Origin of the sequence: Streptomyces sp. CB00316, assembly GCF_001905595.1 — a bacterium.
In the GTDB taxonomy this organism is placed as follows: domain Bacteria; phylum Actinomycetota; class Actinomycetes; order Streptomycetales; family Streptomycetaceae; genus Streptomyces.
In genome coordinates, this window is the sequence record NZ_LIXI01000015.1 from 57,672 (window position 1) to 115,342 (window position 57,671).

The 57,671-nt window shown below is 69.4% G+C and carries 53 protein-coding genes, 2 pseudogenes and 1 CRISPR repeat array (1 of these 56 only partly in view); of the genes and pseudogenes, 15 read left to right on the forward strand and 40 right to left on the reverse strand.

What is annotated here, in order from left to right; genetic code table 11:
* The first annotated feature begins 444 nt into the window (after positions 1-444).
* Positions 445-1,602 carry a hypothetical protein gene (locus tag AMK21_RS34950; protein WP_143194894.1) on the forward strand — a complete coding sequence of 386 codons (1,158 nt, stop codon included), beginning with the start codon at positions 445-447 and terminating at the stop codon, positions 1,600-1,602.
* A gap of 268 nt (positions 1,603-1,870) precedes the next feature.
* Entirely contained in the window at positions 1,871-3,034 is a 1,164-nt protein-coding gene (locus AMK21_RS31275; protein WP_073882527.1) for a hypothetical protein, read from the forward strand.
* Here AMK21_RS31275 and AMK21_RS37235 read toward each other — a convergent pair.
* The 4 genes and pseudogenes from AMK21_RS37235 to AMK21_RS31290 all read right to left on the reverse strand — a co-directional run.
* Positions 3,015-3,271 (reverse strand): annotated as a pseudogene (locus tag AMK21_RS37235) (IS5/IS1182 family transposase); the annotation flags it as partial. The gene AMK21_RS31275 and the pseudogene AMK21_RS37235 sit on opposite strands and share 20 nt — an antisense overlap.
* Positions 3,247-5,475 carry a site-specific integrase gene (locus AMK21_RS31280; protein ID WP_073882528.1) on the reverse strand — a complete coding sequence of 743 codons (2,229 nt, stop codon included), beginning with the start codon at positions 5,473-5,475 and terminating at the stop codon, positions 3,247-3,249. The gene AMK21_RS31280 and the pseudogene AMK21_RS37235, both read right to left, overlap by 25 nt.
* Before the next feature lie 159 nt (positions 5,476-5,634).
* Positions 5,635-5,982, reverse strand: coding sequence for a helix-turn-helix domain-containing protein (locus AMK21_RS31285; RefSeq protein WP_073882529.1), 348 nt, complete (start codon positions 5,980-5,982; stop codon positions 5,635-5,637).
* Positions 5,983-5,986: 4 nt separating this feature from the next.
* Positions 5,987-7,144, reverse strand: a complete 1,158-nt coding sequence (locus tag AMK21_RS31290) for a tyrosine-type recombinase/integrase (RefSeq protein WP_234422090.1) — start codon at positions 7,142-7,144, stop codon at positions 5,987-5,989.
* Between the two features lie 167 nt (positions 7,145-7,311).
* Here AMK21_RS31290 and AMK21_RS31295 point away from each other — a divergent pair, with 167 nt between their 5' ends.
* On the forward strand, positions 7,312-8,052 hold the full coding sequence (locus AMK21_RS31295) for a DNA polymerase Y family protein (protein WP_234422091.1): 741 nt from the start codon (positions 7,312-7,314) through the stop codon (positions 8,050-8,052).
* Positions 8,053-8,139: 87 nt separating this feature from the next.
* Here the strand turns inward: AMK21_RS31295 and AMK21_RS31300 are convergent, their stop codons facing one another.
* On the reverse strand, positions 8,140-8,349 hold the full coding sequence (locus AMK21_RS31300) for a hypothetical protein (RefSeq protein WP_073882530.1): 210 nt from the start codon (positions 8,347-8,349) through the stop codon (positions 8,140-8,142).
* Positions 8,350-8,645: 296 nt separating this feature from the next.
* Here AMK21_RS31300 and AMK21_RS31305 point away from each other — a divergent pair, with 296 nt between their 5' ends.
* The 3 genes from AMK21_RS31305 (at position 8,646) to AMK21_RS31315 (ending at position 13,392) form a co-directional block, all read left to right on the forward strand.
* Positions 8,646-10,739 carry a tetratricopeptide repeat protein gene (locus AMK21_RS31305; protein WP_234422092.1) on the forward strand — a complete coding sequence of 698 codons (2,094 nt, stop codon included), beginning with the start codon at positions 8,646-8,648 and terminating at the stop codon, positions 10,737-10,739.
* A gap of 77 nt (positions 10,740-10,816) precedes the next feature.
* Positions 10,817-11,263 carry a tetratricopeptide repeat protein gene (locus AMK21_RS31310; RefSeq protein ID WP_073882531.1) on the forward strand — a complete coding sequence of 149 codons (447 nt, stop codon included), beginning with the start codon at positions 10,817-10,819 and terminating at the stop codon, positions 11,261-11,263.
* 773 nt (positions 11,264-12,036) lie between these two features.
* Positions 12,037-13,392 carry an IS4 family transposase gene (locus tag AMK21_RS31315; protein WP_073882532.1) on the forward strand — a complete coding sequence of 452 codons (1,356 nt, stop codon included), beginning with the start codon at positions 12,037-12,039 and terminating at the stop codon, positions 13,390-13,392.
* Between the two features lie 1,198 nt (positions 13,393-14,590).
* Here AMK21_RS31315 and AMK21_RS31325 read toward each other — a convergent pair.
* The 34 genes and pseudogenes from AMK21_RS31325 to AMK21_RS31500 form a co-directional block, all read right to left on the reverse strand.
* A complete protein-coding gene (locus AMK21_RS31325; RefSeq protein ID WP_073882534.1) occupies positions 14,591-15,700 on the reverse strand; it encodes a ParB/RepB/Spo0J family partition protein in 1,110 nt (369 codons plus the stop codon).
* Positions 15,697-16,941 carry a ParA family protein gene (locus AMK21_RS31330; protein ID WP_073882535.1) on the reverse strand — a complete coding sequence of 415 codons (1,245 nt, stop codon included), beginning with the start codon at positions 16,939-16,941 and terminating at the stop codon, positions 15,697-15,699. Before AMK21_RS31330 ends, AMK21_RS31325 begins: the two co-directional genes overlap by 4 nt.
* Before the next feature lie 1,382 nt (positions 16,942-18,323).
* Positions 18,324-19,376 carry a hypothetical protein gene (locus tag AMK21_RS31340; protein WP_073882537.1) on the reverse strand — a complete coding sequence of 351 codons (1,053 nt, stop codon included), beginning with the start codon at positions 19,374-19,376 and terminating at the stop codon, positions 18,324-18,326.
* Entirely contained in the window at positions 19,336-20,277 is a 942-nt protein-coding gene (locus AMK21_RS31345; protein ID WP_073882538.1) for a phosphotransferase, read from the reverse strand. The genes AMK21_RS31340 and AMK21_RS31345 overlap by 41 nt, the downstream gene beginning before the upstream one ends.
* The gene (locus AMK21_RS31350) at positions 20,277-21,428 is read right to left on the reverse strand and encodes a hypothetical protein (protein ID WP_073882539.1); all 1,152 of its coding nucleotides are present in this window, start codon (positions 21,426-21,428) and stop codon (positions 20,277-20,279) included. Before AMK21_RS31350 ends, AMK21_RS31345 begins: the two co-directional genes overlap by 1 nt.
* A 14-nt stretch (positions 21,429-21,442) precedes the next feature.
* Positions 21,443-22,102: a histidine phosphatase family protein gene (locus tag AMK21_RS31355; RefSeq protein ID WP_158070741.1), complete on the reverse strand. Its 660-nt coding sequence runs from the start codon at positions 22,100-22,102 to the stop codon at positions 21,443-21,445.
* Between the two features lie 266 nt (positions 22,103-22,368).
* Positions 22,369-22,845, reverse strand: coding sequence for a hypothetical protein (locus AMK21_RS31360; protein ID WP_073882541.1), 477 nt, complete (start codon positions 22,843-22,845; stop codon positions 22,369-22,371).
* Positions 22,846-22,849: 4 nt separating this feature from the next.
* The gene (locus AMK21_RS31365) at positions 22,850-23,518 is read right to left on the reverse strand and encodes an Lsr2 dimerization domain-containing protein (RefSeq protein WP_073882542.1); all 669 of its coding nucleotides are present in this window, start codon (positions 23,516-23,518) and stop codon (positions 22,850-22,852) included.
* Positions 23,519-23,521: 3 nt separating this feature from the next.
* On the reverse strand, positions 23,522-24,079 hold the full coding sequence (locus AMK21_RS31370; protein WP_073882543.1) for a WhiB family transcriptional regulator: 558 nt from the start codon (positions 24,077-24,079) through the stop codon (positions 23,522-23,524).
* 50 nt (positions 24,080-24,129) lie between these two features.
* Positions 24,130-24,408: a hypothetical protein gene (locus tag AMK21_RS31375; protein ID WP_073882544.1), complete on the reverse strand. Its 279-nt coding sequence runs from the start codon at positions 24,406-24,408 to the stop codon at positions 24,130-24,132.
* A complete protein-coding gene (locus AMK21_RS31380) occupies positions 24,405-24,848 on the reverse strand; it encodes a hypothetical protein (protein WP_073882545.1) in 444 nt (147 codons plus the stop codon). Before AMK21_RS31380 ends, AMK21_RS31375 begins: the two co-directional genes overlap by 4 nt.
* Entirely contained in the window at positions 24,845-25,531 is a 687-nt protein-coding gene (locus tag AMK21_RS31385; protein WP_073882546.1) for a GGDEF domain-containing protein, read from the reverse strand. The genes AMK21_RS31380 and AMK21_RS31385 overlap by 4 nt, the downstream gene beginning before the upstream one ends.
* 90 nt (positions 25,532-25,621) lie before the next feature.
* Positions 25,622-25,897 carry a hypothetical protein gene (locus AMK21_RS31390; protein ID WP_073882624.1) on the reverse strand — a complete coding sequence of 92 codons (276 nt, stop codon included), beginning with the start codon at positions 25,895-25,897 and terminating at the stop codon, positions 25,622-25,624.
* Between the two features lie 96 nt (positions 25,898-25,993).
* The gene (locus AMK21_RS31395; protein WP_073882547.1) at positions 25,994-26,944 is read right to left on the reverse strand and encodes an ATP-binding protein; all 951 of its coding nucleotides are present in this window, start codon (positions 26,942-26,944) and stop codon (positions 25,994-25,996) included.
* 93 nt (positions 26,945-27,037) lie between these two features.
* A complete protein-coding gene (locus tag AMK21_RS31400; protein ID WP_073882548.1) occupies positions 27,038-27,205 on the reverse strand; it encodes a pRL2-8 in 168 nt (55 codons plus the stop codon).
* A gap of 1 nt (position 27,206) precedes the next feature.
* On the reverse strand, positions 27,207-27,785 hold the full coding sequence (locus tag AMK21_RS31405; RefSeq protein ID WP_073882549.1) for a hypothetical protein: 579 nt from the start codon (positions 27,783-27,785) through the stop codon (positions 27,207-27,209).
* A 122-nt stretch (positions 27,786-27,907) separates the two neighbouring features.
* Complete coding sequence (locus tag AMK21_RS31410) at positions 27,908-28,195, reverse strand: hypothetical protein (RefSeq protein ID WP_073882550.1); 288 nt, start codon at positions 28,193-28,195, stop codon at positions 27,908-27,910.
* A 4-nt stretch (positions 28,196-28,199) separates the two neighbouring features.
* Complete coding sequence (locus AMK21_RS31415) at positions 28,200-28,697, reverse strand: hypothetical protein (protein WP_073882551.1); 498 nt, start codon at positions 28,695-28,697, stop codon at positions 28,200-28,202.
* Positions 28,698-28,874: 177 nt separating this feature from the next.
* Entirely contained in the window at positions 28,875-29,438 is a 564-nt protein-coding gene (locus AMK21_RS31420; RefSeq protein WP_073882552.1) for an AAA family ATPase, read from the reverse strand.
* Between the two features lie 217 nt (positions 29,439-29,655).
* Positions 29,656-30,120 carry an RRQRL motif-containing zinc-binding protein gene (locus tag AMK21_RS31425; RefSeq protein ID WP_073882553.1) on the reverse strand — a complete coding sequence of 155 codons (465 nt, stop codon included), beginning with the start codon at positions 30,118-30,120 and terminating at the stop codon, positions 29,656-29,658.
* Positions 30,121-30,338: 218 nt separating this feature from the next.
* On the reverse strand, positions 30,339-30,725 hold the full coding sequence (locus AMK21_RS31430) for a hypothetical protein (RefSeq protein WP_234422093.1): 387 nt from the start codon (positions 30,723-30,725) through the stop codon (positions 30,339-30,341).
* Positions 30,726-30,878: 153 nt separating this feature from the next.
* Positions 30,879-31,421 (reverse strand): DUF6197 family protein, encoded by a 543-nt coding sequence (locus AMK21_RS31435; RefSeq protein WP_073882554.1) that lies wholly within the window; start codon positions 31,419-31,421, stop codon positions 30,879-30,881.
* 79 nt (positions 31,422-31,500) lie between these two features.
* Positions 31,501-33,609 (reverse strand): chromosome segregation protein ParM, encoded by a 2,109-nt coding sequence (locus AMK21_RS31440; protein ID WP_073882555.1) that lies wholly within the window; start codon positions 33,607-33,609, stop codon positions 31,501-31,503.
* Positions 33,610-33,699: 90 nt separating this feature from the next.
* The gene (locus AMK21_RS31445; RefSeq protein WP_073882556.1) at positions 33,700-34,116 is read right to left on the reverse strand and encodes a conjugal transfer protein TraB; all 417 of its coding nucleotides are present in this window, start codon (positions 34,114-34,116) and stop codon (positions 33,700-33,702) included.
* A gap of 17 nt (positions 34,117-34,133) precedes the next feature.
* Positions 34,134-36,869, reverse strand: coding sequence for an ATP/GTP-binding protein (locus tag AMK21_RS35595; protein WP_199863316.1), 2,736 nt, complete (start codon positions 36,867-36,869; stop codon positions 34,134-34,136).
* A 159-nt stretch (positions 36,870-37,028) separates the two neighbouring features.
* Positions 37,029-37,268 (reverse strand): hypothetical protein, encoded by a 240-nt coding sequence (locus AMK21_RS31460; protein WP_107430020.1) that lies wholly within the window; start codon positions 37,266-37,268, stop codon positions 37,029-37,031.
* Entirely contained in the window at positions 37,265-37,762 is a 498-nt protein-coding gene (locus AMK21_RS31465) for a hypothetical protein (protein ID WP_073882560.1), read from the reverse strand. Before AMK21_RS31465 ends, AMK21_RS31460 begins: the two co-directional genes overlap by 4 nt.
* A gap of 125 nt (positions 37,763-37,887) precedes the next feature.
* Positions 37,888-40,179 (reverse strand): hypothetical protein, encoded by a 2,292-nt coding sequence (locus tag AMK21_RS31470; protein ID WP_073882561.1) that lies wholly within the window; start codon positions 40,177-40,179, stop codon positions 37,888-37,890.
* Between the two features lie 112 nt (positions 40,180-40,291).
* The gene (locus AMK21_RS35200; RefSeq protein WP_158070742.1) at positions 40,292-40,468 is read right to left on the reverse strand and encodes a hypothetical protein; all 177 of its coding nucleotides are present in this window, start codon (positions 40,466-40,468) and stop codon (positions 40,292-40,294) included.
* Positions 40,469-40,706: 238 nt separating this feature from the next.
* A pseudogene (locus AMK21_RS36425) lies at positions 40,707-40,889 on the reverse strand (DUF5999 family protein); the annotation flags it as partial.
* A 198-nt stretch (positions 40,890-41,087) separates the two neighbouring features.
* On the reverse strand, positions 41,088-41,360 hold the full coding sequence (locus tag AMK21_RS34670; protein ID WP_073882563.1) for a hypothetical protein: 273 nt from the start codon (positions 41,358-41,360) through the stop codon (positions 41,088-41,090).
* On the reverse strand, positions 41,357-41,539 hold the full coding sequence (locus AMK21_RS31485; RefSeq protein WP_073882564.1) for a hypothetical protein: 183 nt from the start codon (positions 41,537-41,539) through the stop codon (positions 41,357-41,359). Before AMK21_RS31485 ends, AMK21_RS34670 begins: the two co-directional genes overlap by 4 nt.
* Positions 41,540-41,852: 313 nt before the next feature.
* Positions 41,853-42,311, reverse strand: a complete 459-nt coding sequence (locus tag AMK21_RS35600; protein WP_199863317.1) for a hypothetical protein — start codon at positions 42,309-42,311, stop codon at positions 41,853-41,855.
* A gap of 175 nt (positions 42,312-42,486) precedes the next feature.
* On the reverse strand, positions 42,487-43,221 hold the full coding sequence (locus AMK21_RS31500; RefSeq protein ID WP_073882567.1) for a hypothetical protein: 735 nt from the start codon (positions 43,219-43,221) through the stop codon (positions 42,487-42,489).
* 407 nt (positions 43,222-43,628) lie between these two features.
* Between AMK21_RS31500 and AMK21_RS31505 the strand changes: the two genes are divergently transcribed.
* From AMK21_RS31505 to AMK21_RS31545, 9 genes are all read left to right on the forward strand, one after another.
* Positions 43,629-44,432 (forward strand): GntR family transcriptional regulator, encoded by an 804-nt coding sequence (locus tag AMK21_RS31505; protein WP_073882568.1) that lies wholly within the window; start codon positions 43,629-43,631, stop codon positions 44,430-44,432.
* 547 nt (positions 44,433-44,979) lie between these two features.
* The gene (locus AMK21_RS31510) at positions 44,980-46,119 is read left to right on the forward strand and encodes a helix-turn-helix domain-containing protein (RefSeq protein WP_073882569.1); all 1,140 of its coding nucleotides are present in this window, start codon (positions 44,980-44,982) and stop codon (positions 46,117-46,119) included.
* Entirely contained in the window at positions 46,116-46,967 is an 852-nt protein-coding gene (locus tag AMK21_RS31515; protein WP_073882570.1) for a DciA family protein, read from the forward strand. Before AMK21_RS31510 ends, AMK21_RS31515 begins: the two co-directional genes overlap by 4 nt.
* A 1,265-nt stretch (positions 46,968-48,232) precedes the next feature.
* Positions 48,233-50,503, forward strand: a complete 2,271-nt coding sequence (locus tag AMK21_RS31520; RefSeq protein WP_267893946.1) for a CRISPR-associated endonuclease Cas3'' — start codon at positions 48,233-48,235, stop codon at positions 50,501-50,503.
* Positions 50,504-50,791: 288 nt separating this feature from the next.
* Positions 50,792-51,487, forward strand: a complete 696-nt coding sequence (gene cas5c / locus AMK21_RS31525; protein WP_234422094.1) for a type I-C CRISPR-associated protein Cas5c — start codon at positions 50,792-50,794, stop codon at positions 51,485-51,487.
* 3 nt (positions 51,488-51,490) lie between these two features.
* Positions 51,491-53,284 carry a type I-C CRISPR-associated protein Cas8c/Csd1 gene (gene cas8c, locus AMK21_RS31530; protein WP_073882572.1) on the forward strand — a complete coding sequence of 598 codons (1,794 nt, stop codon included), beginning with the start codon at positions 51,491-51,493 and terminating at the stop codon, positions 53,282-53,284.
* A 55-nt stretch (positions 53,285-53,339) separates the two neighbouring features.
* The gene (gene cas7c / locus AMK21_RS31535; protein ID WP_073882573.1) at positions 53,340-54,263 is read left to right on the forward strand and encodes a type I-C CRISPR-associated protein Cas7/Csd2; all 924 of its coding nucleotides are present in this window, start codon (positions 53,340-53,342) and stop codon (positions 54,261-54,263) included.
* 204 nt (positions 54,264-54,467) lie between these two features.
* Complete coding sequence (gene cas2, locus AMK21_RS31540; RefSeq protein WP_234422095.1) at positions 54,468-54,773, forward strand: CRISPR-associated endonuclease Cas2; 306 nt, start codon at positions 54,468-54,470, stop codon at positions 54,771-54,773.
* A 173-nt stretch (positions 54,774-54,946) separates the two neighbouring features.
* Positions 54,947-55,565: a CRISPR direct-repeat array (repeat unit 38 nt; unit sequence GTGGCGGTCGCCCTCCGGGGCGACCGAGGATCGCAACG).
* A 279-nt stretch (positions 55,566-55,844) separates the two neighbouring features.
* A complete protein-coding gene (locus AMK21_RS31545; RefSeq protein ID WP_234422096.1) occupies positions 55,845-56,639 on the forward strand; it encodes a hypothetical protein in 795 nt (264 codons plus the stop codon).
* A gap of 117 nt (positions 56,640-56,756) precedes the next feature.
* Here AMK21_RS31545 and AMK21_RS31550 read toward each other — a convergent pair whose 3' ends face one another.
* A protein-coding gene (locus AMK21_RS31550; protein WP_073882574.1) for an IS630 family transposase crosses the window boundary here: on the reverse strand, positions 56,757-57,671 show its 3' portion. Its footprint extends 189 nt past the window's final position; the window shows 915 of its 1,104 coding nt (coding positions 190-1,104); the start codon falls outside the window, past its right edge; it ends in the stop codon at positions 56,757-56,759.

Genomic DNA, 57,671 nt, shown 5'->3' on the forward strand with positions numbered 1-57,671 from the left:
CGCAGGGTCGCTGAGAATCTGACAACAGTGCGGCGGGTTGCCTCGACAGGGCACCCTCTTCCCGCGCGGTCTGTCGTTGCAGGGAGCGCGATTTCATCGGCCTTACCGGGGGCAGCGGTTGGCGTGATCTTGTCGGTGTCGCGGGCAGCGGGAATGGACAGGCATGATCGCGAAGGGTTCCACCAGCACCGCGTCCGTGCGCGCGGCTCACCTCACGGTCGAGGAGCACCCCGCAACCGGCGCCGCAAAAGCAGTTCCAAACGAACTACAACACTCAACCACCGCCCCACACGCCAACTACCCTCGCCCTTATTAGCGACACAGGCCTGTGTCGCGCCGGTGAGAGCATCAAGAAGCACTTATGGTACAGATGTGCACTCTAAGGGCTTGCCAAATCTGAGGCATCGATACGCGCGAACTCTGCGAAAAGTTTCCGCTGGGTGGGTGCTGACCGTCTTCCTGCTTTTGCCCGCTGTCGCTATGGCGGCACAAGCTCCGTCACCGAGCCCCGAGAAATCCGGCGTAACCCTATCTCTTAGCGGCTCAGATAGCATGACCGATCATAGGCCGGCTGAAATCGTTGCCGTGCTGACTAATGCGTCCGCTGCGGCCGTGAAGGCAAACGTGACGGTGGACGCAGGTCGTAATGTCTCCAAGGTCGCAACGGACCCCGACGACCTTGAGGGCGACCAGGCAAAAGAATCTATTTCCTTGGATGTGGCGCCGGGGCATTCAAGGTGGGTGCACATCGCGGTTTATGCAAAGCGGCCTGTCCATCGCGGGAAAACCACAGTAGTCGTGGTAGCAGAAATCCGGCCCGTCGTCCAGACCGAGGCCGGTACAATTCACGTTGTCGCCACACGTGAAATTAACGTTGATATGGCGGGGAGCGATTCTGTATCGGGTGTAGTGGGCGGCGGTTTGACAATCATCATTCCAGGTGTACTAGCGGTATTGGCCTGGTTGTGGGTTTGGGTTGACGATCGCAAAAAACTTGGCCTACCAGCAACGAATCCCTTCACAACCATTTGGGACAACAAGCTCTGGCTACTGATGGCGACAATCATCTCGTTCGCCGCCGCCTGGGCGGGTGCGACGTGGTTCAACCTAAACAACCTTCAGGGAGCGTATGACTGGTCGGACTTGTTCTTCGTGAGCCTGGGGGCTGCCCTAGTTGCCGGAGTGCTGGCTCTGATGGCCAGGTTCGCGTACAGAATTCGCCGGCCGCGTATTAATGGGGACAGTCAGCCTTCAGACGTTCTCCGCGCTGCAGCTCGACACGAGAACAGCTTCAAACGGAGAGTCTTCAAGGTGTCTGAGGGGCGGTTCGGGTTGCTGGTGCACCATGACCGAGGGGCCGTGGTGCTGACGCCGCAGATCCACTTCGCCAAGCCGGACCGTCTTATTCAGATCGTCCAGAAAGAAGTGGAGACAGAGGGTTCAGGGGATCTGAAAGCTGCTGCACTCGAAGCGGCCACGAACAGCACATTTGACGGGAGTTACGGCGCAGCCCTTGGATCGGAGTGGATCAGTCACCCTATGGTGATCGCCGACCCTGAGGCGGCCCACCGGACGCAGACGATCCTCGCCTACTACGAGTAGGCGCGTGCTCACGAAGAGTCAGGGACTGATTGCATGCCAAACCGCTTATCGTGAAGTTGGTTAGGCTCCCAACCCCTTAGGTCGGGAGCTTGGTGATCGGTACAGGTGAAACGAACGTCTAGACAGGTCAGCTGTGAGACAGACAGACCATAGGCCCTATCCGTTCGCGCCCTGCGATCCGCATACCTCCGCTACTCCCGCAGGCGTGCGCCCGATGCACCACGGATCATTGTAGTCGAAGCGGCACGGAGACCGGAAGGAGAAGGGGATGGTCAGCGAGATTCAGATCCTGGTCAACCGGCTACGGGTCTCTTACCTGCACACCCACATCCACGAAGAGGTGCCCCCTGACATCCAACTGCCGGGCGCCTTCGTCAGCCGTCTGTGCGATCTCCAACCCATACGCTCCCTGGACGTGACACTGCCCTTTGAGATTCCTGTAGACCGCAATAAAGTCGAGTGGCAGTTCTGGTCGAAGGTCTCGGAGCGCCGGGATCTGCGCCCACTCAGTCCTCACAGCGCCAGTGATCGCGATGAGGCAGAGAGGCTGCGGAAGGCCATGGTGCCGTTGCGCCATCGCGCAGGCCTCAAGGTGTCCTCCTTCGAACGGCCGCTGTTGGAGGCGTTCCTTCACCCCTTCGGCTGGGTCCTACTCGCTACAGCGGATCTCACCTGGCAGCAAGGTATCCCCTTGGACGACGCCGTTGAAGCGCTAGACGAACTGCAACGGACACCTGCATCAGTCCTCCTCGGCAACGCCGAGTATCCGGCCACCCTTGATACCGCAGCCAAAGTGGCGGCGCAAGAAGTCTCCCGCGAGTTGGCCGGGGACCCTGCGTGGACGGGAGGAAGCCATCGGTTGGCGACGGTGATCGATGGCTCGGTTGACTCGACACCCGCGACCATGCCGTCGGCGGGTGGGGCAGTACACCGCGCCCTGCACCACCTATCCTCCGGCCAGTCTGTTCTCACCAATCCGGAAGTCGCCTTCGTCGCGCGTTGGAACGAAGACACCAGCGCCTTTTCATGGATCCCCACCGATTTGGTTTACATGCTCGGTCGCGGTACCTCAATCGTTCTGCCCCAGGCCATCGAGGAGCGCCCGCGGGTCCCGGGTATCGACACCGCGGGACGGCACCGTCGAATGGCTCTGCTAGTAAGCTACCTGGCCGCCGCCTTGGGGCTCATTCAGTCAAGGCCCCAGCCCAGCCAAGGAGGCTACCGAGATGTTTGGGCTGAGAAGGCTGGCGACCGTCTCGCCCGCCTCTTCGGTCCTACCCCCGCAGGGCTTGACTACTGGGGCCTTGAGGCCAGGTCCTTCCTGCAAAAGACGGATGCCGTCCACTACGTCGAGGAGATTCGACGGGAAGCAAAGAAGCGCGGAGAGGGGAAGCTGTTTCCCCGGTGCCCGCCTCCGGACAAATATCTTTGACGCAAGTCTTGCGTCTGCGCAGAAGCTCGCTGATCACGCGCGACGAATAAGCCTTGTCGGCCAACACAATCACCGGGCGGGTTCGCGGCCTGCCCTTCGGCCTCGTGACCCGGTTGCGGCCACGACCGGGGGGAACGCCGGGCGCGTCACCGGCCTGGCCGGGCGTGAGGACGAAGGCCAGCGGCCGTCGGCGGCGAGGTGGATCTTCGTGGTCAGCCCGCCCCGGGACCGTCCGAGGGCATGGTCGGCCGGCTCGCCGACCGGAGCCCCTTTTCCCGGTGAATGCGGTCAGGGTGTGCAGCGCGCACGTACCGCCAGGCGGTGGCCGGCGAGAGGCCGAAGAGCTTGATGAGCTGGACGGGATCGGCGGTGTGCTTGGCCTCGTCGAGGATTCGGTCGGCTCGCAGGCGGCTGGCCTGCAGGCCGATCCGTCTCAGAGGCTTGTTGATGGCGTTGGAATGCGCCTTGGGGTGGCTGTCGTCGGCGGAGGTCTGCGCGGTGATCAGGAGGTAGGGGTTGGTACTGGCAGGCCAGCGGCGGTGTCGTTCGGCCAGCCACTGTGTGACCAGTTGGTGGGTGAGTTCGTCGAGATAGACGACGTGCCTGGCTCCCCCGGCGCGGCGGACGAGAAGGAGTCCGCGGGTGCGGTCGAGGTCGTCGAGCAGAAGGCCGCGCTGATCGTGAACGCTCAGGGCGTGTACGGCGGCCAGGGACAGGGTCAGCCGGTCGCGGGCTGAGGTCAGGCGGTCAAGGGCGCCGACGAGTTGGTCGTCCGCCAGGGGACGGGGCAGGGGCCGGGCGGTCGTGACGGCAATGGTGCGGGTGGGGTCGCGGAAGATCAGCTTTTCGCGTTTGAGGGCGCGGAAGAGTGAGCGCAGGGCTGTGAGCAGTGACTTCCTGGCCTCGCCGCGCAGGGGCGCCAGGGCCTGCTGGACGTGGTCGACGGTGACGGCCCGGAAGTCGTCGACTCCGGCGGCGTGCCAGGCCTTCAGGCAGGGGGCTGTCTTGCGGACGTAGCTGCGAACGGTGGAGGGCGCCAGGGGCCAGCTCGGCCGGGACCCGGCGGCGCACAGCACGTCGATCCACCGGTGTGCGCCTGCCCGGAACGGGGCGGGCGCCTGGTCGGCGAGGCGGCGGGCTCCGGCCAGGTGCGCGTCGGACTTCGCGTCCGGCGCGAGGAGGCCGACGCTGCGGAGGTAGTTGATGACGCGCGGCGCCGCGAGGTGGGTGTAGCGGGCCAGGCGGCGGATCTCGGCCTCGTGCAGGGGGGCGTCGGCGCCGAAGTGGGCGGTCAGGATCCGCAAGGCGCGCAGGCTGGCCTGGAGGCTGTCTTTGTTCCAGCTGCGGGTGCGGATGTGGGCGGCGAAGCCGTCCACGAGGCGGGTGGCGGCCGGGGTGAGCGCGGGCATCGGCCTGGCGAGGAAGGCGGACCAGTCCCGGTCCATGACGAACAGCGGCAGCTGTCCCGGTACGGCGAGGTGTTCAGAGACCGGCCGGGCGGCCCGCGTGGCGCGGACCAGGGCGAGGCGTTTGGTCTGCAGGCGGCGCCGGCCGTAGATCCCGGCCATCCGCCCGGTACGGTCGATGCTCGTCCGCAGGCGCGGGGCGAAGACGCCGCCGAACCAGAGCTGATCAGCGCCGTCGAGGGCGATGCGGTCGAGGTCGTACTCAGTCTCTGCGAGCAGGAGGAGGCACCTGCGGCAGTGCCCGTCGCGCACCGGCAGCAGGCGCCCGCAGCGATCGCAGGCGTGGGCCGAGTGAGTGCGGCGCCAGTTCAGGCACTTGGCACAACGCTGGTCGTCGTCGTTCGTCCAGGCCAGACAGTCGGTGCAGCTGCCCCTGCGCTTCGACATCCAGCCGGGCACCAGCCGCGGCCGAGCCGGCGCCAGGAGTCCGGCGCGCTGGAGGGCGAGGTGGATGGTGGGCCGCATCTGCGGCAGGTCGACGAGGGCTTCGGGTCGGACCAGGTGCTCGTCGGGCGGCCGGGAGGCGAGAGCGAGGCGGGCGCCTCCACTGGTGTGCTCCATCCATGTCGCTCCGGTCCCGCGTTCGGCCGCCAGCTTCCTGAGCTCGGCGACCACGGCCGGGAGATCTGGGAGGGTGCGGCCGGCGATCCGGCGGGCGTGCTCGCGGGTGAAGGTGCGGGGCCAGGGGGTAAACAGGCCGAGCTGGCCGGGCACTTCCTCCACGCACACCGACGCATCGTCCTCCGGCACGGGTGGGCCTTTACGTGCCCATGTCGGCCGCTTCACCGGCCGATGTCCTCGGGACTGACGCAGCGGGAAGGCGTTCAGGCGCAGCCCGTCGACCTCGACGGCCAGCTGGAGCGGTCGGCCGGGCGTCAGTACCTCGCGGTTCAGCTCTGCGGCCAGCCACTCTTCGTCCTGCCCCAGGCGGACGGCGATACGGCAGCACCGGCATGTGCCATCCGATCCGACCATCGCCGCCCACCCGCACCGTCGACATTCCCCCTCACGCAGGCGCCCCTGGCGCATCACGTAGGTCTCCCGACGGCACTCCCGGCACACCCCCATGGTCGTGATCACGCCCCACATCGCACACAATCCGCACGAACCCGTCCCCATCCCGGCCTCCAGGTGTCAGTTCGGAGGGAGGGCGCGCCGGACGGCCCCGGGGACGCTCTGGCGGGGCATCGGGCGGCTGCCGCTGCCGGCCCGCGGGTTCTGTCCAGCCGCCTGCTGCAGCGTCTCCTGTCCGGCCTCGGCGCCTGCGACAGGCTCGGCGTGCAGCAGATCCGCAACCTCGCATCCCAGCGCAGCGCAGATCATGTCGAGGTCGTCCAGCCGCAGTGTCACGGGCTTACCCGACCACAAGGCCGCTACCTTGCTCAGCGACGGCGTGAACCCGACCTCCTCGAACGCAATCTTCAGCTGGCTGGGCCGCCAGATGTCCCGCTGGGCCGCCACCCAGCGCAGATTCCACTTCACCGCTTCACGTCTCCCCACTCAGTCGGCGAACCGCTCGCCGGGATGACTCCAGGCTGGCCCGCTCCGGATCCCCCTGGGCACTGGCCAGATAGCCGACTGTCGTGGTCGGCCACTCGTGCCCCAGCAGCACCTGCACATCCCACAACGGCATCCCGGCCTGGTAGTTGTGCGTCGCACACGCGTGCCGTAGCAGATGCGGGAACAGCACCGTCACCGTGCCCGTCAGGTGCGCCAACGACGCCGCCCTCAGAGCCCGGCGGAAGGTGTCCGGATGCACCGGCGCCGCCACCGCCACATCCGCGAGCGACGACGGCAAACGCTCCGAGGGAAACAGCGGCGCATACGGATCCAACGCATCGTCGGGAAACAGGCCCCGGATCTCTTCCACGTACCACCACAGCAGCTCGCGCCCCTCGGCGAACATGAACGCCATCCGCTCTCGCGGCCCCGACCCCCGCGCGCCCTTGCCCCGCACCAGGAAGCGGCCCCACTGCCCCTGGTCCCAGAACAGATCACCCAACCGGACTAGGCACAGCTCCGTCGCCCGCACGCCCGAGATGTACGCGGTCTTGGACATCACGTAGTTCCGCACGGCCACCGGGTACTTCCGCGCCCGGGCCAGCTCCTGGCGCCAGGCCGCGAAGAACGCCTTCGTCTCCGCCGGCGATGGCGGGATCCGCAGCCCGAAGTCACCCCGATGCCGCGGCCGGTTGAACGCGTCGACCGGCGACTCCACGACCGCTCCGAACCGGCGCGCGATCTCCCCGGCGTAGCGCTGCTCCAGGAACGCGAAGTAGTGGTCGATCAGCGTGACCTTGCGGCGGTTGGTGGAATGCGCCCGCTTGCCTGGCCCGGCAAAGTACTGGTCCAGGGCCCGCGAGGTCAGCTCCCAGGGCACGACGTCATAGAAGGAGCAGACCTCGATCACAGGCTGCACCAACCGGTTCAGCGTGGTCGCGGCCAGGCCGGCGACGTCCCGCGCCCAGCAGTACTCCGCGAGCGTGTCCTGGAACAGCGCCCGAGCATCGTCCTGCAACACCCCCGTCGCTGCCCGGCGCTGCAAGGTCAGCACATCAGCCAGTCCCGGCTCCAGCCCGACCGGCTCGCTGGGGGCGTCGCCTCCGCCGATCAGCGTGAAGCGACGGGTTTTGGAATCCGCCACGAGCACGCAAATTACGACTGGAACTCCTGGAATCCAGGAGGAACTAGCGAATCTTCACACGATAGTGTGCACTGCCCCGATAGGCCCTTGACCAGGGTGAACAGCCCGAACGACCTGCCTCGGCCCGATCTGGAACCCGACGGAACTCCAATAGCTCCATCGCAGCCATGGCCGCCGACATCACCCCGCCGGGCGCCGCCACCGTGGTCCACGACGAGCCTTACGAGATCGCCGCGTTCCTGCGCACCAGACCGGCCTCTGCACTGCCCGGCATCGGGCCGAAGACCGCTCGCACCCTCTCCCGCTACGGCATCACCAGCGTCGGCGACATCGCCGACACCCAGCTCTCCACCCTCCAGCGCATCCTCGGGACTACCCCGGCACGGCTGGCATCCGAACTAGCCCAGGGGGTCGACGAACGCGCAATCGTCCCGGGAGCAGCCCCCAGGAACATGAGCGCCGGTCACCGCTTCGACCGCGACGAACTCGACTCCGACCGGCACCACCGCGCGGTGCTCGCCCTGGTCCAGGAGCTCGGCGGCCGACTGCGCACGAGCGGCGAGATCGCCCAGGCGCTCACGCTCACCGTGACCTACGCCGACCGCACCCAGACCACCCGAACCCATAGCCTCGCCGAACCCACCGCTCACTCCCCCGCACTGGCCGCCCTCGCCCGCGAACTCCTCACCGGGCTTGGCCTCCAGCGCGCCCGCGTACGTGCGCTGACCATCCGGGCAGAGCGGCTGCGGCCTGCCGAGCACGCCGTTCGTCAACTCACCATCGACCATGCCGATGACAAGGCCCTGCTCATCGAGGCCGTCCAGGACCGTGCCCGGCGACGGTACGGAAAGGACGTCATCAAGCCCGCACGCCTCGCGCCCAGGCCGGGCGTGGGAACTAACAGGTGAAGAACCGTTGACCTCAAAGCGTGCCGGGTTGGGTGGAGGGCCGGAGGTCCAGTGCACCTTCCGGGCATCCGATGGGCGGTGGTTTGCTCAGCCCTGCGGCAGATCCTCAGTGGCCTTCTCCAGGTACCGGAGATCAGCGGAGCCGATGCCCGAGACTTCGGAGACTTCCTCCACCGGCTCACCCTCACGGACTGCGGCCACCGCTTCGAGTTCGACATCTACTCGCGCTGCGTCAGCAGCTGCCTCGGCGGTGCGCTGACGTTGAGCCGCCAACTCGACGGAGGAAATCTTGTCCATGAGCCTCATGTTCCCATACGAGTGGGGTAGCCAAGCCGCCCGCAACGAGAAGCGCGTGCCAGTAGATAGAGAGCTATTGAACTGCGGTCACCTGCCGTGGAACGGGTGCTGGCGCGAGGTTCTGTTGTCCGCCCGCCCCGGGGTTGTGGACTGACGTTGTGTCACGGGTGGGTACCGGAGCGGACGGATCAGGGACGTGCTGTTGAGCCGGGGCGATGATGTGGTCCTGATTTCCGGACAGGGCATGGCGGGGGCGTGGGGTGGCGGGTAACAGGCGTGCGGCCAGGGTGGGTTCGGTGGCGGCGGGGAGCTCGGCGGTGGTCGCCTTCCTGGTGGCGATCGTGACGAACTACGTCACCGCGCAGCCGCCCAAGTGGGCGGAGAACACCCTCCTGGTGTGGTCGGTGTTCGGGGCGCTGGCCATCCTGTCGCTCGGGCTGCTGTTCTGGGAGCGGCAACTGGCCGCCCAGGTGCCGGACGATGGGGTACGGCCGGTGCCGCTGGGGCGGATCTCCGCGGGAGGGCACTCGATGAACCCGCCGGCGGTGTCGGCCCGGGTGCGGGGGCGTGAGGCCGAGCTGGAGCAGATCGGCGCCCGGGTACGCGGTTCCGGCGGGGGCATGGTGGTGGTGTGCGGGGCCGGCGGCCTGGGCAAGACCACGCTCGCCGCCGAGGCCGCCGCGCAGGCCCGGGCCCAGGGGCAGGCGGTGGTGTGGATCCACTGGCGTGACGATCCTGAGCAGCTCGGGCAGGACCTGGCGCAGGCCGCGCACATCCTCGGCCTGCCCGACAGCAGGCTGGAGGAGGCCCGTACGGGGAGAGTGTCGCTCGTCGACGCCGTCTGGGAGCACCTGGCAGACGTCAAGGGGTGGCTGATCGTCGTCGACAACGTCGACACCCCGGCTCGCGTGGGCCCCGGGTTGGGGCCGCCGGCCTTCTACCGGGGATGGCTCCGACCGCACGGGGGCGGCGTTCTGCTGGTGACGAGCCGGGACACCACCCGCCAGACCTGGGGCCCGGACGCCGACCTGATCCACCTCCAGCCCTTGGCCGACGACGCGGGCGGAGCGGTCCTCCTGGACGCCGCACCGCACGCCGGGACCGAGGCCGAGGCTGAGGACCTGGCCGCCCGACTCGGCGGGCTCCCCCTCGGGCTCAACGCGGCGGGCACTTATCTGTCGGTGCCCACGAGCCGGCACCGGACCTTCACCGCCTACCAACACGCCCTCGAAGCCGACTTCGCAGACCTGCTGGGCGCCGAGCATCCCGGCGCGGCCGACGATCCGGCGGTTGCGCGCCGCGTCGTCCGGCACACCTGGGACCTCTCCCTCGACCAGCTTCACAGGGACGGCTACGCTCTCGCCCGTCCGGTCCTGCAGCTCCTGTCCCTCCTCGAACCCGCACCGGTTCCCCGCACCCTGATCAGCCCGGAGCTCGTCACCGAAGCCACCGGGCTGACCGCGACCGCCGCCACGGTGGACGCCGCGCTCGCCGGACTCCACCAGTACGGGCTCCTCCACACGCCCGGGGCGGGTGGCTCCGAGCCCGGGTCAGTGGCCGTGGGCCGTCTACAGCTCCACCTTTTGGTTCGGGAGGCCACCGCCCACACTCTCACCCGCCCCGAACCCACTGGCACTTGGCTCGCGGTACTCGACGCACACCTCACCCGGACCGTCAACGCGGTCGCGGGCATGCCCGGCCGGACCGGATGGCCCACCGCACGCCTCCTCACGCCCCACCTCCCAGCACACCTCGACCGCAACACACCCCACAACTCCACCACCGCACGCACCACCCTGAACAATCTCGCCGCCGTCCTCAGAGACGCAGGGGCAGCGTCCGAGGAACTCCTCCTGCGCCGACATGTCCTGGACAACGAACCCACTGTCCTGGGTACCGACCACCCTCACACCCTCGCCAGCCGCAACAATCTCGCCCTCACGCTGGGCCACCTCGGGGAGTACCAGCGGGCCGCAGACCTCCACCGCCAGAACCTCGCCGACACTGAACGCATCTTCGGACCCGACCACCCCAACACCCTGAGCAGCCGCAACAACCTCGCCGTCGCGCTGGACGACCTCCGGGAGTACCAGCAGGCCGCAGACCTCCACCGCCAGAACCTCGCCGACCGCGAACGCATCCTCGGACCCGACCACCCCAACACCCTCACCAGCCGCCACAACCTCGCCAACACGCTGCGCAGCCTCGGAGAGCACCAGCAGGCCGCAGACCTCCACCAGCAGACCCTCACCGACCGCGAACACATCCTCGGACCCGACCACCCCGACACCCTCAGCAGCCGCCACAACCTCGCCGCCATACGGGCGCTGCTCGCCGGGGCCGGGCGTCGCCGGTGGTGGCAACTGCCCCGTCGTCGTGAGGGCGCGTAGTACGTCTTCGCGAGATCCGACCGCATGGCCGCGCGCATCCCCCACACTGGCTTGTCCGCCCTCCACCACCNCTTACGTTGCGCAGCCTCGGAGAGCACCAGCAGGCCGCAGACCTCCACCAGCAGACCCTCGCCGACCGCGAACGCATCCTCGGACCCGACCACCCCGACACCCTCAACAGCCGCCACAACTACGCCAACGCCTTCAACCAACTCGGAGAGCACCAGCAGGCCGCAGACCTTCACCGCCAGACCCTCACCGACCGCGAACACATCCTCGGACCCGACCACCCCCAAACCCTCACCAGCCGCCACAACCTCGCCAACACGCTGCGCAGCCTCGGAGAGCACCAGCAGGCCGCAGACCTCCACCAGCAGACCCTCACCGACCGCGAACACATCCTCGGACCCGACCACCCCGACACCCTCAGCAGCCGCCACAACCTCGCCGCCATACGGGCGCTGCTCGCCGGGGCCGGGCGTCGCCGGTGGTGGCAACTGCCCCGTCGTCGTGAGGGCGCGTAGTACGTCTTCGCGAGATCCGACCGCATGGCCGCGCGCATCCCCCACACTGGCTTGTCCGCCCTCCACCACCTCGCCGACGCCGCGCGCTGGCGCAGTCACGTTGCCGACACGGTCACCGAGAACGGCCCGGGCTGTTGGCAGTGCACCAACGCGGGCGGGACGGGACCGTCGCTCGGCGGCCGAGGTCACCCGTGCAGTGCGTGAGTCCGTACGCGACGTCGTACGCGGAGCTATACGGGCGGGGGTGCTGGTGGTCAGGGCAGCGGCTTCGCGCAGCAGCATGGGGGCTTCGGCGGCGGTGGCCTGAGCTCGGTGCTGCTGATCTCGGTGCCAGGCGGCGAGGGCTTCGACGAACGCGGCCAGCAGGGTGATCAGGGCCGGTGCGCCGCCGCCCCGGGCAGTCTGCGGAGCGCGTTCCAGCGCGCGGACGGAGGCCTTGAACCCGGCACGCGCGGCGCCGAGAGTGCGGGCACCGGGTGCGCGGGAGGCCTGCTCGAACGCCGCCGCCGCTGCCCGGACCTTCTCCCGTACGGCGGCCGGGGACGAGATGCGCGCAGGGCAGTAGTCGGCTACCCACTGCAGGCGTGCAAAGGACCGGAGCCCTTGTCTGCCTCGCCCCTCTCCTTGGAGGGAAAGAGGCTGACAAGGGCTCCGGTATGGCGGCTACGCGTCTTCGAGAAGGCCTGCGGCAACCTGCTGGAGGATGGCCAATGCCGTTGCTTGCATGCTGCACGCTCTCGTGTCTTCACGGGGCACCAGTCGTTGAAGTGGACATGCATCCATGGGTGGGGTTATCGGATGAGGTCCGGCTCGGGTTGCTTACCGAGTGGATCGTTCCTGAACTGGTGGACGAGGTACTGGCCGCGTGTGGTCGGCAGGGCGTCAAGCCCCGCCCCCTGTCAGGCCGGTTCATGGTCTACTTCGTGCTTGCTCTGGCGCTGTTCCAGCAGGACTCCTACGACGATGTCGCGGAGAACCTGGTCGGGACCCTGGGCGAAATGGATCAGTCGGTCCCGAACAAGTCGTCGTTCACCAGGGCTCGGCAGCAGCTCGGGGCCGCGCCGCTGGAGGGAGTGTTCCGCCGGGTGGCGGGTGCGATTGCCCCTCCCACACTCGAGGCGGCGTTCTGGCACGGGATGAGGGTTGCCGCGGTCGACGGGTTCTTGCTGGACGTGCCGGAGAACGACGCGACACGTGCCGCTTTCGGCGGGCGGGTGGACAGTGCCGGTCGGGCCATCGGGTTCCCGCAGGCCAGGGTGGTGACGCTGACCGAGACCGGCACGCACGCGACGATCGATGCACGGATAGGCAGCTTCAAGGGCGGTGGCGGCGAGCCCGCGCTGGCAACGCAGATGGCCGACAGCGCCGCTGGCATGCTGGTGATCATGGACCGGGGCTTCCCCGGCGTCGCACTGTGGAAGGCATATACGCAGGCCGGCGCCCATTTGTTGATCAGAGCCCGTACCTTCGTCGCCGCGAAGCCCATGAAGGTGTTGCCTGACGGGACCTACCTGACCCGGATGAATCTTGCCGGTCAGCGGCGTTCCCATCCGGGCGGGGTGACCGTGCGAGTGATCGACTACCAGGTCGACGGCGGCGAGACCATCAGGCTGCTGACCGACCTGTTCGACCCCGATGCCGGGCCCGCCGCAGAGCTGGCGGCTCTGTATCACGAGCGCTGGGAGGTCGAATCCGCCTACCGGCAGCTGAAAACCTTCCAGCGCGGCAAAGCCGAGGTACTGCGGTCGGTATCACCGGAACTGGTACGCCAGGAGATCTGGGCCCACCTGGCCCTCCACCACTGTCTGAACCGGATCATCATGCGGCTGGCCGACGGCGAGCGTCTGGACCCCGACCGGATCTCGTTCGTCAAGGTCCTCAAGCACACACGGCGCAGCGTAGTCCTCCAAGCAGGCCGTTCCTCCCGCCAGCTGCGGGAGTTCATGAAACGCATGACCACGAAAGTCATGCGCAAGCTCGACAACGGTCTCCGGCGACTACGCACGGCGGACCGCTACACACGCCGTCCGATCTCGCAGTACACCGTGCGTAGGAAAGACCAGGTCAGACACCCCACACGACGAGTCCCAGAGAAAGTGATCACCCTTACGCCCGCGATACTTCAGTAGCTGAAGCAACGGCATTGGGAGGATGGCTGCAAGTGAGGTACGAGCCTCGGTGGTGAGGTCCCCACTCATGTCTGCGATGACGGCTTCGATCCCGCTGCTGCGCTGGAAGTAGCGGAGGATGAAAGCACTGCGCTGCTGAGCGTTGATCCGGTCGAACGCGGCGTTCATGACGTCTTGGCCGTCGGCCTCGCCACGAGCACCTACCGGGCCGAGGCCATCCAGACCGTGGTCGTCGACGAAGTATTGACCGTCAGCCCACTCAGTAGAGGAACCACGCTGCGCCTCGGCCCCGCCGAGGACAGGCAGTACGCAACCGCTGCGCCGCTCGACCAGGCGATCCGAGTTGTGCTCAGCGAGCGCAGGTTCTGCCCTGGAACGGGCTCCGGAGACGTGCAGGCAAGTCGCGGGTCCACCGCATAGACCGGGAAGGTGCCGGGGCGTGGGGGGGGGAGGTGTTCGTTGATCCAGGTGCCGCGGACCCGGGTTCGGCGCCGGGTGGAGGTAGCGCCCTCGATGGCCCTAGGTCATCCCCGGCGTCTGGCGCGACCTCGCCGCCGACGGCCATCCCGTCGAATCGACCGCGCCTCCCCAGTCAACGCCGCGCAGGGGCTGGGCCGGGTGACGCCGCGATCCTCCGCCACCAATCCGTGCGCCCCACCGCTCTGAACCGTCGCGCCGCCGAGGACATCGAGGGCAGTGGCCATCAGCGCCCTCAGCAGGTAGACCTGGGTCAGCGCACTCCCCTGCCCGCTGGTGGCCGATCGGCAGTCTCGGCGCGTCATCGTTGTCACCGTGTCGGCAAGGGGCACGCCGTATTTCGCCAGCTGCCACCGACTACAGAGCACGTCATTACGGCGTAATAATTCCGCGGCGAAGACGAAGCCCGGCATCCAGGCTCGGCCGAGCTGACCATCTCACCGAGAGTTGAGCAGCTACAGCGAAGCTCGACGGGCACGGAGTCTCTTCCGGTTTCAACCGTCCTGATAAGAAGGGTTGTGAGGGCCCGTCCCAGACGTCGTGATCGCGGGATGGCTGAGGGGACCGTGGTCGAGAAGACGCGGCACGAGATAGTGAACAGGCTTCCCAGGTCACCGGCTCTCAGCGAGTGATCAGGTGTCGACCAGATGCAGATGGCGGGCCCCACATCGGTGGGGCCCGCCATCTGCCATGCGCTGAGTCCTTCGCCGCCGCGCGGCGACTACGTCCCCGCGCGCAGGCCTGTCGCGATCTGCTGGAGGATATCTGCGAGCGAGTTACGCGCATCGGCAGGAAGGTCTCCTCGCATATCAGCTGTGACGGCCTCAACCCCAGCGCTCCGCTGGAAGTAGCGGAGGATGAATGCACTCCGCTGCTCGGCGTTGAGCTTGGCGAACGCAGCGTCCATGAGTGCCTCGCCCTGCCGGGACTGCGCGGGGGAAGCCACCTCCTCGCTGTCGACGACCCCTGGATCAGCGTTTGAGGATTCGTCTGCGACATCTTCAGCGCTCACAGCGTCATCGCTGTCGGAGGCAGGCTTCATTACGGCGTAATGATCCTGAGCCGGGGGAGCGGGAGCCGGGATAGCCGGAGGCTTGGGCGTCGCCTTCCTCCGTGGAGCCTCCTGCTCCTTCGCTTTGAGCTGGCGGAGGTGCGCTTCCTGCTCTTCGGGCTTCTTCTTCCCTACACGCCGCAACAGTGCTGCGGACTCCTCGCCGGACTGCAGCTTCTCCTTCAGCTCAGGCGTCAGGCCGAGCAGGGCCAGCCGCTGTGACACCCATCCTTGGGAGCGGTGAAGGCGGGCGGCGAGAGCGTCTTGCGTCTTGTGAATGGCAAGCAGTTGCTCAAGAACCTTCGCTTCATCGAGGGGGTCAAGGTCCTGGCGGTGGACGTTCGCGACGAACGCGGACTCGAGGATCTCGTCGGGGTTGCTGCCGAGTTCGTCGTCCAGCATCACCTTGATCTCGGTGAGGCCGACTTCGCGCGCGGCGGCGAGGCGCGTGTTGCCGTCGATGACGACGTATTTGGTTCCCTCCTCAAGGTCGTTCTTCCGGTCGGGGTTGCCCTCCAGGTAGGCGAACCGGCTCATGATGCTGATGGCGGTCTTCTGCCCGTGGTCGCGGAGGCTCGCTCCGAGGTCGCTCAGGTCACCCAGCTCCTCACGGGGGTTGGCCGGGTTGAGGCTGATGACGTCCACAGGGAGCTTGAGCGGCGGGGGAGCGCCCTCGGTGGGAGCGGCGGCCGCGGCTTCGATCGCAGCGCGACGGGCACTGATGCCTCCCCTGGCCTGGCCGAAGGACGCACTCGCGCGCAGGGTGTCTGCCTTGCTCATGAGATCTCCCTGGTGAGTGCGCGCATGCCGACGGCCTGGTCGCAGCGGGGGGCGTAGGCGAGGAGGGGCCTCTTCAGGCGGACGGCTTCCTTCTGCTCCTTGAGGTCTCCGATGACGCCGACGACCCGGGGATCCTTTATGTCGATCCAGGACTGGAGGGAGGAGGTGGCGATGTAGCCGCGGCGTGCGTCGTAGTGGTTGACGACGATGCCGAGGTAGTCGAGTTCGAGGTGCATGTCGCCGCGGAGGTCCTCGATCTGGTTGGTGAGGAGCCCGTAGGCGTCTGCGGAGCTGTCCTCGGCCTGGACGATGATGAGGATTCCGGAGTTGCCGGGGGCTTCGCCGTCGCGGCGTCGTCCGTAGTAGGCGGCGGCGTCCATGCTGAGGCCGAGGCTCGGGGGGCAGTCGATGATGATGACGTCGTAGTCGCCTTCGATCGTTCCGAGGACGCGTTCGAGGGCTGCTTCGCGGGCGCGGACGCTGGAGAGCTTCACGTCGAGGAGGAACGCGTCGGTGCACGCGGGCAGCAGATGCAGCCGGTCGCCGAAGCGTGGGTCCTCGATGGGGACGATGAGGTCCTTGAGGTGGCCCTTGGCCTCGCCGGCCATGTGCTTGGTGAGGGAGTCGCCCTCGATGGGCAGCGGGTCGTGACCGAGCTGGTTGGTGAGGTGGCACTGCGGGTCGAAGTCGACGAGGAGAACGCGGAGTCCGAGCCCGGGGAGGTCCTCGTGGTCGAGGGGGGAGGCCGGTTCCGTGTCGGGCTCGACGAGGGCGGCGGCGAAGTGCTTGGAGATGCGAACGAGGTGCAGTTGATCGCTGTCCTCCGCGAAGGCTTCACCGACGCCGGCGGCGAGCGCGGTCTTGCCTACGCCGCCCTTCTGGTTGCAGATGACGATCCGCTTGGGGTGCTCCGGCCGGACGACCCCGGGGGCGGGGTTGGTGTCGAGCCAGAACAGTACGGACTGCGTGAGCCCTTGGATGAGCGAAACCCCGCGGGAGGTACAGGCCTCGCGGAACTCGTCCCACTGGCCTGGCGGGAGGAATGTGGCGAACGGCTTCGCTCCTCCTGTGTCGGCGGCGGGGAGGTTCGCTCCGAGCCGGCGCCACGCGGTGATGCCTGCTTCAACAGCATGCTGGATGTCGGTGCCGTGCTGCGCGGCACGGACCTTCAGGTGCTGTTGCAGGGCGGGGGGCAGCTTGGAGACGACCTTCTCGCGGTCGCCTGCGTCAGAAGAAGTCATGCGCATACCTTACTAACGCGGTAGATCAAGTTCAGCACTGACAGGTTAGTTAATACCCTGAGGGGCCATCAGCGCCGCGATATTACGGCGTAATACCGCGGCCCCACGCGCCAAACACGGCACACCCCGAGTAACGAGAAGGCCTGAGCGCCCCGCTGGCGGCCCCGCAGCTGACCCCGCATCCGATCACCCCGACCCCGCCGAGTTCGACCGCCTACACCCCCTTACAATCGGTCACTTTTGCACCAGAAGTCGCTTTCACCGGAAAAGTAACGCGTCCCACCCCTGCGAACCTGATCCATCACGCCCCCTCGAGACAGAGGCCGCAATGCGCGGGCGCCATGCCAACGTCACGCTCACGTGCCCCGAAGACGAGTGGTCGACGCGGCAGGACACCCACGGCCAGCCGAGCTTCGAGACCGGAGCCCGGCTGCGACAGCTGCCCGATCCCATACGGATCGTGGTGCGCCCGGCGGTGGCCGTCATATTGGTGCGGGTGGCGGCCCCTCACGGCACTCAGCTCATCCCGCGCCAACTCCAGCTCGGCGCGGTCTGTGGCGACCTTCTCCTCCGCCTCGCGCTGTGCGGCCTCGGAGGCACGGCGGTCGGTCAGATCGGCGAGGCCGACGGTGATGCGGGCGGCCGGTTGCAGACCTGGGCGGCGGACTTCTCGTCCGCCCAGTGGAGGAACTGCTGCACGGCGTTGGAGACGGGCAGCGGGATGACGAGACGTCCGACAGCCGGAGTTCAGGCGCTCAAGGTGCCGGTGATCGTACGCGGCCGCGTGAAGGCCTTGGGGTCGCCAAGTTCGGTCTCGCTCAGCCCGGTCGCTTCGCAGGTGGCCTCGCCCCTCGTCGGACGGCCGGGGCAGTCCCACGATCAAGATCGTTCTTGCCCAATTGGGCAAGAACGATCTTGATCGGTGAGGAGGACCGAAACACAAAAAGGCCCTGCCCCAGCGTGTGCTGGGACAGGGCTTCAAGAGGAAGCGGGCAGCACACCTCCCAGGTGGCGTCACACCTCCCAGGTCACACGCACATGCCCGCGACGGCAGCGTTCAGGCGCGCCACGACATCAGTCTCGTATGGGTCGACAGCGGCGGACGAGTCGCTTCATCGGGTGGGCTCCTGTTCGCGGGTGGGGTGGGTCCCCCAGGGGAGGACGAGGTCGTCGCCAGCGGTGCGGGTCACGAGGGCGCCTCCAGGCTCGAAAGGGTGGAGACGACGCCCGGCCGTGAAGGGTGGGCGCGCTCGGTGGCGTCAGGTGCTACTTGGCGGTCTCGGTGATGACCAGGCGCCGGTGGCCAGGTCCATCACGACCCGGGCCATGTCAGACCCTGGGTGCGCTGGGCGGCGGCGTGTTCGTGACGCCGTGCGTAGAGCTCAGCGGGCCAGGTTGGCGAGGAAGGACTCGGCTGCTGACCACGGGGTCAGCTCGATGCCGAAGCCGTTGCGTGCGTCGGGGCCCTGGATGTGGACCAGTCGGCCGGATACGTAGACGACATCGCCGGTGCGGAACGCCCCGGTGTACGCACCGAGGTAGCTACGAAGGTGGGTGATCCGGCGGGCGAACACAAACGGCTCGTCGACCGTGGACTCCGTGACCGTGTCCACCTCGATCCCGTAGAGCGCCGGCGTGACCAGGCCCTCGGAGTGATCCGTGATCCGGGCGAGGACGGAGATCGCCCCTACTTCTTTGGCCACCACACCGGCGAACGTCTTGTCACCGTCGGCCCTCAGCGGCTCACAGTTGATGTGCGCACCCGCACCGACTGTCAGGCCCTGCAGCTTGCGGGCTTCCTGCCGCATGAGCGCGTCGAAACTTCCCCCCACCATGTACTTGGCGCGCCGCACGTACAGCCGGGTGAGGGTCTCGCCCTCGTACGGGCGAATGAGGGTGCGTTCGGCGAACAGGGCCTGTGCCGCTTCGTAGCCACGTGGCCCGTAGCAGACCAGATCGATGTCGGAGCGGGCGTTGCAGGCGCCGACCAGGAAGGACCCGGTCACGCCGATGACGTCCGCGGCGTTGGCTTCGACGATCCAGCTGATGATGGCAAGTAGGTCCTCGCTGACCGCCGTTCTGGCCAGAAGGTCGGGGTCCTGGTGCAGGGCGGCGAGGGTCTGGCGGCAGGAGTAGTGGGTGACGATGTCCTCGCGGGGCACGCCGGTGATGACGCACCCCACGGCGGGGGAGTAGATGTAGCACTCGGGCCGGTCGGCGAGGAGTCCGTACGCCTTGGAGACGACGCTGTTCTGCCGGTACGTCCGGCCGAACAGCACTCGGTCGCCGCGGGGGTCCGGGTAGTACTTGACGTACCCCAGGAAGTGCGTGCCGGGATGGACATCGCCGATGACTTTGAAGATTACCCCGGCGCGGTCAAGGAGGTAGTCGCGGTCACGGATGGTCGCCAGCGCGGTGCCCAGCGGCGAACTCATCGAGTCCGGGGAAGAGGGCGGTATCGACCGTCCCGGTGTGCTCATACTGCTCGAGTCCCTTCGTGAAGAGGTGCCGGCGGTACTGCCACTTCAGGTGCTTGTCCGTGCGGGAGGAGTCGGTGGGCCGCATCAGGGCGAGGAAGAACAGGGCCTTGACGAGCAGGTATGCGCCCAGGTTCTGGCTGATGGGCTGTCCGGTTGCCTTCCGGGCCGCGTCGTCCAGCACGGCGAGGTAGCGGTGCCGCTGGCCGGGGCTGGCGGTGTAGCCCTTGGTGCCGCCCTTGAAGGCGATGATCTCCAGGGCCGGGAGAACGTCGTATCCGAGGGGGACCAGGCCGTGGTGCTGCCAGTCGATGACCCCGGCCGACAGGACGTTGGGGAGGCCGTAGTCCAGGTGGCCGTGTACCAGCGGAGTCGTGACAAGGCGGTCCAGCGCGTGATCGAGCGCGGCGTGCGTCCGGGGGTTGTCCAGATCGGGGTTCTCTTGGAAGACGTTCTGGGTGAACCCGGCACGGTCCAGCCACTGCCGCAGTGCGCCGGGCGTGGGCTCGACAACGTGGGCAGCCTGGGCGCGCAGCAGCCGGGCGGCGACCTGGGCGGCGGTGTCGGTGACGTCGTCGGCCAGGGCGCGGCCGCAGTCCAGTGACGTCACCGCCTGGTCGTGCAGGGTCTGGTCGCCCAGCGACTCCTCCACGACGAAGAAGTGGCCGTCGTCGGTGACGCCCTCCTCCAGCACGTGCGGGACCGGGTAGTTGAGGTCCGCGACCCGGCTCTGGAAGGCGACCTCCGCTTGGAGCGCGGCTCCGCCGGTGCGCCGGTAGCGCGTTCCGTCGGCAGATGCGTACACCGCGCCGTCGGCGGCGGTCCGCTTCTTGACGAACCGCCAGTTGTTGTCGTTCATCAGCTCGCTCCTTCCGGCTTCTCGGTGAAGCCGTGCGTTGCCGGGTGCTCGGGGATGGCCCGAGACAGGGTCGTCACGTCCATGACCCAGCGCATATCACCCGCCGCGACGCGGCACCGCAGTTCGGCAAGGTCGTCACTCCGGGGTGTGTCCGGCCGGGCCAGATGGGCGCGGCGCCAGAATTTCAGCAGGGCCGGGAGCTGGGCCGTGGTGATGCCCGCCCGGATGTGCAGTGAGCACAGGGGCAGAAACCAGGCGAGGAACTGCTCCCGTTGCGCCGGGCTGACGCGGTGCACCTCGCACAGCCGCTGCAGGGCGGCAGTGTCGTCGTACGGGATCCGCCCGTGCAAGGCGTACCGCAGCCGCGTTCCGTCGTGCCGCCGGAACAGGGCACCGTAGGCGGCGACGTTCGCCGCGGCGTTCTCGGTGACCGTCATCACCGGCCGCTCGGCGCCGTGCTGTGCGGCGGCGGCCAGTACGGCGGTGTGCACGCCGACCCGCGGGTCCAGGACCATGCCTTCGAGCCCGAGCGGCGCGAGGCTGATGCCGTGGTCTCGGGTGCGGGAGAGGACCAGCCGATCCGGGACGTTCTGAGCGATGGTCAGCAGATGCCCTGGTGGCTTGGCCCGGTGGGCGTGGACGTCATCACGTGCGAGCACCGGCGTGCCGGTAGGCCGGTCCCAGACCAGCAGCCGCCGAGTGAGCGACCGGGAGCCCTGGTGTCCGCACGCGCGGCAGGTGTGGGGAACGGTGCCGGTCATATGGCCGCAGCGGGTGCAGAGATGAACCGTGACGGGAGTGAGGGTCAGGACGCCGTCCTGCAGGAGGCGTTCGGTCATCCCCAGCGCAAGGGCGGCCACGGCGGGCGCAGTGTCGGTGAGGACGCCACCGGCCGGAGCCACGTCCGGTGCGTACTTGGCGGCGATCGCACGCTCTTCCCGCTCGTGCCGGCCAACGGTGCCCCGGTCGGGGGCGTCACGGTGGCGCAGGTCTCCGGCCAAGGTGGCGGTGTTCCACAGATGCAGGGCCGGCCCTGCCTCGAGGAGAGTGTTGAGCGCGTCTGCCGCGCGGATACCGACCGCCTTGCCCGGCCGCTCGGCGATGGTGAAGGGGCCGTTCTGCACGGGCCCGTTGAGATACAGGACGTTCACGGCGCAGGGCCTCCTCAGCAGTCCGGTTGGATGGCGCCCCGGGCGTGGAACAGGCCGTCGGCCCGCTCGTAGATCAGAACGGCGGCGTTGGGCGTCTTGCGCTCCCGGGCCTCGTCGACCAGCTCGGTCACCGGCCGACGCTCCAGGACCGCACGCAGCGCGAGGATCGCGGTGTGGTGCGTGACCGCCACGACATCCGCTGCGGACGCGGTGTGCAGGCCGTCGACGAACGCCGTGGCCCGCCGCAGGACACCGCCCGCCAGGGACTCCCCGCCGTCGCCGGGGGGCGTCCACAGGTGCTTGCGGGTCTGCCGGTCCTCTGCCCCCTCGGGGTAGGTGGCGTACAGCTCGTTCTTGGTCATGTAGGTGGCCGCGCCGTAGTGCTGCTCGTTGAGGAGCGCGGTCATCTGGTAGGACAGACCAGGCAGAGCCAGCTCGGCGGTGTCGAGAGCACGACGGTACTGCGAGGTGCGAACCACCGGGTCGGGTCGGCTCAGATCCTCCAGTGCCTGCCGCAGCCACAGGCACTGGAGGAAGCCGCGGGGAGTCAGGCCGACAACGTCCTGGGACAGGGCATGCGCAGCCGGCCCGGTCCACGGGCGGGGGTTCGCGTAGAAGCCGGTGTACTTGGTGGCGTTCTCAATCGATTCGGCGTGACGAACGAGGAAGAGCATCTTCATCCCCTCTGCGAAGGTCGGGCCAGACAGCGCCGTGCCCGCGCGGGAGACGGGCACGGCGCTCTGAGGCGTCAGGAACGCTGCTTGGTGCCGGGGTGCTCGTCGCAGCGCCAGGTGCCGTTGTCCTGACGTGCCCAGCCGCAGGTGGGCGCGAGCTCGATGAGCCTGATTTCCACCCGGCTGGGCAAGCCGAGCAGGGCGAGCCACTGCTCGCAGCAGGCGGCGTGCAGGTAGACAAGGCGCCGGGGGTTCCTCGCCAGGCATCAAGCTCCCCCGTTCTCGTGGGCCTCGATGAGGGCGCCGATCTCGTCGGGGTCGGCTGCGGTGCCGACCGGTGTGCCGGTCTCGGTGAAGACCTCCACCGTGGGGGTGTCGGCGTCGAAGTAGCAGACGTACGGCCCGTATCGCTCCAGCACCGCGGTGGCGTTGGTGGCCGGGTCGGTGAGGAGGGGTGCGGTCTCCAGCACGGCGAGGGTGGTGACGACCAGCCACGTCGGCTCGTCGGGTGTGCGGGGGAGGCGGAGGTAGCCGGTGACGCGGATCTTGTCGCCGGGGGCCAGGTCGTGGATGACCGCGAGGGCGAGCGCCGGGTCGGTGACGCCGCAGGGCAGGATCATCTCGTCGGTGCGCTCGTCGGTGGGGGAGACGGTGAGGCGGAACCGGGCCGTGCTGCCGTGCAGGTCGCCGGGCGCGGTGGCTTCTTCCAGGAAGCCGTCCAGGACTATCGGTTCGGTGTCCATGAGGTCAGTCGGCCTTTCGGACGGTGGCCTGGTGGGCGGTGTCGTACGCCTCCTGGATCCGCTTGGGCACCATGCCCTGGTCGGCGACCTGGTGGCCGGTCTCCCGGGCCCAGGACCGGATGGCGGCGAGCTCCTCCCGGCTGCGGCCGCTGCCCGTACGGAATGTGGTGGGCGCGGCCCCCGTGGTGCGCGTGTTGGCCTTCACGGTCCGCAGCTCCTCCTGCGCGCGCTCCAGTTCGGCCTTGGCCCTGGCGACCTTCTCTTCGGCCTCCCGCTGGGCGGCCTCGGTGTCGCGGCGCTCGGTCAGCTCGGCGAGGTCGGCGGTGATGCGGTTGGCCCGGTTGCGGACGGCGGCGGCCGGGTGGGCGGTCGCCCAGTCCAGGAGCTCCTGCACGGGGTTGGAGAAGGTCAGCGGGATGACGGGGACGTCGATGGCCTCGGTGGCGGGGGTGGTCGTCACGGGTTTGTCTCCGGTTTCCGGGATGAGGGGGAGCAGGGAGGTGAGGGTGTCGGGGTCGGTGGGCAGCCCGAGGACGTCCAGGAGCAGCGTCATGTCGTGCTTGTCGTGGGAGCTGCGGGCGGTGACCCGGGCCGCGGCGGCGTACTGCTGCGCGGTGGTGGGGTCCAGGGGGAGGGACTCGGCTTCGAGGGCTTCGGACCAGTCGGTGAACACGGCTCAGGCCGCCTTGCCGGTGAGGGCGAGCTCCAGCACGCGCCGGTTGGCTGCTGCCTGCTGAGAGGTGATCGGCTGCTTCCACCGGTTGTAGGGCTCGGGGCGGGTGTGGATGAGCTCCAGCTCCAGGCGGGCGAGGGCCTGGTCGCGGACCGTCGGCGGGGCGATGCGCGTCGTGCGCCGCTGCTCGCGTCGGCGGCGGTCCTGTTCGGCCACCACGCCGACCCAGTCGTCACCGTGCCGGGCCACGAGCTGCTTGCGCAGCTGGGTGCGGTCGCGCTTGGTGGTCGCCGCCCACACCCCGGTCGGCGTGAGGTCGGGGTTGGCCAGCGCCCACTTGAGGCAGCCGGTGACGACCGGGCAACCGGAGCACGCCTGCTTGGCCTGGGCGGTGGCCTTCTCCCAGGCGCGCGGGTCTTCACTGGTGCTGACGTCCTCGATCGCGAACAGTGCGGGATCAGTGCGGCAGCTCAAGGGCTGCTCGGAGACGGGGAAAGGGATCCGAGTGTCGGCCGGGATGAACGTCGGCGGCTGCGGGACACCGGTACGGGAGCCGGGCATAAGGGCCTCCTCGGGTGAGCGAGACAAGGGGTGTGGTGTGGGCGGTGCGGTCAGGCGTGGTCGTCGCCGCGGCGGCGTCCGGCCTGGACGTCGGAGGCGAACCGGCCGAGACGGGCCTCGGTGGGATTGGCCGCGATCCACGCTTCGGCGCAGCTCTTGTGAACCGGCTCTCCCGCGTGGGAGCGCATCGGGGTGGGTTGGTCGCACAGGGCGCAGCGGCGGTCCTGCCAACGGTCGAAGTGCCGGGCGTCGCGCCAGTCGAGGAGGCCGCCGGGGGCCGGGATCAGGCCCGGCTCCACCGGCGGCTTCTTACCTCGGGTGCTGGTCACGGGCGGAAGCCCGGCAGTTGCTGGAACACCTGGCCCAGCAGGTCGGGGGTCGGCTTCCAGGCCGGGAGCGCGCCTGTGGCGGGCACGGGCAGCGGCAGCTCGTGGACGTCGGTCAGGACCAGGTGGTGCACGTCGCGCTCCGCCCACGGACTGGAGCAGCGGGCGGGCCCCTGGTCCAGGTGGCAGTCAGTGAGCCGGGCGAGGCCGATCACCGCACCGAGGGGGAGCTCGCGGCCACGGATCGCGGTGGCGACCAGCGGGTCGCGCAGCACGGCGGGCTGCGGCTTGGCCTTCCCGGCATGGAGAAGAACCCAGCCTCGCCAGCTCCAGGGCTTGGGCCTGTTCTCCGGGGACTTGCCCGCGAGGATGCAGGTCGCCCAAGGCTGGCGGATGGTGATGCCCCGGATCCAGTCGCCGCCCTCGAGTTCGGCGGCGCTCACGCGGCACCCGCCAGAAGGTGTGTCCCACGGCGGCCGGCGCGGCGGCCGTTGACCGTCTCCGCGTAGGCGTCGGCCCGCGTCGCGACGTACGGGAACGTCGCCTCGCCCTTCTTGACCTTGTACATGGCGGTGTCCGCGCCACGCAGGATCCGGCTCATGTCCTCGCCGGGCAGGTCCGCTGCGCGGGCGATGCCGATCGAGACGTCCAGGCGCAGGGTGTGCCCTTCGTGCTGGAGGGGCTGTCGCAGCTGCTCGCTCAGCGCGGTGATCTCCGCGAGAGCGGCCGACGGCGGGAGCACGGCGCAGACGGCAAACTCGTCGCCGCCCATCCGGGCCGCGAGCGCCTGACGGCTCGAACTCCACTGGGCGAGGCGTCGGCCCAGGGTCTGGATGACGGTGTCGCCCGCGGCGTGGCCGTAGGTGTCGTTGACGGCCTTGAAGTCGACCCCGTCCAACATCAGGACGTGGACGGCGTCCCGGCGGCGGGTGCGCAGGAGCCGCTCACCGTAGGCGACGAACTCCGGTCGGCACGGCAGACCGGTGAGCAGGTCCTTGCGGCCGTCGGCGATCTGCTTGTACAGGGTGACGGCGTGGAGGGCCCAGCCGGTCAGGGGCACGGCTGCGGCGGTGATCAGGAGGGCGTTCGGGCCGATCCGGCCCGGTGAGCGCGCGGCGGAGTTCATACTGAGGGGCTCCTTCTCGTCTCGTACGGGATGGGGAACCCGGGGCGGCCGACTGGTTTTCCGGCCTTTGGCGGCCGTCCCGGGGCGAATTCAGATCAGGCTGTTGGGGTTGACCCACGCCTTGGTGGTGGCCTTGTGCCAGTCCAGGGCCCAGTCGGGGCGCAGGCCGCGCGCGGCCCATCCGTTGCTGGAGTCGTCGGGGGCCGGGCGGCCGGCAGACAGGTGCTGCACGGCCCGGTCGTAGGCGTGGTGCGCGGCGGCCAGGGCCTCGCCCGGTCCGGCGGCGCGGCCGGTGAAGATGTGCAGTCCTCGCCGTTCCTGTTCCGTTGCGTGGTGTATCGGGACGTCGACCTCGTATCGGCGCATGACGTCCATCTCCTCTCGTAATCGCGGCGGTTGAGGGACCACCGCAACCGCCCCGGCCCCAGCAGTGAGCCGAGGTCGGGGCGGCACGGAGGTCCGTCAGCCGTGGATCGCTTCGAGGTCCTGCATCTCGAGGTCGGGGGCGTCCTCGTCGTCCTGGTCGTCGTCGTTCGAGCCGTGGACGGTGCAGACGATGTCCTCGTCGTCGTCCAGGTCGCCGTTCAGCGCGCGGAACAGGCAGGTGACGCTGTAGGCGGGCACCCACGCCCGACCGGTGCATTCGTCGTCGTGCGGGCACGGCACCATCACGTCGAACCCGACATCGCCCTCACCGTCGACGTCGGTACGCAGGGCGAGGGTGAGGTACTGCTGACCGAGACGGATCTCCGCGACGCGATCGCCGCCGGCCACGTTCGAGCCGGGCTTCCACTGCCACAGCGGCAGGATCTCGTCGCCGAACGTGCGGCGTACGAGGTTCAGGTCACCGAGACCGTCGCCGCCGTCCAGTCCGAGGTCGGCCTGCCGGACGCCGCTGAGACGCTCCAGGTACGGCAGGAGCCGGCAGAGGCTGTCGGAGAAGACGATCTCGGGGAACCCCTCCGCCTTGAGGGTCCGGTGCGAAGCAACCATGGCCTGGTGCTGCTGGGCGACCACGTCCTTGGGCACCGTGCGGTTGGCTGGGCGCGGGCCCTGCCGGTCGATACAGACGCTGCCGGGGGTGGCGACCATGACCGCGATGGGCAGCATGCCGTGCCGCTTGGCGGCCGCGACCAGCGGCTCCCTGGCCGTCGCGGTCACGTTGGTCGCATCGACGACCGTGAACAGCCGGCGGCGCATCCTCGCCTCCAGCAGCAGGTGCAGGGCCGCGACCGCGTCACCGGTCGCGCCCTGCTCCCCGGCGTCGTCGCTGACGACCTCGCGCAGCGCGTCCAGGGACAGGACCTGGGAGGCGGGCCAGGTGCGCGCGATGGTGGACTTACCCGCGCCGGAGGGGCCGATGAGGACCACCAGGCTGTGCTTGGGCATCTCGGGATAGACGAGCTCGGTCATGCGGATCTCCTCAGGACAAGTGGACGCCGGGCAGCGTGGATCGGGGCGTTGCCCGGCGTGATGGGGGGTGGGACGGCGGCGTTGTACGCGCCGTCAGCGGACGATCATGTGGTCGGGGTGGCCGTTCTTCATGTGGTCCACGCACTGCGGGCAGTCCTCACGCGGGCCGAGCCGGGCGTGGGCCTGGCGGCTGGCGTACGCGCGGAACCAGCACTGCGTGCACTCGCCGCGGGGCGGGTTCGTCGCCTCCTCGTTCGCCATGTCAGCGGGCTCCGGGGCGGGTAGTGAGCCAGGTGGTGACGGCGGCCGCGCCGATCCCGACAGCGCGGTGGAGCGCCGCATCGAGCTCCATCCACGCGGTGCCCGGCCCGTTCACCTCCCGGGTGAGCGTGCCCTCGTCGTCCATGCGGACCGTCTGGCAGTGCTCGATGTAGCCGGTCTTCTTGGTCTTCTTCGCCAGCCACAGCAGCAGCGCCCCGCGGTCGATCGCGGCGTGCGTACCGGCGTTGATGGCCGCACCGGCGAGCAGGGCGGCCGGGGTGACCCGGTAGCCGAACGCCCGGGTGACGCCGATCGTCGCGGCCAGCTGCACGGCGGTGTACGAGGCGACATGGCAGGCGACCGCGCGCCTGCCGAGGGTGCTGGTGGTCATGATCGGCCGGGTGGAGTCCGGCGCGGCGGGGGTGCCGTCGGCGTGGACCAGGTCCTCGCCGTACAGCCGCTTCCGGGACGCGGTCTTGCTGCCCTGGACCCAGTGGTCGCAGGCGGGGTGCAGCTCTCCGAAGGTGGCCAGCAGGGTGGCGAAGAGGGCCAGGCGCTCGGTGGTGAGGCGGTGGGGCACTGGGGGTTCTCCTGATCTCGTATGCGGGCGAAGGGGAGCCGGCGGCCGGCTTTTTGCCGATGCTGCGGTCGACCCCGTGTGCGGCTTCCTCCCCGGCCTGCATGGCCGGGGAGGAAGCCGCCTCAGAACGGCGTTTCGTCCGGCGTGGCCGGGACGGGCAGGAGCCGGATGCGGAGCTCACGCCGCTCGGACCAGCAGCCGCACGCCTCCATCTCCGGGAACGGACCGTCGGCCCACCAGCCGCCTGCGCCCCGGCAGTCGGGGCAGGAGCGGTGGGCGACGGGCGTGAGGTGGATGCGGTGCCAGTCGGCGTACAGCTGCCAGCGGCCTGCCTTGAGCACGGCAGCGGCCGCGGTGAGCGCCAGAGGCACCGCGGCAGCCGCCATCAGGGAGCGGGGCGGAGTGCGCATTGGCTCAGACCGCCGGGGTGCTGGCGCAGTGCGGACTGCCGGTGTCGCCGCTGTGGACGGCGTGCCCGCCGGTGGGGCGCAGTTCCTGGAGGAGCTCCAGGAGGTCGTCCTCGCCCTCCAGGAGCGATGCGACATAGCCGTGGCCGCAGGTGCAGGGCACGAGGAGGGTGAGGGCGTCGCGGTAGTCGGCGTCGGCGGTGATGGTGTGGTGCAGCCACAGCCCGCCGTCGAGGTGTGCCACGGCGCTGGGCTGGACCCGGTTGTCGCGCAGGGAGGGGTAGCCGGTCCACCCGTCGTGGTCCACCGCCTGGCCGAGGGTGTCGGGGTAAGCGGTGTAGACGTGGTCGGCGGCCGCAATCTCGGCCAGGTCGCGCTCCTCGTCCTGGGCGAGACCGGCGGTGAGACGCGCGGTGCTGGCGGCAATGTTGAAGAGGACGGCCAGCGGCGAGTCGGGGGAGGCGCCCGTCGGGCAGCTGAGGGGCGGCGTGAAAATCTCAGTCATCGTGTGACTTCTCCTTCAGAGTCGGGTGTTCAGGCGCCTATGGCCAGGACCGGGGGATGGTGTGAACGTCGGCGTGGAGACGTCGTGGAGGGCGGGCTCCGCGGCGGCGAGGGGTCAGTGGCGTCGCACTGACCGCACACCGCTGGGGAGTCCGGCCCGGGAGTGGTGTGGTGGCCGTCAGCCGGTCACCAACTGGCTGTGGGTGCTGCCGTCGGCGCTTTCGGTGTGGTTGTGGCTGTCGGCGAACAGCACGTGGTTGAAGCCCTCGCGGGACAGTGCGGGGAGGGCTGCGATGACGTCGGCGTGCTGTCGCAGGACGACGACGTCGGGCACGCGCCGGTTACCGGGCCTGCGGGCGTTGCGCTCCAGGCAGAGCGGGAGCGGAGTCGGCACGACCAGGGCAACGGCTGGCACGTTGTACCGGCGTGCGAGGTCCAGGAGGGTGCCGCGGTGGACGGCTTCGGTGTTCGTCGCGTCGATCACGCTGGTGAGCCCGCGTACGAGTCGCGCCTCCAGTACGGCGTGGAGCACGAACGCGGCGTCGCCGCTGGCCCGCTGGCAGCCTGCGTCGTCGCTGACCATGGCCCGGAACCGGTCGAGTTCCAGAACCTGGCTGTCGGCCCACCACCTCCTGGCCAGTGTCGACTTACCGGACCCTGCGGCCCCGATCAGGCAGACCAGTGCCGGGTCGGGAATCGTCGCGTCGGCGGACAGCGCTCCGTACGGGCGGAAGGGGGTCATGCGTTCTCTCCTTGCGGGAAGGATGCGGGCAGGCGCGCCGTCGGCCTCTTGCCGATGCTGCGCGCACCACGTCTGGGTTACTGAACGGGGGAGTGGTCACCGGTTCACTCACCACCGATGGCGGGGGCCGGTCACGGCTCGGACTCAGCTCGTGGTGACGTGCGGCCCGCCCTGGTGAGTGCGTTGAGCACGGCGGTGTGTGGTTGGTGCCTGTCCCTCATGCGGCCAGCCGGTGCGTGACCGGCGTGGTGGTGAGGACGTAGGTGCCGGGGGTGGGTTCGTATCCGCGGGCGCAGGGGTCGCAGCAGCCCACGGTCCGTAAGGGCAGGCAGTAGTCGTACCGGCGCGAGCACCGTGAGCAGGTGCTCCTGGCGGCCATCGCGTGGTCCAGCGCCAGTTCCTGAGCCAGCGTCGGGACGCGCTTCGGCTTCGCCAGGTCGATGCGGAGCAGGAAGCCCCGGGTGGGGTGGCGGCACGACCAGGCCGGGCGGGTCGCGCACAGGCGGCACCGCAGGATTGCGACCGGCCCGGTGTTGTCGCCGGGGCTCAGTCCCATGTCCCGCAGGGCACGTCGGGTGACAAGTCCCTCGGGTACGGCGCCACGATCAAACTCGGGCAGGGTCGCGTTGCTGCGCGGCACCCGCGTCGCCTTGCGAGGGCGCTTGCGGCGGGCGCGCGGCATCACCGGCTCCAGGTACCGGGGAGGCGGCGCTGGGGCAGGGGGTAACGGGGGCCGGGGCGCTGCGGGCGGGGCCGGCCGATCCGGCGGCGCGGGCGGGGGATGAGCACGGTGGACCTCCAGAGAGCGCGATGCGGTGCGGGCCGTGAGGGCGGCCCGATGCTGGGCTGGGTGGGGTTCCGGGGCGGCCGGGCTTGTGTGCCGGCGGCCGCCCCGGGCACTCAGCGGCCCGCCGCGGGGGCGGTGATGGTGGCGCGGGCGACGTCGGCGAGGAGCACGGTCAGCTCGTGGCCTGTGTCGACGGCGGCCGCCAGGCGCTCGATGAGCTCGGGGTCCAGGCCCCGGTGGCGGGCGCCGATCAGCAGGCCCTCCAGGTAGTGGACGTCGCCCAGGACGTCGCGGCGGACCTCCAGGACGCCGGGCTGCACATGCAGCTCGTCGACGTTCCAAGTGGCGGCCTGCGTCGCGTGGTCGGCGGCCACACGGTTGGCGGCCGCCGACTGCTCGGCGAGTACCTGGTGCAGCTGCTCGGGGTCGGTGTGGGCGTAGAACCAGCTGGGAGAGGTGAAGGCGGCCAGGGCCTGCCATGCGCGTCGGATGGGAAACACGCGACCTCCAAGAGGTAGGTGAGGTGTTCGGGTTGCGGACGCTGCTGCGCCCGGCGGGGTGGGAAGGTCTGGGCGGTCGTGGACAGGCCGGACGGCCTGGCCCGCATCCGAGCGCTGGGGTTCGGATGCGAGGCAGGTGGTCCGGGGCGGGGGTCAGAGGCCGCGGGTATCGGCGAGGCCGGCGGCCTGGTCGAGCATGCGGAGCGGGATACGGCCGGAGGTGTGGGCGTCGTTGAAGGACGGCACGGAGTCGACTTCGCCGAACTTCCGGCGGATCGCGTCCAGGAGGACGGCGACCGCTCCTGCTTCCAGGCCGCGGTCGCCGTGGGCTTCGGCCCGGATGACGCCGAGCATGCAGCGGGCACCGTCCTCGTCGACCAGGGCTCCCGAGCACCAGCCGCCCGCGAGCAGCCGGTGGTGCGCGCGCTGGAGCAGCGCGGCGACCGGGGTGGGGTGTGGCGGCGGGGGTTGGAGGGTGGGGGTGAGGGGGAGGGTGATGACGTCGCCCAGGTCGACCGGTTCGGTCGCGAGGTGCGCGGTGTTGACCTCGTAGGCGACGGCCGCTTCGTCGAGCCGGGCCGTCATGTGGATGTTGACCAGGGCGAGGCGTTCTTCGAGGGTCAGGGCTGCGGCCGGTGCCGGTGGGGTGGTCTGGGCTGCCTGGTCCGTGGCGAGGTGGACGGTCGACGGAGCCACGGGCGGTGTGTCCTTCCAGGTGTGAGCAGGGCCCGGCCGGTGCGGCCGGGCCCTGCTGGGTGGTGGGGTGCGGAGGCGGTCAGACGCCGGAGAGCCTCTTGATGGCCTCCAGTGCTTCGCGTGGGGAGGTCACGGTGTCGCGACGTGCGGCGCTCTTCCCGGCCCTCTTTCTGGGCTCGTCGTCGTCCCAGCCGTCGTATTCGTCGCTCTCGTCCTCGGGTTCGGGGCCGAACTCGCCGGGGCGGGGCGGCTCGGTCCAGTCGAACCACAGGTCCCGGGCTTCGAGTTCGCGGATCTCGTGGTCGGTGAGGGCGGCGACGGTGTCGGGGAAGAAGTGGTCGATGCCGTCCTTGAAGGACATGTAGAGCGTGCGCAGAACGTTGGGCTCCTTGCCTTCGATGATCCATCCGGCGCCGCCGGTGTTGGAGTCGGAGGGCGGTTCGGGCTCGCCGCGCATGACCCGGTCGATCCGGCCTGCCTCGGCGGCGGAGAAGGAGCGGGGGAGCGGGTCGGGGATGTGCTCGCTGGGGATGCCGAGGGCCCGGAACATGTCAGTGATCTTCTTCGGTGCGACCTTGAGGACGACGGGGATGCAGTTCTCTCGGAGGTTCTCGCACAGGAGCTGGGTGAACCCGTCCTGGACGTAGACGGACTGGCCCGCGACCTTGAGGCCGACGCCGTACTTGCGGCCCTTGACCGACACCATTTCCGCGAGATCCATGATCTCCGCGCCGTAGTCGCCGTTGCGGGCGGCGCTCAGGAACTCGTCCAGGTACACGGACAGCATCCGGTAGGGGCAGCCCGGCCTGGCCGGGTCCCATTCGTGGACCTGCCCGTCGTCCCACAGCATCTCGCCGCGGATCTCCATCAGCGCGCACATGACCCGCAGGAGACGGATCATGTAGAGGGCGCCGACACCGTAGCGGGCGGTGTGTTTGCCCAGGGCCGCAGTCTTCTCGTCGGGGGCCTCGGTCGCCAGCATGACCACGGCCCCGAACAGGGCGTCGGCGGCGATGTGCAGGGCCATCAGCTGGGTCTTGCCACCCCCGGACGGGGCGACGAACAGGCCGTGTGCGGCGCCCCGGTCGGTGTAGACCCGGTTACGGGCGGGCTGCCCGTTGCCGAGGTACCCGGTCACCCACCGCCCGTCCGCGTCCGGGGTCAGCAGCTCCCGGGTGGCGGGGAAGACCTGGGCCAGCGGCGAGGTGTCCCACAGGGAGACCAGGACCTGATTGCCGTCGACGGTGATGAACAGCCGTCCCTCGTCGTACTTCGTCTTCAGCGCGGCGGCCAGGGTGTGCTGGTTGACGCACGGTTCGCCCATCTCGTCGGGGACCTGGGCGATGTAGTGGGTGACCTTGCGCTCGGCGTCGCGGACCTTCTTCACGAACTCCGATCCGGGCACGGGCCCGCCGGCCGCGCCGACCCTGGTGGCCCACCACTCACGGGTGGTGGGCGTCTTGCGGCGGCGCTCGTTCAGGTCGGGGGTGACGTGGACTTCCTTCCAGCCGGGGCCGCCCTCACGCCCGTACTGCCGGGCCACCTCCTCGATCCGCACGTCGGTGACGTCGACGCCGAAAGCGGCGGCGACCGCCTCGTCGGTGAGGCCGGTGATCGGCCGCCCGGCCTCGGAGGCGCGCAGCAGCAGGGTCAGGTCGTTGGGCATGCCCTCGTGCGGGGTGGCCGTCACGACGATGGTGCGGCCGGGCATCCCCCGGTTCTCCCACAGCCAGCGGACCTGGCGGGTGTAGGCGTCGGCACCGTCGTCCGGCTGGGCCACGGAAGGCTCGGGTGCGGCGGGCAGTTGCGGTGCGGGGGCCGGGGTGCCGAGGGCGGGCCGGTGGTTGCGGCGGGTGTGGCGGGAGAAGGGCAGCACCACCAGTCCGGCCGCCGCCCAGCCGGTGGCGAGGATGCCGTCCACGCACCACGGGCCCCAGCCGATGGTGTGCTTCGCGGCGATGTCGACGGCGGCCGCGAACACCAGCGGCGACCAGCGCAGGATCTTGCGTCCGGCGCCGGACGTCTCGGGCCTGGCGGCCAGGACCCAGCCGCCGATACCGGCGGCGCCCGCCAGCTGCACGACCGTGTTGACGGGGCTGTCGGCGAAGAGGTTCGGGGCCGCGGCGAGGACCGGGGCGCTCAGGGTGTAGACGGTGCGCTCCAGGGCGACGCTGCGCGGCACGGACACCAGGGATCTCCTTTGCGGTGGGGCAGATGGGGATGGGCGGCCCGCCGTTGGTGGCGGGCCGCCCATCGAGCGGGGGTTATCGGTCGGGGATCAGCCGGTGAAGAAGCCCGGCTTCGGGGTGCGCTCCTTGCGGCCGGAGCGGACGGTGTCCAGCCCCTCGTAGAGCCGCGCGTGGGTGCGCCGCGCTTCGTGGGCGAGGCCGGAAACCTCCTCGGCGGTCTCGTGGAGCTTCTTCACTTCCACGGCCGCGCCTCCCAGGGCGAGGGACACCTGGTTGGTCATCTCGACGAACTTCCGGTCGAGTTCGGCGTTGGCGATGTCGACGGCCAGGCCTTCCGTGCGCGTCGCGCTCGTCCGCATGCTGCGGAAGAGGACTTCGAGCTCGCCGCCGGCCAGGTCCATGGCGTTGCCCAGCGTCTTGAGCTTCTGCTGGACGGTCTTGTAGCGGTTGTCGGCGTCCGTCCGGGCGGCGGCACCGCCTCCGGTGCGGGGTGTGAGGTCGCTCATCAGCAGGACCTTCCTTTCTAGTCGTGGTGGGGGGCGGCGGAGGCGTGGGTCAGGCCCGCGTCGGCCATCGCCTGGACGTCCTCGCCGTAGACGAAGCTGACCGAGAACGCGGTGAGCCGGGCCCCCTGCGAGGCGACTCCGCACTCGAAGGCGCAGCGCTCGGCCAGCACCTTCATCCGGGCCGCCGCGTCGGCCAGGTCGGTGATCTGGTTGACGACCTCGGTGGCGATGTTGTGGTCGCCGACCAGGTCGGCCGCCATGTCCCGCAGCGCGTCGGCAACCTTCCCGAGCGCGGCGGCCAGGTCCTGGGCGCGGTCCCGGTCGAGCTCGGCGGCGACCGCGATGTTCACGATGCCCACCAGGTACTCGCCGAAGGTGATGTCGGTGCGGTGCCGGGCCGACATGCCGGTCTGGTCCCTCGCGGGCTTGCTGACCTGTGATGCCACGGATTCCTCCTGTGCTGTGGGTCGGGTGGTGCCGGGGCGCTGCGTGTGCGGTTCCGGAGCCGGCGGCAGACCGGCAGGGCCGCTGACGTGCGCCCCGAAGGTCTCGGCCGGGTCGTCGACGATGACCGCATCGACAATGTCCTCCTCCGGCTGATGCGATGCCGGGGGGCGGGGCGGGCCACCAGGGCGGTCCATCGTGAAGCCGAAAGCCTCCACCCGGACCGTCGAACGCCGCTGCTCACCGCCCTGCTGACCAGCACCCCGGTGGGCAGCTCGATCACGCCTGATGAACTGCCTTGCCCGGTGCCACGCGCTCACCCACTCCTCTCCGGACGGCTTCTGCCCCGGGCCGGGACCCGACTGGGTGCCGGTCGTGCTGGGCGGTGCCTGCGGACCGGCCGAACTCCCCGACGCTGTCCCCGCCGAACCGCCCTGGGCACCGGCGGCGCCGGTGGGAGCCGTCGGGCCACCGGAGCTAGGGCTGCCGGCGGAAGCTCCCGGCGGAGACTGCGCCCCGGGCCTGCTCGCCGCGCCTTGCGGGCCGGAGGCGCTCGCGCTCGGCGACGAGCCGCCCGTTCCCGGGGCGGCGCCGCTCGCTGACGGCGGCTGCCCGGGGTTCGCGCCGGATGGTGCCGCCGAGCCGCCGGTACCGGCACCGGGCTTCGTCTTCGTCAGGCTCACCTTCGGGCCAGAGCCTGCCGCTGACTGGCCCGGAAGGTTTCCCGGCGCCGGTTTCTGGCTGCCGGACGGCGGATTGGGCTGGGGAGCCGACGATGTCGGGGACGGGGTGCCTGCCCCGGCTGCATTGGCGCCCCCGGCCGACGGTGGCGTCTGTCCGGAAGGGGCTCCGGGGGGCACTGCAGCACCACTGGGCGACTGCTTCGAGCCGCCGTTCGGCGTGCCCGGTCCAGCCCCCGGTGCGTTGCCCTTCGAAGGCGACGCGGAGCCGGGCGTCGTCGTCGGCTGCCCTGCCTGCTGCTTGGCTCGGCGACGATCCCAGCGCTGCTGCGCGCTCTCCGCGACGGCCATCCCGAGGGTGGTGCGGCCAGCGGCGACCTTGGCGGCCTTCGCGGACTCGCGCTTCGCTGTCCTCGCGGCCTTCCGGTCGGCTTTGGCCGAACGGGTCTTCTCCGCCCGGTCGGCCTTGGCGCTACGGGCGTTCTCACGGTCCACCTGCCTGGCGGCGCGGTCCTGGTCGCGGTCCCTGGTCCGGTCGGCGAGGCTGGCGGCCTGGTTGGCGCTCCGTCGCTGTTGACGTGCGGATTGGCGGGCGGCGGCACGTTCCTGGCGGCCACGGGACCGCTCGGCGCGAGGGCTGGCGGCCGGCGGATCCGTCTTCCCGCCGTGGCTCTTCGAGCCACCCTTGCCACCGCCGAAACCGCTCGAACTGCCCTTGCCTGTCCCGGAGCTGCCGGAGCCGTTCTTGCTGCCGGAGCCGCCGGAACTGCCCTTACCGGTCCCGGAGCTGCCGGAGCCGTTCTTGCCGCCGGAACTGCCCGAACTGCCCGTGCCCGCACCGGCCTTGCCTGGCCCGGAGCCACCAGAGCCGTTCTGGCGGCTTTTCCCGCCCCCGGTCGACTCGTTGCCCTTGGGTCCGCCTCCACGGCCGCCAGCGGAGCGGTCAGGGCCCTTCCCGGTCCCCTTGTTGGAGCTGCCGCCACTGGACCCGTTCGTCGTCGACCCGCGACCCCGGCCCGAACCGCCGGAGCTGCCGCCGCTTCCGCGTGAGCCGCCTCCGCCGCCGGGCTTCGAGCGGCCCTTGTCGGTGCCCATGCCCGCACTGGAGGACTGCGCCGCATCGGCCTTGCCGCGCGCCGCCGTCTTGTCGGCTTTCGCTTTTCCCTGCGCGGCCTGGAGCTTTGCGTTCTGCTCCATCATCGCGGTCTCCTGGGCGGTGCGGGCCTCCAGGAGTTTCGTCTTGCGCGCTACTTCCGCCTCACGGAACGGCGCTTCCCCGGCCTGCCGGTCCCGCGCCATTTGCAGCCGGAGTTCCAGCCAGTCACCGAGGCGATCGGCAAGCGAACGGGACTGCGCATATTCACCGTCTCCGCTATCAGTGCCGCCGGAATTCGGGGCATCAGGAATTCCCGTTTCCCGTAATGCGACTTCCGGAGAAATCGGCTCGCGAATGGCGGGGAGTTCCATGGTCGTCTCCTCCGGCGACTCGGGAGGGGCGGCGCTGTCCGCGCTGCTGGCGGGCGGTTCGGAATAGAAAAGGTCCCCGCCGTCGGGGGCGTCCGGCATATCACCGGAATTACTGCCCCTGGTGGGGAGGCGGACCACGTTGCTGTCGGTGTCGTCGGACACGCGACCCCTCCTCCTGGACTTGACACTGGCGGTCGGCCTCGCGTACACGCGCGCACGCCACGCGCGGCACGCGTCACGCGCGGCACGCGTTGGGGTCCACGAAGGGCCGCCCCCAGGAATCAGGGACGGCCCTTCGTGGACGGACGGGACGCGAGGCGACTAGCCGCCGGAGTGGCGGCTGTAGACGTTGTGCAGGGCGAGCGCGACCTCACGGATGAACTCCGTGCTCCCGTCGCGATACGCCTGGGTGCCCCGGATATTCGCAATCCGAAGCCAGTAGTAGAAAGTGCCGAGGTCGTTGCCGTGCTGCGCAATCAAATCCTGTTTGATTTTGCGTTCGTGTTCCGCACGGTTCATCTTCTTCCGCTCGGCTTTCGTGAGCGGGCGACCTGCACTCACGCCGACTCCCTGCGAGGAAGGTTGTAAATCGACGTGGGGCCACCATATCCCGGATTCGGGCTCTGCGCACCCTCCTGCCCAGAACTTTCCGGGGCGGCCTGGAGCGGCGGGCTGGCCTTATGCGCCTTGAGCTGCTTCTTTTCCTTTCGCTTAGCCCGGACTTCATTCACCTTTTCGTCGTGGGCGTGGCGCTTATGGGCGCTCTTTTCCAGTCCGGAACTAATTCCCTTGAGGTTCTTGAGAATGCCGTTGAGGGACTGCTCCACCGGCAAGGAACGCAGAAAGGCCTGGCCCATCTTGTCGCCCTCCACGCGGGTCCCACGGCAGTGCACGCGGGTCTCACGCTGAAGGATCTCCAGCTTGGCCTGCACGTCCAGCACGACCCGGTGGATGTCCGCGAGGTAGTGCGCGTAGGCGGCGGGGTTCTGCGCGATCTCGCGCAGGGCCGCGTTCGGGTCGTCGAAGAAGGGCTGGCCGTTGTTTTCAGTGCTCACGGGGTCCTCCGTGGGGGTCGGATCTGCTGTACTCGGGGGGCTGTCGACTGTCTTCCGGCAGTCGCGGCGAGGGCCAGCCCACTTCCGATGGGCTGGCCCTCACTGGTGTGTGCCGGACGTACGGGTCAGGTGAGGTACTTGTCCGCGTCCTCGGGCCGCAGCAGGCCGGCGGTGGACAGCAGCCGGATCGCACGGTCCTGGTTGACGGAGAGCGTGGTACGGACGCGGCTGATGTTGACGAAACCGTCGTCCTCGCGGGGCAGCTCCCGTACGAGCGGGAGCAGTTCCTCGTCCGTACGGACCCGGATCGCCGTACCGGTACGCCCGCCGGTGGCGCCCGCAGTGGTACGCGGGCGTCCGCTGGCCGTACTGGTACGGGCGGCCGGGACGCCTTCGTCCGTACCGGTACGGGCGGTGACCGTACCGGTACGGGCCCGGCTCCCGTGTACGGCGGCGCTGGTACGGCCGGAGGGCTCCGTACCAGTACGGACCGCCCCGCTCCCGGTGCCCGGTACGCCGCTTGTACGGTCGCTGTACGCGCTGGTCACGCCCGCATTGGCTGCCGCCGGGGCGGAGGGGTGCGGGGCGCCGTGTACAGGGTCCGTACTAGCTGCACCGTGTCCGGTACGGGCGGCCGGTGTACCACTCGCCGAGCCGTACGAGCCCGTACCGGCGGAGCCCGTACGGGCGTTCCGCGTACCAGCCGAGCCGTACGTCCCGTGCCCCGTACCGGTACGCCGCTCCGTACCGGCCGCCAAGCCCGTACCGGTGTTCCCGGCCGTACCGGTACGCCGGTCGGACGCGGCGGCCGTGTCCGTACCGGCGTCTGCGCCCGTACCGGTACGCCCCTCGGACGCTCCCGCCGAACCCGTACCACCGTGTCCGTCCGTACCGTCGTCGGTGTGCATGAGCGCGTGGACGCGCCAGATGACGGCCACGAAGATCAGCACGACGAACGTCGTCAGCGGCCACGGAGCCGACTCGCCCTCCGGCACCAGGTGGGCCTGCTCCGCCAGGTGATAGGTCACGTTGGCCGACGCCATCAGAACCAGCGCCGCCGGGATGTCGCGCTTGGCGCGGAACGCGGTGACGCAGTAGACATCGATGCTGACCGGGAGCAGCGGGGCGACGTACTCGTTGATGCCGACCATGCGGGCCAGCTCGTACTCACCGGACGCGGCGAGGCCAACACCTGAGGCGAGCGCGAGCCAGGGGGCGGCCTTCCACGCCTTGGCGCTGAGGTTCTGCTGCCAGCCGCGCCGGCGAGAGTTGGCCTTCTTCGCCTCCCGGGCCTCCTCCAGCATCCGGCGGGCCCGGGACTCATCGGCCTGCGCCCGCTCGGTGATGCCCTTTGCCTTGCGCTCGGCCTCGGCGGTGATACGGCTCGCTTCCCTCTGGGCGGCTTCCCGCAGCTGCACGGCCACGGTCTTGGCCTCCTGACGCAGCTGCTCCCGCTGCTGGTCGCAGGACGCCTTGAGCCCGGCGAGCTCGGCGGCCAGGGCCGTGCGCTTCTCGGCAGCCGCCGTGTCGAACTGGTCGGTGAGCTCGCGCAGCTTCTCGCGCAGCTCGGTGCGGGCCGCTTCCGCCTCCGCGTGTGCGGCGGCGACGTGCCGGTCCGCCTCGCGGCGGCGCTCGTCGGCGGCCGCGACGGCACCGTTGTAGAGCTGCTCGGCCTCGGCGCGGCGGCCGTCGTACTGCTCGGCCGCCACCTTGGCGAGCTGGGCGAACCGCTCGCGGGCCTCGCCGACCTCCCGCTGCGCGGACGCGACCAGTTCGTCCGCCTGCTCCTGAGCCCGGGCCAGGATCGCAGCGGCGTCGCTGCGGCGCTGGTCGACCAAGGCGCTGATCTCGGCGAGGTCCGCCTGGGCCAGGCGCCGCAGCTCGGTCATCGCCGTGGCGGTCACCTCGCGCTCGGCGGCGGCCAGTTCGGTCAGCTCGGCGACCTGCGTACGGGCCGCACCCAGCAGGTCCTCGGCACGGGCCTGGGCCTGAGCCAGAAGCCGGCCGCCCTCGCTGCGCGCCTCGTCCAGGGCGGCCTGTGCCGCCGCCCGCTGGGCAGTGGCGTCGTGGTCGGCCTCGGCCAGGGTGCCCGCAGCACGGGCCTGCGCCTCGCGCATCAGCACGGTGACCTGCTCGTGCGCATCGGTCACGGTGCGCGCGGCCGCACTCTCGGCCTCCGCCTGGAGAGCGGCTGCCTGCTCGCGGGCGGAGTCGACGGTGTCGGCGGCCTGGTCCCGGGCGTCCGCGATCCGGGCCAGCACCTCCATGTCCGCCTCCGCCGGACCGGACGGGGACGGGTCACCGGCCGCCGGTGCCGCAGCGGCCGGGGCGGGGGAGGCGCTCTGGGGGGTGGTGGTCTTGCGGGCCCGGGTCGGCTTGCGCCGGGCCGAGGCCTTCGTACGGGCGGCGGTCGCCACGAGGGAGCTCCTTCAGGGTGAACCGCGTACGGGTCGGCCCCTGCCGTGGTGTTGGCAGGGGCCGACCCGCACGCGGTGTGGCGGGAGGGGCGGAGCAGGCAACTGGCAGGCGCTACTGCTCGGTGGTGGTCACTTCGTCCTGTGAGGGGAAGGTGGTGCGGCCGTCGTCCATGCGGACGGTGAGGTTGCCGCCGGTGTGGACGCCCTCGACGGTGCCCTGGTCACCGGCCTTGTGCCGGGTGCCGAGGGCCTCGATGTCGGCGGTGAGCTGGATACGGGTTCCGCGCATAGGGGCCGTCCTTTCGTGGAGCGGGCTGTCCGGCTCCCTGTCACCGCCCGTCCCGGCCGCCACAGTGGTGGGCGGTCGGTGCGGGCGGATCGGGCAGCCGTCAGACCGACCACGCGGCGCCGGCGGAGCGGGCCTCCATCGCCGCGTGGAGCGCGGCCACGTTGGTCTTGCCGCTGCCGGGCGTGCCCACGATGAGCGAGGCCTGTTGGTCCGGGTACCGCAGGATCAGGGCGCCCAGGGTGTCGGTGGGACGGTGCGGGGCGACGACCTGGCCGTCGGGGAGCAGCGCTCCGGTGTCCTCCCAGAGCAGCAGGGAGTTGCACAAGAGACTCCAGCCCTGCTCCGGGTGTGCGGCTACGATGCGCGCGGCCTCCCGGTCGGGGCTGTCGGCGCTCGGGCATCGGGGGGTGTGCTGGCACAGCGAGTCCGGGAGCTGGCTGGTCGTCGCGGGCTCGGGGTGGGTGGTGTTGCGCATGGGCTCTCCTCCGGAAAGGGGGGCGAGGTGGAGCGGGCTGTCCGGCTCCCCTTCACCGCCGAGCCCCGCCCGCCCCGGCAGCGCGCACAGGGCGCGACGCGGCGGGGTGGGCGGGGCTCGGCGGATCAGGCAGCTGGCAGACCGTCAGGCCGCCACCGGGAGCGGACGGGGCGGGCGGATGCAGGTAGCGGCGTGCTCGCGGGCGAACGCGGGGCTGACGAGGCTGAGGAGGGCCCAGGCGTACTCGCCGCAGCCGGTGCAGTCACTGCTCAGGGAGCCGTCGCTGTCCTGGTAGACGTGCACGTCGGCCCCGCCCCCGGTGGGGATGCTGGACAGGAGGACGGGGGCCGGCGGGGAGACGTACTCGGTCTCCGTCCCGGTGGTGCGACTGGCGGAGCTGATCGGGGTGACGGTCATGACGTGCCCTTCTTTTCGCGGAGGTGGGTGAGGTAGGCGTCCTGCAGGCGGGTGAACCGCTCCCAGAGCGGGGCCCCGTCCGGGCAGCGCTCCTCGGCGGTGCAGGCCGAACAGCGCTTGAGGTGGGCGCGCCAGGTGTCGGACGCGGCCATGTAGCGGGTGTAGAGGTCAGCAGCCACTTCGGGCTTCCTGTGCAGGAGTGGGGGAGGGGTGGGTGTCGGCGACGCGGTGTCCTCGGTCCCACGCCCTGGCGGCCGCCGTGGAGGCGGCCGCCAGAAGCGCGAGGCTGAGCGGGTGGGCCAGACCGTGAGCGGTGATGGCCCGGACCGCGTATCGCTGTGCTGCTCGGGCAGCACGTATCCGGTGCGGCATCAGTCGGCTGCTACTTTTTGCCGCCGCACTGGCACGGCTCGTGCCTCACGGACTGGTACGGCTTGCCGTCCGTGCCAACGCGGTTGACCGTGACGAGCCGCGGGGGGTGCCCGCAGCTGCTCACGAGGCCACCGCCCGCAGGGACGGCGTCGGCGCCGGGGCGAAGCAGTTCCCGCCACAGAGCCATCTGCCGCAGAGGACGCACGCGTCGTCCGCGCCCGCCTTGGACGCGGTCGGAACGAAGGTCAGCTCCCGAGTCATCCGCAGCACGGGCTGCCGCGTCTGACCAGGGGCCATCTCGGCGAGGGTCCGGCGCGCCCGGCGGCCGGCCGTGGCGGCACGGTCGTCGCCGTCAGCCACCAGCTGCTCCACGAGGTCGCGGAAGGCGCGGTCGGTCTCGTCACGCTCGTAGCCGCGCCCGTCGTGCCCGCCGCGGTCGTCCTCGCGCCGGATGTCGTCGGCGACACCAGCACGCGGACTGCTCAGCGGGGTGGCGCCGGTGCACCGGCACGTCTCGAAGTTGCCCTCACAGATCGGGCAGGTGCTGCCCGCACAGGCGGGGATCGTGCGTGTCATCATGTGCTGCATCAGGTCCTCCAGTTCAGGTCCTGGACAGCCCCAGGGATCGCACCCCTGGGGCTGTCGCCGTTCACTCCCCAGTTGGGGAGTCGACTGCTGTACGAGCAGCCGAGGCCGTGGCCGACCCGATCACTCGGGTCGGCCACGGCCTCGGTCGTTCGTCGGGAACTCGCGGTCAGATCGGGGTACGCGTCCAGGCCGGGAAACGCTTGGCGCACCGTCCGCAGTGAGACCGGCGAGTGATCCGGCACCATCCGGCAGCGACCGCGCTGGCGAGGCTGGACTGTGTGCTACCGCAGCGCTCGCACTTGAGCTGGCCCTCTTCCGGCTGCGCGACAGCCAGGCGGGTAACCACAAGGGCCTCGGGCCGACCGGGCGCGGCGGGCACGTCCGCGCGGCGGGCGTCGGCATCCCGGACCGCCGGGAGTACGGCGGCCCACTGGGGCCGACGCTTCGGTACGCCCGCACGGTCGGAATGCTTGCGCTCCTGTTGCGTGAGCTGCTCCGCGAGGCGGTGGATCGGGATGGGCGGCAGTGCCAGCGGCTTGTAGTGCTGGCGGGCCGAACGGCGGCCGGTCGCCGTGCTGTCGGCGGCGAGCATCCGCTCTCCCCATACCTCGACGCTGATGTCGAGCGTGACGGGCTGGTCGGTGCCCGGGCAGGCGATGTGCTTCTTGCGGGCGGCCGCGACCGTGCTGGTGCAGCCGGTGCAGTCCTTCGCGCAGTGCTTGCGGATCTTGAGCTGCGTCTCTCCCATCAGCCGCCTCCACGTCTCGCAGTCGGGGCAGACGATGGTCCGGGGCTCGCCGTCCCGGAGGCTGATGTTCTGGGGCGCGAGCGCGCTGAGCAGTAGGGGCGGGCGGCCGTTGTCGTGCTTGGTCCGGACACGGCCGGGACGCGTGCGGGGCATCGAATCCTCCTGACGTAAAGGGGGGAGTGGTTGCTGCCTTCTCTGCCGCGCCAGGCCGGCCACACCACACGGGTGGGTTGGTCCTGGCGGACAGACAGCGCAGCAGCGCCATCACGGTGGAGCAGGTGGAACGATTCGGTACAGATGCCTTGGCCGGGGGAGCTCGGCTCACCCCACTGCCGCGCCTCCGAAGAAGCAGTGACCCCTGCTGTTTTGCGGTCGTGCCTGTTGCGTAGCCAAGGCCTAACTAGGCGTTAGGGCTATCGCTAACGACAAGTAGAAACCAGAGCGGGGTCGATGTCAATACCGATAGCTCTATGCGTGTCGGAGGCTTGTGTCGGAGTGCGCGCAACTGATAGAGCTAGCCCTACACTGAGTAGTGATCAGTGCTTTGAAAGGTGGAGTAGATGCCCGTCTCGTACCGCGACATCGCGGCTGACCTGCGCCAGCAGATCAGCGTTGGGCGGTATGCGCCGGGTGACAAGCTCCCCATGCTGACTGAGCTACAGACCACCTACGGCGCCGGCTATCAAACAGTCCGCAGCGCCATCAATCTCCTGGAACAGGAGGGTTTGGTCGTCGCAGTCCGGCGCAGAGGCACGATCGTGCGCGAGCGACCCGTAAAACGAAGGATCAGCCGGTCACACCAGGTCTTTCGGGACGAGATCGGCTACTTCTTCGATCCGGTTGCGCAGCCCTGGGTTGCCCTGGAAACGCCCACGGTGCGCTGGGGACCGGTGCCCGTAGATCTCGCTGCGGCAATGGGCTTGAGCCCGCACGCTGAGGTGTTGATCCGAGATCGCGTTATGGGTGATCGAGCGTCGCGTGAGCCGAAGCAGCTCGCAACCAGCTATCTGCCAGCCAGCGTTGCGCGAGGAACTCGCCTTGAGGAGGCGAACACGGGCCCAGGCGGCATCTATGACCGGCTGGAAGAGATGGGGCATCGCCCCCTGCGTTGGGATGTAGGAATCTCGGCGTGCATGCCATCCCCTGAGGAGGCCGAGGCCCTGAATCTGCCTGCCGATGTGGGCATCCCCCTGCTGAGGGTCGTCCGGCTGACCACGTCGCCCCACGGGGGTGTCGTGGAGGTCAACGACACCAGGATGAGCTCGGAACTGTTTGAGATCGGATACCCGATCCGGCGCCATGCGTCGGCACGCCTTGCCGACGCGGAGGAAGAGGGTGAGGGTGAGGACGATCAACTGACCTAAACGCAGAACGGCCCTCGTCGCCACAACGAGGACCGTTCCCTTGCATCTCGACTCGACCAAGCCATTGATCACGAGTCGTGTCCGGTGAGGTGACCTCTCCGGGGTGATACCGGCGGACCTTGCGGTCCCCGTGGTCACCTGTACCCAGGATACGCGGACTCTCGTCCGCTCCGCCACTAACCCTGGGCTGCGTCAGGTCACATCCGCAGGTCACGGCTCCCCTAACCAGGGGATTCGTCTTGCCGTACCCGCTGCGCGATCGCGCCGGGGCGACCACCGCATGGCCTACAGCCGTGCCCTTCGCCCCCGTTTTGTACGTTTTCACTCCTCGATCCCATGACCGACCCGTCATGCGTCGGCGCAGGGGTTCGCGGTGAGCCCGGTAGCGGCCTCGGCCGCTGTCTCGGTGCCTCGCCCGCCCTCCGTCTCATCGGTGGAAGACGCATTTCCTGCGTGGTCTCCGATCGCGGAGGCTGCGCAAGACATCCTGTACACGGCGTCCCGGCGTGCTGAGCCGCGGGCGTGGCTGCGCTCGACGGTGTGGCTGGTGGCTGCTGGTCTGCATCCCGAGGCCGGTCCGTCGACGCTGGTGGTGGCGGAGGACCTCGCGGCCCGGATGGACTACCGGCGCGGTATCGCCATCTACAACCGGGACGGCATCGTCCGGCGCACCGGGCTCTCCCGGGCGACTGTGACACGTCATGTCCGGGTGCTGCGAGAGCTCGGTGCGCTCGTCTGGCTGGTCCACGGGAGTCGGCAGAATCTGGCGGCACCCGGCGAGGGGTACATGGCGACGGCGACCATCTATGGCGGAGTCATCCCCCCTGTGTACGACGACGCGATGGGGCACCGGCTGACGGGCATGGGCTACGAGGCTCGTGTCTGCGGGGTGACTCCCGCCGGCCAGGAGCTCGCGATCGCGGCCGCCGCCGCACGGAGCGATGCCCGACGCAGGCGGCAGGGCCGGACTTCCCGGTCCCGAGGGGCCGTTCGCTATGGCGTCCCGGCCCAGCGGGAGCGAGAGACCGGTCCTGTGGATAACCCGGCTGTGGATAACTCCTGCTCAGGCGGCCGTGAGCCCCATTCTCCTGGTAATTACCACCGATCACCTGATGTGCGGGTTGAGACTGGTTGTAAAGACACCTCGCGCGAGCGCGCGAGCTGCCGCAAAGCCCCCCGCCCCTCCTTCAAGATCAGCCGCAACGCCGACGGGAGCCGCCGTACAGCGGGCCAGACGAAGCACGGGATCAACGTTATCCAGCAGGTCAGGCCCCGGGTGCCCTGGACGCAGCGGGCAAGCCTGCGGGAGCTGGAAGTCGCGCTGCGACCTCGCACCGACGCTGGATGGGACTGGCCCATGATCACGGCGGAGCTCCACTCGTGGCACCTCACCTGGCGCCCGGCCCAACCCGCGGCCTACATCCGGGCCCGCCTGGCCCAGCAGGCGACCGCTGAGCACCAGACGGCAGCAGCAGAGGTGGCCGAGGGCTGGGACGAGCAGGCAGCATCCGGCCCGCTTGCCGCCTCCAGCCCCGACCTGGTGCGCAGCATGCTGGACGGCCTGGCCGAAGGCCTCGCCACGTACTCCGCCCGCCAGGCCGAGCTCGGCCTGGACGACCTCACCAACCAGAGCGCGGCCGCCGACATGGCCGCCTTCCTCAACAGCGGGACGGGAGCCCCGGCATGAACGAGACCACCACCGCGAGCGGCGCCGACCTGGCCCGCATCGCCCTCCAGGCCGCCCGCGCCGCCGCGAAGAGCGCACCCCAGCCCAAGCGCACCCGGACCACGACCACCCGCAACCAACGCAGCGGCGGCCGCGAACCGCTGCCCTTCGCCGACGCCCTGTCCCGGATGGTCGCTGAGCGCGGCTGGGCCTCCCCGGCAGCCGCAGCCGCGACGGCGGGCACCGTCATCGACCAGTGGCCGGCCATCGCCCCCGAGCTCGCCGGGAAGGTCGAGGCCGTCCACTTCGATACCGCCACCGACACCCTGCACCTGCGCCCCTCCACACCCGCCTACCGCACCCAGCTGACCCTCCACCAGCAGCAAATTGTCGCCAAGGTCAACACCGTGGTCGGCCCGGACACCGTCCGGCACCTGGAGATCCTGCGACCTGCCGCACTCTCCTCGCCCCACCACACCCCGCCCAGCGATGCCCGGACACCTGCGCCCGCTGCCCCTCCGCAACCCGTTGCCACGTCCGGGGAGTCCGCGCGGCAAGAGGCGCCGGAGGGCTACCGCGAGGCCATCGCCGCCCACCGCGCCACCTGGACCAGGCAGCGGCACACCAACCCCGAGATCCAAGCGGCCGCCGAACGGCAACTCCGCGACCGGCTCCGGGAACCCGAGGAGAACTTCGCCGATGGCCGCCAGGCCCTCGCCGAGCTCCACGCCAGAGCAACCGCCCAGCAGCAGGTGCGACCCAGCGACGCATCCCGGGCACGGGCCCTGCAACGCCTCGCCGCTGAACGGGCAGGGCTGTCCACCATCGCCCCGGCGACCGAGCCCCGGATTCTGGGGCGCACCGCATGAACGGGGTTGCCTGGGCGCGGCTGCGGCCCTCGGTCGCCATAAAGGGTGACCACCACGCGGGCAGCAGGATTGTGCTTGGCACACACCGACTCGTTGCGATCCTCGGTCGCGCCGGAGGGCGACCGCCACCGTTGGGCGTGGCGGCTGCGGTGATGGCGGCCAGCCTGTTGCGATTCTCGGTCGCCCCGAAGGGCGACCTCCACTCTCCTCGTCGGCGTAGAACCCGGGGTCGGTAGCGTTGTTGCGATCCGGTCGCCCCGGAGGACGACTGCCACGGGCCGGTTTCCGGGGCGTTGACGGCCTGGTCACCTGGTTGCGATCCTCGGTCGTCCCTGAAGACGACCGCCACCCACCACACGCACGGCTCGCCGCCCGGCCGGGGGATGTTGCGATCCTCGGTCGTCCCGGAGGGCGACCGCCATGTCGCGGCCTGCTTGCCGGGCTGCGGTGAGGGTGCGTTGCGATCCTCGGTCGCTCTGGAGGGCGACCGCCACCCGAGCTGCGGGGCGGCGATCCCGCTCAGCAGCGTGTTGCGATTCTCGGTCGTCCCGGAGGGCGACCGCCACCTACCCGACGTCGGCCAAGCCGGTCCCGGGCACCCCCGTTGCGATCCTCGGTCGCCCCTGAGGGCGACCGCCACCGGACGTAGTCGGAGATCAACGGCTTGACGGAGAGGTTGCGATCCTCGGTCACCCCGGAGGGCGACCGCCACACCCGGAGGCCAAGGACCTGGTGTTGCGATCCTCGGTCGTCCCTGAAGACGACCGCCACGCGCCCCGGAGAGGAGGCGATGACCGTGACCGATACCGTTGCGATCCTCGGTCGTCCCTGAAGACGACCGCCACCCTGTCTGAGCAGTGCAAATAGCCTAGCGCTCTTCATAGAGGGAGCGCGCTGGAGGTGATAATTTCGGTGGTTTCGGGCATCTGGCTTCGGTGCGGTCCGCGTGTCGCGTGTGTGCTTCCGGTTCCGAAGCGGACGGGAAATGCCATGTGACCGTGGACGTGAACCCGCGTGCTGGTCAGCGTACGAGGTCTTCACGGTGAAGTGAGTTCGGCCGATGCGTCGATCCATGAAATATGTGAGTGGCGGTCGCCCTTCGGGGCGGCCGAGGATCGCAACCGCGAGGACGCCGCCCCCCTCATCAAGGAACCGGGCGTGACGGTCGCCCTTGAAGGCGACCAAGGATCGCAACGGCTGTGTCAGTGGCCAATCTTAGGGTGTCGGTTACAGGCAGGTTGGTGGTTCGGCGGTCAGGAGGTCAGGTGTCAGAGCGCGGGTTGTTCGCCCATAGTCGTAGTCCGCGGTCGGGGTGCCGGCATCGGCTCGAGGATCATCTGCGTGGCTCGGCTGCTTTGGCCAGGGCTTTCGCCGAGCGTTTCGGTGCTGGGGATGTGGCCGAGTACCTGGCGTTGGTGCATGACGTGGGGAAGGGTTGTTGTGCCTGGCAGGATCGCTTGATCTTTCATGCTGAGCCGACGGGTAAGCCGGTGGGGATCCCGCACAAGGAAGCCGGCACGGTGCTTGCTGCGCGGACGGTGGGACGTCAGCTCGCTGCTGTGGTTCAGGGGCATCATGGAGGGCTGCCGAATCAGAAAAAGATCAAAGATGTTCTGGCCGAGCTCCGTGGGACCGGTGTGGATGCGGACCATGCCCGGGAGGCGACCGAGGCTGTGGCCCGGGTGGTGCCGGAGATCCTTCGGGAAGGCCGCATTGCGCCGCCGGCCTGGCTTGCGGGACTCGGATCGCCGCAGAGGCAGGCACTGGCACTGGATGTGTTCACACGCATGGTGTTCAGCTGTGTGGTCGATGCGGACTATCTCGATACCGAGGCCCACTTCGCCGGCAAGGAGCCACGTACCGCCGCGCGTGCGGACATGGGGATGCTGCTGAAGCGCTTTGAGGAGCGCAGGCTACGGCTGCTTGCCCGGCGTACGGCTTCGCCGGTGGATGAGCTGCGTGAGCGGGTGTACGCGCAGGCGTTGGCGGCGGCCACGGGAGCGCCGGGTATGTATGTGCTGCATGTGCCGACGGGTGGGGCGAAGACGATCGCTGCGGGCGGGTTCGCGCTGCGGCATGCGGTTGAGCACGGTCTGAGCCGGGTGGTGTTCGCGGTTCCGTACATCAGCATTACGCAGCAGAACGCCGAGGTGTACCGGGAACTCCTCGACCCCGCCCCGGACAGCGGCGAGCAGCCTGTCGTGCTGGAGCACCACAGTTCGGTGGAGCTGGACGAGGAGGACGGAGCGGGGGCTTGGGCGCGTATGGCGGCGGAGAACTGGGACGCGCCTGTGGTGGTCACGACGACGGTGCAGCTGTTCCAGTCGTTGTTCGCGCGCAAACCCTCCGTGATGCGCAAACTGCACCGGCTGGCCGGCTCGGTGATCGTGCTGGACGAGGTGCAGGCTCTTCCCGACCGGCTGCTGATCCCGATCCTGAGTGTGCTGCGCGACCTGGTGGAGCATTTCGGGGCTTCGGTGGTGCTGACGTCCGCGACCCAGCCTTCCTTCTGGTCTCTCGCGCAGCTGGACGGGCTGCCGCGGCACAGCATGATCGAGGACGTGACCGGGCTGTTCGAAGAGCTGCGGCGGGTGGAGTACGACTGGCGTCTGGGGCCTGATGTCACGTGGGAGTCGATCGCACAGGAGATCGCCTCCGAAGGAGGCGAGCAGGTCTTGACGATCGTGAACACCACACGGGACTCGGGGCGTTTGCACCGCCTCTTGAGCGGTACGGAGGGCGAGGCGCGGGTGACGGCGCCGGTGTGGCACTTGTCGACGAGGATGACGGCCGAGCACCGGCGCGAAGTGATCAAGCACGTACGCGGCGAGCTTACGGCCGGCCGGCCTGTGCATGTGGTGTCCACGTCGCTGATCGAGGCAGGTGTGGATGTGGACTTCCCGCGGGTGTACCGGGCGTGGGCGCCGGCCGAAGCTCTGCAGCAGGCGGCGGGCCGCTGCAACAGGGACGGCCGGCTGGACAGGGGGACGGTGGTGGTGTTCCGGCCGGTGGACGGCGGCGTGCCGAAGGACTTGTCGTACACGGCTGCCCTGGAGGCGACTACGGAGTTCTTCGGGCCTGGTGACGCTTCGGCTCCGGACGATCTGGAGGCCCTGAAGTGGTACTACGAGAAGCGCTGGGCGCTGCAGGGTGTTGACGGCCGGTCAATGGGTGAGGGTATCCAGCAACTGCGCCGGGTCTGGGACTTTCCCGCGGTCGCGGAGGCGTTCCAGATGATCGACAACAAGTATGCGCAGTCCGTTGTCGTGATCCGTGCGGAGAAGACCGACGAGGAGCGCGATGCCATCGAGTCGGAGATCGCGCTCCTGCGCTCTTCCTACCCGGTAGGTCCGGAGCCGTTGCGTCGCTTGCAGCCGCACATGGCGACCTTGCCGCGGCATGAGGTTGCCAAGGCACTGCGGGCGGGTCTGGCGGATCCGGTGATCGGTGACCTCGTCGTGTGGCGGGGGTACTACGACCCGGTGCGTGGTCTGGATACGGATGATCCCGAGGACCGAGGCGGCTACGTCCTTTGACGGCAGGGCTGACACGGTTCCAAGTCGGCGGATGAGATGCCGGGACGTCTGTGAGCAGCGGTTTTTCCGGTTCCGGGGTGCGTTGTCAGTGCCTCCGCCTACAGTGCGGAATCACTAGGGGGCAGAGCGCGACCTGATGCCCCGTTGGTTCCGCATGCCCTCGTCGGACCCGTCGCCGGACGGGGCCGACGGGAGCGGTTGTCAGGAGTGGGGTGCGAGGCGATGAGGACGACGGTGTCCTCCAGCAGGATGCGGCGCGGGAATGAGGGGTGGGTCTATCCGGATCTGGTGGTGGAGGTGTGGGGTGAGGCGGCGTGCTTTACCCGGCCGGAGCTGAAGACGGAGCGGGTCAGTTACCAGGTGATGACGCCGTCGGCGGCCCGTGGAGTGCTGGAAGCGATCTTCTGGCGTCCTCAGTTCCGCTACGTGGTGCGGAAGATCGAGGTGTTGCGGCCGGTGACCTGGTTGCGGGTGCGCCGCAATGAGGTGAAGTCGGTGATCACCGCCCAGGATGTGAACAAGCTCCAGACGGACCGGCGTCACCGCTATGACGTGGAGAGGAACCGGGACCAGCGCAGCACGCTGGCGTTGCGGGACGTCAGGTACCGGGTTCACGCGCAGATCGTGGTGAGTCCTGAGGCTCTGGCCGGCTCGGAGAAGTATCCGCCGGTGTCGGAGGAGAAGTACCGCGAGCAGTTGCGGCGCAGGGTGGAGCGCGGTGCGTGTTTCTCGCAGCCGTTTCTGGGATGCCGGGAGTTCACCGCCTCGTTCGGGAAGGCCGATCCGCGGCAGCGGCGGGTGCCTTTCGACGAGGAGCTCGGGGTGATGCTGCACTCGATCGAGTACGGGCCGCAGGGGGAGCGCTACCGGTGGTTTCGTGCCTCAGTCGTTGACGGTGTGCTGGAGGTTCCGGAAGAGCCGCTGCCGGACAAGGCGGTCGCCATGCCGCTGACGGCCTGGCGTGCTGATGCGGCGGAGGGCTGATCGGTGCTGCTGCAGCGTTTGGTCGAGTACGGCGACCGGATTGCCGGTGAGTTACCCGCCGAGTTCTACCGTGAGAAGCAGATCCACTGGGTGCTGGACATCGCCGCGGACGGCTCGGGCATGAAGCTCCACAGCCGCAAGGTGTCGGGCAGGCAGCGGGACCAGGTGGTGAGCATGCCGGTCCCTTACGTGCAGCGGTCCGGTACGAAGGTCCCTCCCTACCTTTTGGTGGACACGGCCGAGTTCGTGCTCGGTGTGCCGAAGAAGGCCAAGGACGGCCAAGTCACGGAGAAGGACCGGGGCGAGGCGTTGCGGCGGCATGACGCCTACCGCGACTTCGTACGGCGCTGGGCGTCATCGGCCGGCGAGCCGGAGGCGAAGGCGGCAGAAATATTCTTCTCGACCGGCCGGATCGGGTGGGAGCTGCCCGATCAGGTCGAGGCCAAGGACACGGTCGCGGTCATGGTCGGTACCCGTTGGCTGCACGAGCTGAGCTCGGTGAAGCAGCTGTGGGCCGAGGAGGTACGGGCACGCAAGGGCGGCTCCGCAGAGCGCACAGGACTGTGCCTGGTGTGCGGGGAGCACCGGGCCCTGCTGGCCACCATCCCCGAACCGGTGAAAAAGGGGGCCATCCCGACAGCAGGCGGCAGCAACGAAGGCCAGCTCATCAGCATCAACGCCCCCGCCCAGGGACGCGAGGCAATGACTCAGCTGGTGAACACACCGGTCTGTCACCAGTGCGGTGGCCGGGCCATGGCGGTCCTGAACCATCTGGTGGCCTGCGAGCGTCACCGGCGTCGTTTCCGGGACGACGGAGTGCTGCTGTGGTGGACCAAGAAGCCCGATCCGGATTCCGTACTGGCCATGTTCTTCGAGGACCAACCGGAAGCGGCCGACATCGAGCACCTCATCGACTCGGTGAACAAAACCCCGAGCCCCGCAGCCGTGCAGCGGACTGACGCGGACGCTTTTTACAGCCTGTCCCTTGGACTGAACAACGCCCGCCTGGTCGTCCGGGACTGGATCGAGGTCCCCCTGGCTGAAGCGAAGAAGAACCTGGCCGCCTGGTACGCCGACCACGGCGTCTGGGACGCATGGACAGGGCGCACCCGCTACTTCCCCCTGTGGCAGATGGCGCTGTCCTGCGGCCGCTGGCAAGGCGAGCGCTACGCACCCGACAGCGCCCCCCACGGATTGGAAGCCGAACTGCTCCACAGCGCCCTGCACCGTCTGGGCCCACCCGCCCGCGCTCTGCCGCTCCTCCTGCAGCGCATCCACGCCGACAGGCGCGTCGACGCTCCGCGTGTGGCGCTGCTGCGACTGTTCCTGACCCGTTCCTCCGACCCCCAGGACCGTCCGATGCCCCAGCTCGACAAGGACAGCGAAGATCCCGCTTACCTGTGCGGCCGGCTCTTCGCCGTCCTCGAATCCGTCCAGGAAGCCGCCCTACCCGACATCAACACCACGCTGCGCGACAAGTACTTCAGCGCCGCCGTCGCCGCCCCCGGGATCACCCTGCGCCGGCTGTTCACCGATTCGGGAGCGCACTTCAAACGGCTGCGCCGAGACAGGCCGGCCGCGCACAACGCGCTGGAGAAGAGGCTGTTCGAGATCTACAGCAAGGTGAGCGACGACCTGCCCGGCCATCTCACCGACGTCCAGCAGGGCCGCTTCATCATCGGCTACGCCCACCAGCGCCAGGACGACATTCTCCAGAGGCAGGCAGCCAAGGAACGCAAGCAGGCCGCCATCCCCGCACAGCAGGACGTGCCCGCCCAGGAACCCGCAGCCGTGTGAGAACCCGCATGCCGCCTCCGACCGTACTCAATCCATTCGAGGAGTTACTCCGACCATGACCGCTGCCCACCTGGACCCCGCACGCAAGCACGACTTCGTCTTCCTCATCGAAGCCGTCGACTCCAACGCCAACGGCGACCCTGACAATGGCGGCCTGCCCCGCACCGACCCTGTCAGCGGGCACGGCCTGATCACCGACGTTGCCATCAAGCGGAAGATCCGCAACACCGTCGCCCTCATCAACAGCCTCGAGCCCCGCGAAGGCCGCGAGATCTACGTCGAGGCGGGCACCGCCCTCAACGCCCAGCACGAACGCGCCTACACCACCGGCTCCGCGCACGACCAGAGGTCCGCCCAGGAATGGATGTGCCGCAACTTCTTCGACGTGCGCATGTTCGGAGCCGTCATGACCACCGGCAAACGCGACAAGCAGGCCGGCCGCGTCCAGGGACCCGTCCAGATCGGGTTCTCCCGCTCCATCGACCGCATCACCCCCCTCGACATCGGCATCACCCGGGTCACCCCCACCAAGGAGGAAGACCTCAAGGCGTGGCTCGAGCGCGGTGAGAACACCGATGGCAAAAACAAGGGCAAGGAGACCGAGATGGGCTCCAAGCACGTCGTGCCCTATGCCCTGTACCGGGGAACCGGACACTTCAGCGCCCCCCTCGCCAAGCGGACCGGCGTCACCACCGACGACCTCGCCCTGTTCTGGCGCGCCTTCGAAATCATGCTCGAACACGACCGAGCCGCCGCTCGCGCCAACCTCGCCCTGCGAGGCCTGTACGTCTTCACCCACGACGACGCCTTCGGCTGCGCCCCCGCCCACGAACTGTTCGAACGGATCACCATCAAAGCCCGCGACGACTTCAACGCACGCAGCTTCTCCGACTACGGCACCGTCGAGATCCGTGACACCGACCTCCCGAGCGGCGTCACCCTAACCACCCTCGCCCCACGCCCCCTGGTATTGGGATGACACCACCCGGTCCCGCACAGGGCGGAGAGGGACACCTGACCCAGGCCTCCCTCTCTGCCAAGGAGCTCATCGCAGCCTGGCAAGAGTGGAAAACCCAACCATGGGACCACCCCATCGCGGGTCGTAGTGTGCCAGCGGGGCTGCTCCCCGTCGTGCAGGCCCGCATCCTGGCCCGCCACGGAGCGAACTGCCGGGCTATGCACCGTGGACGGCCACCTGATGGACCTGTTGCTGGCCTATGACGTCGACACCACCAGTCCGGCAGGTAGACGCCGTCTCCGCCGCGTCGCCAAGACCTGCGAAGGACACGGCCTACGCGTACAACAGTCTGTCTTCGAGATCGTCGCCGACGACAAAACCGTTCTCCGCCTGCTCCACGACCTTGGCCAGATCATCGACACGGATACCGACAGCATCCGCCTCTACCGGCTGCCACCCGAGGGCTTCAACCATGTCCAAACCCTAGGCATCGCCCAAGTCCAACCTCACCGCGAAGACCTCGTACTCTGACACCAAGCCGATCTACACCTCAGATCGCTCCAGTCTCTCCGCCTGCTTCGGAACCGGAAGCACACGCGACACGCGAATCGTACCGAAGCGAAATGGGCGAATTCGCCAGAACTGTTACCTGCGGTTCGGTCCCCTCCCATCGAGCAACGGGCTCTTAACGCTGGTCAAGCAGGGTGGCGGTCGCCCTCCGGGGCGACCGAGGATCGCAACTCCGGAGATGTGGTCGGCCCAGACCTTGTACAGGCCGTGGCGGTCGCCCTCCGGGGCGACCGAGGATCGCAACGCCCCGTATACGTGCAGGCCACGGACCGCGTCCGCGGTGGCGGTCGCCCTCCGGGGCGACCGAGGATCGCAACGTCCAAATCCGGGCCACCCTCGACACCAGGGTCGCGTGGCGGTCGCCCTCCGGGGCGACCGAGGATCGCAACGCTCAGCTCATCAACGCCATCCCCACGAGTTTCCTGGTGGCGGTCGCCCTCCGGGGCGACCGAGGATCGCAACGGCCGAGGCGGGCTGGACCAGAAGCGCTCGCTGTTGTGGCGGTCGCCCTCCGGGGCGACCGAGGATCGCAGCGCCGCCGTGGGCACCTGCTGGACCAGCGTGTGCGGGTGGCGGTCGCCCTCCGGGGCGACCGAGGATCGCAACTCCCAGACCCACGCCTCCAGGACGTCCGCGGTCCAGGTGGCGGTCGCCCTCCGGGGCGACCGAGGATCGCAACATCGGCACGATCAGCTCGTCGCCGCCCTCGACCCGCGTGGCGGTCGCCCTCCGGGGCGACCGAGGATCGCAACTCCCCCGCCGAGGAGGCGATGCACGCGGCCCGTGAGTGGCGGTCGCCCCGCCGGGGCGACCGAGGATCGCAACGCCCTGCTCAGCTACCCCTCGACGTAGCATCACGTGTGGCGGTCTCTCCACGGGGCGACCGAGGATCGTGACCTTCCGTTCGGTCGGCACTCACGGTGAGCTGTCCGGCGTGGACCTCGCCTGGGTCGCTCTGCAGCAGGCCCGTTCGACTACCGCGCCGGCGGCTGGGCCTTCCGCGAGGAGCGGCTGCAGCAGTTCGTCCGGTGGGTGCTCAACGGACAGCTCGTGTCGGTCGAGAGCTACCCCCGCTACCGGCGGGTGCGGCGTGTGGTCGACGGCGAGCAGCTGCGGTTTAGGCGAGGCAGGTGGTGGACGTCGCTGAAGTCGTCCGAGGACCAGTCCCGGCATGAGCTGATGCGCCGGCGCCAGGAAGCGGCGAAGGAGCAGCGCGAGGCCCGACAGCAACAGCAGGAGCAGGAGGCGGAGCAGCGGCGTAAGGAGCTGGAGGAGAAGGAGCGGATCCGGAAGGCGGAAGAGGCCGAACGCCTGCGCAAACAATGGGAGGAGGAGTCCCGCATCCGCAAGGCGGAGCGGGACAAGCGGTGGGCCGAGGAGAAGGCCCAGCGCGCCCAGGAGGAGGCCGAGGAGGCCAGACGTCTCGCGGTGGAGCAGGCCGATCGGGAGGAACGCGAGCGTCAGACCATGGCAGCGGCGACGTCGTGGTGGCGCCGACTATCGAAGCAGCAGATCGACGAGCTGTTCGCCGCGGTGGCCGAGCGGGCCTGGCGCGAGGAGAAGCTGTGGCTGACGATCCCCGACGAACCGAAGATGAATCCGACGTTCGCCTACGGAGTGCCGCTGTACTGCCAGCGAAACCGCCGCCGTTCCTTGTACGGAGTCGTACGCCCCTGCCCGAGCCTGGTGACAGCCTCGCCCCGGGCCCGGGAGGAGCACGCTCTGGTCCGCAGCCCCCAGGAAGCCAAGGAGCTGGAGGAGGCAGGGCACGAAGGACGGATCACGCACTTCGACTTCCCCGAGCACGAGCAGCTCTCCATGTGCTGACGCCTGCTGATGCCGTGATTTCTGCAGTCTGCTGGGCGTACGCACCGGTCAGAAAGTTGGCAGGCCACACCCCAGGGCAGACTTAGTGGTCGGCTCCGGAAGTCCTTCGGGGGTTGATCATGCGGCCAGGGCGACGGAGGATTCTTGTTGGTCGGCGAGTGTGTGCCGATCGAGTCTGGCCAGCAGATCGTCCAGGTCGGTGGTGGTGAACTTCCACTGGAACGGCTGTGCCGTGGCGTTGTAGCGGTCTTCGAACGCTCGGAGCCGGTTCCTGACCTGATCAAGGTCATTGAAGTCGTTCGGTGTGACGACCTTGCGTTGTACGACGGAGAAGAAGATCTCTATCTGGTTCGTCCAGGAGGCGTGGACGGGGGTGTGGACCATGACGGCGTTGGGAAATCGGGCGGCGAGCCGGTCGGTAGCCTTCTTGCCGCGGTGCGAGGAACCGTTGTCGACGACCCAGAAGACGCGTCTCGCGCTGGCGTAGGGCTCTTGGGTCATGACCTGTTCGACCAGGGCCATGAAGGGCACGATGCCGGTCTTGGGCTCGCAACGGCCGATGACCTTCGCTTGGTGGACGTCGTAGGCGGCCAGGTAGGCCAGGGCTCCGCCGCGGCCGTACTCGTGGTTGACGCGCATCGCCCGGGCCCGGCCCGGGGGCAGGGTGGGATGGCAACGGCAGCGGGCCTGGACAGAGGTCTTCTCATCGCTGGAGACGACGTACTCATCCTCACCCAGCGCGACGCCCTCGAAGGTGCGGGCGTACAGGTCTAGGACGCGTTGTGCCTTGGCGCGGAAGTCCGGGTCTCGGATGAAGATCCAGGACCGGTACTGCCAGGGCTTGATCGCGTCCTCGCGCAGCCAGCGGCGCACCGTGGAAGCGGAGATACTGTCGGTGATCCCGCGCGCGGTCAGCTCGGCGGCTAGTTCCGGACACGACCAGCGCGACAGCGGTACGCCGGTCTCGGCGGGAAGATGGCAGGCCAGCGCCTTGGCCTCGGCGACCTGCACGGGAGTGAACAAAGCGGGACG

Excerpts from the sequence above, each read along its gene's own strand:
- AMK21_RS31360 (WP_073882541.1), bottom strand. The coding sequence starts at position 22,845 with ATGGACACCGAACCGATAGTCCTGGACGGCTTCCTGGAAGAAGCCACC.
- AMK21_RS35200 (WP_158070742.1), bottom strand. The coding sequence starts at position 40,468 with ATGCGCGGAACCCGTATCCAGCTCACCGCCGACATCGAGGCCCTCGGC.
- AMK21_RS31345 (WP_073882538.1), bottom strand. The coding sequence starts at position 20,277 with ATGAACGACAACAACTGGCGGTTCGTCAAGAAGCGGACCGCCGCCGAC.
- AMK21_RS31400 (WP_073882548.1), bottom strand. The coding sequence starts at position 27,205 with ATGGCGAACGAGGAGGCGACGAACCCGCCCCGCGGCGAGTGCACGCAG.
- AMK21_RS31370 (WP_073882543.1), bottom strand. The coding sequence starts at position 24,079 with ATGCCCGGCTCCCGTACCGGTGTCCCGCAGCCGCCGACGTTCATCCCG.
- AMK21_RS31325 (WP_073882534.1), bottom strand. The coding sequence starts at position 15,700 with ATGAGCAAGGCAGACACCCTGCGCGCGAGTGCGTCCTTCGGCCAGGCC.
- AMK21_RS31515 (WP_073882570.1), top strand. The coding sequence starts at position 46,116 with ATGAACGAGACCACCACCGCGAGCGGCGCCGACCTGGCCCGCATCGCC.
- AMK21_RS35600 (WP_199863317.1), bottom strand. The coding sequence starts at position 42,311 with ATGATGACACGCACGATCCCCGCCTGTGCGGGCAGCACCTGCCCGATC.
- AMK21_RS31385 (WP_073882546.1), bottom strand. The coding sequence starts at position 25,531 with ATGAACTCCGCCGCGCGCTCACCGGGCCGGATCGGCCCGAACGCCCTC.
- AMK21_RS31425 (WP_073882553.1), bottom strand. The coding sequence starts at position 30,120 with ATGCCGCGCGCCCGCCGCAAGCGCCCTCGCAAGGCGACGCGGGTGCCG.
- cas7c (WP_073882573.1), top strand. The coding sequence starts at position 53,340 with ATGACCGCTGCCCACCTGGACCCCGCACGCAAGCACGACTTCGTCTTC.
- AMK21_RS31390 (WP_073882624.1), bottom strand. The coding sequence starts at position 25,897 with ATGCGCCGATACGAGGTCGACGTCCCGATACACCACGCAACGGAACAG.
- AMK21_RS31505 (WP_073882568.1), top strand. The coding sequence starts at position 43,629 with ATGCCCGTCTCGTACCGCGACATCGCGGCTGACCTGCGCCAGCAGATC.
- AMK21_RS31340 (WP_073882537.1), bottom strand. The coding sequence starts at position 19,376 with ATGAGTTCGCCGCTGGGCACCGCGCTGGCGACCATCCGTGACCGCGAC.
- AMK21_RS31415 (WP_073882551.1), bottom strand. The coding sequence starts at position 28,697 with ATGACTGAGATTTTCACGCCGCCCCTCAGCTGCCCGACGGGCGCCTCC.
- AMK21_RS31280 (WP_073882528.1), bottom strand. The coding sequence starts at position 5,475 with ATGGTCGGATCGGATGGCACATGCCGGTGCTGCCGTATCGCCGTCCGC.
- AMK21_RS31420 (WP_073882552.1), bottom strand. The coding sequence starts at position 29,438 with ATGACCCCCTTCCGCCCGTACGGAGCGCTGTCCGCCGACGCGACGATT.
- AMK21_RS31330 (WP_073882535.1), bottom strand. The coding sequence starts at position 16,941 with ATGACTTCTTCTGACGCAGGCGACCGCGAGAAGGTCGTCTCCAAGCTG.
- AMK21_RS31410 (WP_073882550.1), bottom strand. The coding sequence starts at position 28,195 with ATGCGCACTCCGCCCCGCTCCCTGATGGCGGCTGCCGCGGTGCCTCTG.
- AMK21_RS31315 (WP_073882532.1), top strand. The coding sequence starts at position 12,037 with ATGCATCCATGGGTGGGGTTATCGGATGAGGTCCGGCTCGGGTTGCTT.
- AMK21_RS31445 (WP_073882556.1), bottom strand. The coding sequence starts at position 34,116 with ATGAGCGACCTCACACCCCGCACCGGAGGCGGTGCCGCCGCCCGGACG.
- AMK21_RS31355 (WP_158070741.1), bottom strand. The coding sequence starts at position 22,102 with ATGCTCTTCCTCGTTCGTCACGCCGAATCGATTGAGAACGCCACCAAG.
- AMK21_RS31275 (WP_073882527.1), top strand. The coding sequence starts at position 1,871 with ATGGTCAGCGAGATTCAGATCCTGGTCAACCGGCTACGGGTCTCTTAC.
- AMK21_RS34670 (WP_073882563.1), bottom strand. The coding sequence starts at position 41,360 with ATGACCGTCACCCCGATCAGCTCCGCCAGTCGCACCACCGGGACGGAG.
- AMK21_RS31395 (WP_073882547.1), bottom strand. The coding sequence starts at position 26,944 with ATGACCGAGCTCGTCTATCCCGAGATGCCCAAGCACAGCCTGGTGGTC.
- AMK21_RS31300 (WP_073882530.1), bottom strand. The coding sequence starts at position 8,349 with ATGGACAAGATTTCCTCCGTCGAGTTGGCGGCTCAACGTCAGCGCACC.
- AMK21_RS31500 (WP_073882567.1), bottom strand. The coding sequence starts at position 43,221 with ATGCCCCGCACGCGTCCCGGCCGTGTCCGGACCAAGCACGACAACGGC.
- AMK21_RS31295 (WP_234422091.1), top strand. The coding sequence starts at position 7,312 with ATGGCCGCCGACATCACCCCGCCGGGCGCCGCCACCGTGGTCCACGAC.